The organism is Streptomyces sp. NPDC050448 (assembly GCF_040655295.1).
Lineage (GTDB): Bacteria > Actinomycetota > Actinomycetes > Streptomycetales > Streptomycetaceae > Streptomyces.
In genome coordinates this window covers 1-53,019 of the sequence record NZ_JBFAJR010000046.1, presented here as the reverse complement: position 1 = coordinate 53,019, position 53,019 = coordinate 1, and the positions used below count along the sequence as shown (strand labels likewise).

Genomic DNA, 53,019 nt, shown 5'->3' with positions numbered 1-53,019 from the left:
ATTTCCGACGCCTCTCAGCAAGAGATGCCGGGGCTCCGTGGTGCCCGTTTCGCCCCGGTTGGCAACCGGGGTGGCTCCTTAAGTACGCGGCATTGGCCCTTGAGGGACCGGCCCGCATCGGAATGACGATGGGACTGACGGGCAGCCCCCAGCACCTCTCCCGACCCCGAGTCACCGCAACCCCGCCCCTTGGGTCCGGATTCCCGCGACTCCCCCCCTCCCGACGACACGACCCACGGGCAACCCCCCGCACCCCTCCCACCCCCGAGTCACCGCAACCCCGCCCCACCCCGTACCCCCGCACCCCCCACCCCGGGCCCCTGGAGGGCGACGACGCCCGCCCGCCACGCCAGCAGCCGCGCGACCGCCGCGGGTCCCGCCCCCGCGCCCCGCGTCCCGTTCGGCACCGCGGCCACCACCGCCCACAGCTTTGACACGTTCGACCAGCGATCGGGGCGCCGCGCTCCCCTTCCAATCTGACATACCGTCAGGTTCAATCGGGTACGTGATGGGACACGCAGGGATGGCGGCCACCGTCGTCCGATACCTCAGGTCAGTCGGCTCCCCCACCTCCGCCCCCTCGGAGCAGGACCCGGACCCCGGCCACGTCGATGCGCTGCCGCGCCCCGAGCTGCGGGCCGTCGGCGACGACGAGCGTGCACCCGTCAGCCCCGCCGAGTTCCGGGCCGTGCTCGGGAACTTCGCCAGCGGTGTCACGGTCATCACCGCCCCGCCCGCCGAGGGTGGGGACGGGCCCGCCGGCTTCGCCTGCCAGTCCTTCGCGTCGCTGTCCCTGGACCCGCCCCTGGTCACGTTCATGGTGGCCCGTACGTCGACCACCTGGCCGCGGATCGCCCGCGCCGGAGTGTTCTGCGTCAACATCCTGGGTGCCGAGCAGGGCGAGCTGTGCCGGGCCTTCGCCGTGAGCGGCGCCGACAAGTTCGCCGGGGTCGCCCACACCCCCGCCCCCGTGACCGGGTCACCCCAGCTCGAGGCCGTGCCCGCCTGGATCGACTGCCGGATCCACGCCGTGCACACCGGCGGGGACCACCTGATCGTGGTCGGCCGGGTCGAGGCCATGGGCGCGGCCGGGGAGGACGGCCCGCTGCTCTTCCACAAGGGCCGCTTCGGCCGCCTCGCCGAATAGCCCCCACCGAGATCGCCCCGCCGCTATCCTGCGCTTTCGGACGGGCGGGGGCCATGCGGGACGGATACGTGTACGAGCCGGGGCGCAGTCGGTGGACCACCGCCACCGGCTGGCTGATGGTGATCAGCGCCCTCGGGGCGATCGGGTGCGCCCTGGCCCGTTTTCCCCCGGTCGCACCGCTGCGGGCCGAACTGGCGCTCGCCGGCGCCGCCGCGTTCTTCGCCGGCTGCTGGGCCGTGGCCTCGTACCTCGCCCGCCTCGGTCCGCTGGAGAAGCGGCCGACGGCCGAGCCCGGCGAGCCGAGCCGGGTGCTGCCGTGGATTTTCGCCGCGGCCGTCCCCCTGGGCACGGCCGCGGCCCTGCTGCTGGTCCTCACCGGCTCCAGCGAGCACGCACGGCACCTCGAGCAGCTGGAACAGGCCGGGTACAGCAGCCACGAGGCCGTGGTCGTCCGGCTGACCGGCGAACCGGAGTGCGAGCCGGCCACGAGCGACGTCCCCGAACACTGCTCCACCGACCTGGTCCTGCGCATCCCGTACGACACCGGGACCCAGGACGTCGAGATGAAGGCGCACCGCACCCGCGAGGCGCCCGAGCCGGGCTGGGAACTGACCGTCTACTACGCCGCCGGCCACCCGGAATTCGGCGTGGGGACCGAGTCCCCGACGGACCAGACCCCGCTGTGGCTGCTCATCGTCCTCGCCGTCGCGGTCGTGCCGTGGTTCATCATCCCGATCTTCATCGTCAAGTCCCAGACGGATCCGGAGCGGCTGCACGCACTGCGGCGCTTCCGCCCCGGCATCCATCTGCCCGCGCTCGCCATCCTGCTCACCGGCGTCGTCCTGCTGCTGCCGACGGCCCTGGAGTTCGAGGTCGCCGGCTTCCACCGGCTGCCCGCCGCCGTCGCAGCCCTGGCCCCGGCACTGGCCATGAGGTCGGTGGTCAGGAGGAGCCGGCGGCTCAGAACGTGAGCACTCCGCGGGCCACCCGCCCGTGCCGGGCGTCGTCCACGGCCTTCGCGAAGTCCTCGACCGGGTAGGTCTCCGTGACGAGTTCGTCGAGCAGCAGCTTCCCCTGCCGGTAGAGCTCGGCGTAGAGGGCGATGTCCCGCTGCGGGCGGGAGGATCCGTAGCGGCAGCCCATGATGGTCTTGTCCAGGTACATGGACGAGACCTGGAACGACGCCTCTTCCTTGAAGCCGGGCACGCCCAGCAGGACCGCCTGTCCGTGCCGGTCCAGGAGGTCGACGGCCTGGCGGATCAGTTTGACGTTGCCCACGCACTCGAAGGCGTGGTCGGTGCCCGTCGGGAGGATCTCGCGGACCGCCGCCGAGGAGTCCCGGGCGGCCGAGGCGTCGATGAAATGTGTGGCCCCGAACTGCCGGGCCACCGACTCCTTCGCCGGGTTCGCGTCCACCGCCACGATGGTGGCCGCGCCCGCGATCCGGGCCCCTTGCAGCACGTTGAGCCCGATGCCGCCCGTGCCGATGACGACCACCGACTCGCCGTGGCCGACCCGGGCCCGGTTCAGTACGGCCCCCACGCCGGTCAGGACACCGCAGCCGATGAGCGCCGCCGACGTCAGCGGGATGTCGTCCGGGATCTTCACCGCCTGGACGGCCTTGACGATCGTCCGCTCCGCGAACGCGGAGTTGGAGGCGAACTGGAACAGCGGCTTCCCGCCCCGCGAGAACGGCTGCCCCGGCATCCCGATGGCCTTGCGGCACATGGTCGGCCGTCCCCGGTCGCAGTCCGCGCACGCCCCGCAGTTCGCCAGGGTCGACAGGGAGACGTGGTCACCCGGCGCCACGTGCGCGACTCCGGACCCGACGGCCTCGACCACCCCCGCACCCTCGTGCCCGAGCACCACCGGCGGCGGGAACGGAATCGTCCCGTCGATCACCGACAGGTCGCTGTGGCACAGCCCGGCCGCCGTGATCGCGACCAGCACCTCCCCCGGCCCCGGGTCGCGGATCTCGAGATCCTCGACCACCTGGGCCTGCTTGCCGTCGAACACGATGCCTCTCACCTGGGCTCCTTAGGCAGGCCGAGCACACGCTCGGCGATGATGTTCCGCTGGATCTCGTCCGAGCCGCCGTAGATCGTGTCGGCGCGGGTGAACAGGAACAGGCGCTGCTCCTCGTCGAGTCCGAGTTCGTACGGCAGGCCGGGCGCCCAGGCCGCCGGCCCGGCCGAGGCCGCGGCTGCGCGGACCGCCACCGCCAGCTCGCCGAGCCGCCGGTGCCAGCCGCCCCACAGCAGCTTGGCCACGCTCGGCGCGCCCGGGTCTGCGGCGGTGCCCAGCGTCCGCAGGGCGTTCCAGCGCATCGTGCGCAGCTCGGCCCACTGCCGTACGAGGCGCTCGCGCACGACGGGGTCCCCCGCGCCCGAAGCCGCGTAAGCCCCCACCACCCGCTCCAGTTCCGCCGCGAACCCGATCTGCTGGACCAGTGTCGAGACCCCGCGTTCCAGGGCGAGCAGGCCCATGGCCACGGTCCAGCCGTTGCCCTCTGCGCCGACGGCCTCCGCCGCGACCGCCCCGTCGAAGAACACCTCGTTGAACTCGGAGGTCCCCGACATCTGGCGGATCGGCCGGACGTCGACCCGCCCCGGCTGGTCCATCCGTACGAGCAGGAAGGACAGTCCCTGGTGGCGCCGGGACCCGGGCTCGGTCCGGGCCAGGACGAAGCACCAGTCGGCGTCCTGGGCCAGCGAGGTCCAGATCTTCTGCCCGGTGACGCGGAAGAGTCCGTCCGCGGCGTCCCGTACCGCCGTCGTACGGATTCCCGCGAGGTCGGATCCGGCGTCCGGCTCGCTGTACCCCTGGCACCACAGCTCCTCTCCGCGTGCGATGCCGGGCAGGAAGCGGTCCCGCTGCTCCCGGGACCCGTACGCGATCAGGGTCGGCGCGAGGAGGTTCTCGCCGATGTGGCCGACCCGGCCGGGGGCGCGCAGCGCCGCGTACTCCTCGGCCCAGACCACCTGGCCGGTGAGGGAGAGCCGCCGGTTGCCGTATCCCTCGGCCTCCCAGCCCTGGCCGATCCAGCCGCCGCGGCCGAGTTCGCGCTCCCAGGCGCGCCGGGCGTCGACCCCCTCGTGCTCGCTGCCGGGCCCGCCGAGGCCGAGGACGTGGGCGTACGGGCCCGCGAGGTGCTCGGTGAGCCAGGCCCGGGCGCGGGCCCGCAGCTTCTCGTCCTCGGCCCCGAAGCTGAAGTCCATGTCGTCCGGGCTCCCCTACGCGTTGGGGCGGTCCTTGGCGGCCGCCGCCTTGGCCATGGCCTCCAGCTGCGCGAGCATCGGCATCGGGTCGGTGCCCACCGTCCCGGGCAGGAAGTCGGCGATCTTCTCGGGGGTCCAGGAGCCCTCGGCGTAGCCGGCGCGCAGCTCGCGCGGCTGCGCCCAGACGGCGATCTTCGGGCCGGCGATCGTGTAGACCTGCCCGGTGATCTTCTCGCCGCCGACGGCGACGGCCTTGTCGGAGAGGAGGTAGGTCACCAGGGCCGCGACGTCCTCCGGTTCGCCGATCTCCTTGAGCTCCATGGGGACGCCCGCCGACATGCGGGTGCGGGCGACGGGTGCGACGGCGTTGGCGGTGACCCCGTACTTGGCCAGTCCGAGCGCTGCGGAGCGGACGAGGGAGATGATCCCGCCCTTGGCGGCGCTGTAGTTGGCCTGGGCGACGGAGCCCTGGTGGTTGCCGCTGGTGAAGCCGATGAGGGTGCCGGAGCCCTGGCGGCGCATGACGGCGGATGCGGCGCGGAAGACGGTGAAGGTGCCCTTGAGGTGGGTGGCGACGACGGGGTCCCACTCCTCCTCGGACATGTTGAACAGCATCCGCTCGCGCAGGATGCCGGCGACGCACACGACCCCGTCGACGCGGCCGTACTGCGCGAGGGCGGTGTCGACGATGCGCTGGCCGCCCGCCATGGTCGAGATGTCGTCGGCGACGGCGACGGCTTCGCCGCCGGCCGCGGTGATCTCCTTCACGACCGCTTCGGCGATCTCGCTGGTGGGCTCGCCGCCCTCGATGCCGACTCCGTAGTCGTTGACGACGACCCTGGCGCCCTCGGCGGCCGCGGCGAGTGCCACGGCGCGTCCGATGCCCCGGCCCGCGCCGGTGACGGCCACGACCTTGCCTGCCAAGAAGTTCCCCACGCCCGACCCCTTCCCGCGTTTTCTGACGGACCGTTAGATTCTATGGGCAGTCAGATATGCCTGCACAAGCCCTCGTTCATATCTGCCAGCGACAGGGAGCTGATGAGGCCATGGGCATGCCCCCCGAGTTCCACGACATCGCCAAGCGCATCAACAACTGGGGCCGCTGGGGCGCCGACGACGAGATCGGCACCCTGAACCTGATCACCGACGAGGTCGTCCGGGCGGCCGCCGCCGAAATCCGCTCCGGCCGCCGGATCCCGCTCGCGCTCCCGCTCAAGGAGGACGGGGTCCAAGCCGGCCTGATCCCCGGCCGGATCAACCCGCTGCACACGATGGTGCAGATCAACCAGGAGCTCTTCGGGCCGGGCACGGTGGCGTGCAGCGACGACGCGGTGACCATGGGGCTCCAGGCCGGCACCCACTGGGACGCGCTCACGCACGTCTCGCACTCGGGGAAGATCTACAACGGCCGCCCGGCCGGCACCGTCACGGCGCACGGGCGGTCCGAGTTCAGCGGCATCGACAAGGCCGGGCACATCGTCTCGCGGGGCGTCCTGCTGGACGTGGCCCGCGCGAAGGGGCTGGACCGGCTGCCCGGCGGCCACGCGGTGACCCCCGAGGACCTGTCGCAGGCCGAGGGGTTCGGCGGGGTGACCGTACGCGCCGGGGACGTCGTCCTCGTCCGGACCGGGCAGATCCAGGTCTACCTGGCGGGCGACAAGCACGGCTACGGCTTCCCCTCGCCCGGGCTGTCCGTCCGTACGCCCGAATGGTTCCACGCGCGGGACGTGGCGGCCGTCGCCAATGACACCCTGACCTTCGAGATCTTCCCGCCGGAGATCGACAACCTGTGGCTGCCGGTGCACGCTCTGGACCTGGTCGAGATGGGCATGCTCCAGGGTCAGAACTGGAACCTCGAAAAGTTGTCCACAGCCTGTGCAGAAGAAAACCGGTACGGCTTCCTGCTCTCGGCCATGCCGGAGCCCTTCGTCGGCGGCGTCGGCACCCCGGTCGCCCCGGTGGCCGTCCTCTGAGGGACTCGCCGGGCCATCACCGCAACGCACCGAGGGGGGCGGCCCGCACCCGATCGCCCACCGAGGCAGCCTGCGCCCTCGCCCGCCCGGTGGCGGCCACGTCCCAGCGTCAGACCTGGCTCGATACGCGCCCCGCCCGACAGCGAAACTCGCCAGTATGTCCGAGTCGTGCAAAGGTGTGCTGGATTCGATCATGCGCACCAAACGGCGCGGCGGGGGGAGTTCTCGGTGGGGTTCGACGAGGAGCGGGCACTGCTGCGGGCGGGGGCATCCGCAACACCTGATCCGATGACGGAGGCCAGGGCGTCTGCGGCAGCGCGGCTGTCGAAGTTCCGCAGCAGCATCGTGCTGGTCCCGCTGGACGAGCGGGGTGGGCTCTGGACCGCCGCGCTCGGCGGTTTGGACTGGATCTGCGCGTTCTCCGACGAGGAGACCCTGGCTCGGTTCGCCGAGGCGCGGGACGAGGCCGGGCAGGAATGGCCGTACCAGCGGGTGATCGGTGCGCGTCTGCTGGATGAGGTGATATCTGCGCTGGATTTCCCGTGCGGGGTCGCACTGGATGCGGCCGGCCCCGAAGGCACGGTGTTCCCGCCGGTCCGCGGAATCGTTCCTTCGTCCGTGGCTCTCGATGACCGGGGGGCGGCGGCATGAGCGACGACGGAGCGGATCTCGACGCCTCCAAGGCGGCGTTGGCGGAGATCGCGAAGGGCATCACGGACACGTTGGCCGAGCTCGAGGAGCTCGGCATGGTCGGCATGGCCGGAATGGGCCGGGGCTTCTCCGGCCTCGGACTCTCCGCCATGGATACGGGCCACGATGGCCTGACCTCCACACTCGGCGGGTTCTGCACACGCTGGGAATGGGGAGTGCGCTCCCTCGTCCAGCAGGGCAACGGTTTCGCGGAGAAGGTCGGCCTGTCGGCTGGTGTGCTGCACGAGCAGGACCAGTACATCCAGGGCAGTTTCAGAGTGTTCACGAATGCGGCGATGGGCAATCCGTACGCCTCCGAGAAGGACGTCATCGACAAGGACTGGGGTGGGGTCCTCGCCGATAACCCGTATACCCAGATCCGCGACGCGGACTACAGCCCGGAGTCCTTCGACCGGGCCAACGAGAAGAGCAAGGAAGCCTGGAAGGGCGCCGTACGGGACGTGAACAGCTCCGACGTCCTCCTGTCCAACCAGGTCATCGATGCCGTGGGCCTGCGCGACGAGACGGACAAGGCGGTAGAGGGCATCGTCGGCCCCGCACCCGAGGCTCGGGCGGGCGGCGAGCGCTGATGCCGGACTGGGGCAGGGATCTGGAAAAGGGCTGGGACGGCGCCAAGCGGCTGGCCGGCAAGGCCGTCGACAAGGCCACCAACGGCATCGGTGGCGCCCTCGACTCCGTCGGAGCGCACGACTGGGCGGACAAGGTCGAGGACTGGGGCGACGACGTCGCCGCAGAGTTCGGCGCACGCGAGCAGCAGCTCGGCCACAGCGAGCACTCGAACGAGCTCGTCCACGGGAAGCCGTTGGCGATCCGCGCCTCGGCCAAGCACCTCACCGACTTCCAGGCGGCGTTCGACCGGGTCGCCGAAGGCATGAAAGCCCTCGACTCGGGCCACTGGAAGGGCGCCGCAGCGGACGCGTTCCGCGAGAAGTTCGCGATGCATCCCACTGACTGGTTCCATGCCGCCGACGCCTGCCGGGACGCGGGCGGCGCCCTGAGCAGCTACGCGGAGGTGGTCGAGTGGGCCCAGAAGCAGGCCCAGGAAGCCATCGAGCTCTACAAGCAGGGCATGAAGGCGTCGAAAGACGCCGAGAACGCGTACAAGGAGAGGGTCAACGCCTACGAGACCGCCGCGAAGCCCGGTCGTGATCCGGGCCCTTGCCCGGCACCGGGTGGCGACCCGGGCGAGGCAGCCCGCAACCGGGCCCACGACATCCTGAACGAGGCTCGCCGCCAGCGCGACGAAGTCGCCCGCACCGCCGAACACACCCTCACCGCGGCCCTGGAACACGCCCCCGCCGAACCGTCCACGGCACAGCGCGCCCTCGCCGAATTCATCGACTACGAGGGTTCCCAGGCCTTCGAACTCACCCACGTCCTCGGGGGCGCGGTCAAGGGCACGGCCGGCATCCTCAACTTCGTCCGAGGCGTCAACCCCCTCGACCCGTACAACCTCACCCACCCCGCCGAACACCAGCAACACGTCAGCATGACCTTGGCAGGCCTGGTCTCCACGGCCGCCCACCCCGAACGCATCCCCGGCGCCCTCATCGACAGTTTCAAGGACGACCCCAGCGAAGGTTTCGGCCGCCTCCTCCCCGAACTCCTGGGCACGAAGGGCTTCGGCGCCACCCGCACGGTCGCCCGTACCGGCGTCCGCGTCGCCGAGGAAGGGGCGGAGAGCGCGGCACGCAGGGAAGCCGCACGAGCGGCCACCAAGGAAGAACCCCCGGCAGGCTCACCTGGCGAGCCGGATCCGAAATCCGGGGGTGATCCTCTCGAAGGCAACTCCAACAAGTTGCCCCGGTCTGGCGGGGATCGCCCACACCTCATGCGCCAGGATGACGATTTCACCGCCGAATACAACGACCGCGGACAGCGGAAGGCTCATCTGAACGCTGATGGCGACCTGGTTCCAGCCAATCCGGATGGCCAGGCCAGCATCGTTGACCACGTGGTCGGCAGGGACCCGGCAAAGTCGGACAGCCCCTACACCTCGCTCAGCAGCGATGGCGCCGATGCCAAGGCATTCGGGGCCGCAAAGATCAGAATCGATCTACCCCGTCTCGAACAGGACATAACGGCCGGCCGGGTCCAGGGGGTCGTGGTCCATTCTCCGGACGAAGTCCAAGCGGCAATCCAAGCAAGTGCCAACGAAATTGCGGGCCGCCACGTCGATCTCAGCGTTCCACCAGGAAGCTCCAGACCGGTGATCGAGGAGGCAGCCGCCGAACTCGGGCTCAGCAAGACGAAGACAAAGCGCATTGCGCAGCGCATGGTGGACATGATGAACACCCAGCGCGATCAGGAATGGCTCATCAAGGGTATCGTGCCGCGTGATTACATCACCGGACCATAGCAAGACGGGGCAACAGCATGACCCAGTTCGAAGATCTCCTCGGAACGGACTTCGAGGGACGGCACACCGCTGATGTCGATGACGTCATCTATGGGGGGTACGACCACCCCCATCACCGTGCCAGGGTTCCCGGCCTCGTGGATTTGCTCGGCGACACATCCGCCCCTGACCGCGAAAGGTACCTCGCCTGTCTGGCGCTCGTGGCTTGGGGGGAACCTGCGGGATACGAGGCACTCCAGCGGGCAACCCTGTCCTCGCGGTCAGCTCCTTGGTATGACCTCGTGATCGATCGCAAGTTCTCAGTGGACAGCAGCTACGGCCAGTTTTCAGCAGCTGTTGCGGACAGTCGGGAACTCGCCGAGGAAAAGAATTCATCCGCCCTTCGGGTGGAGACTTTCAGGTCACTCATCCGGATTGCCAACCACGAGTATTTCGAGGAGAAGCTGGGCGACTACCTAGAAGAATCAGTCGTGCAGGCTTGTCTTACCGACATCCGTGACGTCATCGTGCAGGGCCTCGGGTCCCTCGGAACAGGTGCCCCTGCGCGGTTCGACCTGGCGACCCAGCTGGTCGACCTGGCGAACTCGGTTGTGACGGTCGATGAGGAGCTTGCCGTGGACCTCATCTGGCAGATCCTCCACGCCTCCCCCACGGAGCGCACCATGGTTCACGCTGTCACTGCGGTGCAGCGGGCCAAGGGGAAGGCAGGACGGGCTCTGGCCGTATACCTGACAACCGTCGGCAACGCGCGCGTGAGGTCCCTGCTCGCCTGACCCACGCCCACACCCACGTTGCGCCGCCGGCTCATTGCATGCGGCCCGCGTCCCGGCGGACCGGTCGGCTCCGGGCCCGCATCGCCCCCACCTCCGCCTCCGGGCTGCATCCCGGGGGCCGATGCCCGTGCGCGGGACGGCCGTTACTGTCGCGGCATGGACACCTCATCAGGGCAGGGGGCCGGGGTGCGGCCGGCATTGCGGTGGAAGGTCGCGGGGCTCTGGACGGGGGCCGGGCTGATCGCCGTCGCCCTCTCCTGCCTCGCACCGCAGCAGGCCCCCCTCGGATACCGGATCTCCGACGTGGGGCCGCTCATCGGCATCCTCGGAGTGGCGACCGCCGCCGTCCTGGTACGGCGGGCACCGCTCCTGACGCTCGGCCTGATGCTCCTCGCCACCTACTTCATGCTCTTCCTGGCCAACGCGCCCGGACTCACGCTCGCCCTGGTGCTGCCCGCCGCGGTCGCGCTCGGCATGGTCGCGGCCACCCGCTCGCGGGCGGCGGCCCTGGCGGCCGTGGGCGTCACCGTCCTGGTGCTGCTGGTGGCGCAGTTCGCCGTGCCCGCGCGCGGGAAGTCGATCCCGCTCGTCCAGAGCCAGCTGCCGATCGTCGTCCTCGCCTGGCTGGTGGGGGACTCGGTGCGGCGCAGCCGCGAGTCCGCCGCGCAGGCACACGCCCGGGCCACCGAGCAGGCCCTCACCGACGAGCGGCTGCGCATCGCCCGCGAGTTGCACGACATGGTCGCCCACAGCATCGGCGTCATCGCCATCCAGGCCGGGGTCGGCAGCAGGGTCATCGAGACGCAGCCCGCGCAGGCCCGCGAGGCGCTCCGGGCCATCGAGGCCACCAGCCGCGAGACCCTCGCCGGGCTGCGCCGCACACTGGTCGCGCTGCGCCGCAGCGAGCCCGCGTCCCTGGCGCCCGCGCCGGGCCTCGACGGCATCGACCGGCTCGCCGCGACCACCGCGAGCGATACGGGCGTACGCGTGGACGTGGTGTGGGCCGGGGAGCGGCGGCCGCTGCCCTCCGACATCGAGCTGGCCGCGTTCCGCATCGTGCAGGAGGCGCTGACCAACGTCGTCCGCCACGCGCACGCCGACGGCTGCCGGGTGGAACTCGCGTACGAGCCGCAGGAGCTGGCCCTGGAGATCACCGACGACGGGCGGGGCATGCCGGAAGGGGACCCGCCCGGCGCCGGATTCGGCATCACGGGCATGCGGGAGCGCGCCGCGCTGCTGAACGGCCGGTTCGAGGCCGGGCCACGGCCCGGGGGCGGATTCCGGGTGGCGGCGGCCCTGCCCCTGGACCGGCCGGAGCGGCCTGGGCAACAAGGCCAACAGGAGCAGCGGGAGCAGCAGGAGCAGCAGGAGCAGGAGCAGCAACTGGCACAGGAAAGGGAGGAGAAGCGATGAGCGGCATCCGCGTCCTGCTCGCCGACGACCAGCCCCTGGTGCGGTCGGGACTGCGCGTCCTGATGGCCGACACCCCGGATCTGGAGGTCGTGGGCGAGGCCGCGAACGGCGCCGAGGCGGTCCGGCTGACCGCCGAGCTCGCCCCCGACGTGGTGGTGATGGACATCCGGATGCCGGAGATGGACGGCATCGAGGCCACCCGCCGGATCGCGGCCGGCCCCGGCACCGCCCGCGTGCTCATCCTGACCACCTTCGACGAGGACGACCACGTGTACGGGGCGCTGCGCGCCGGTGCGAGCGGTTTCGCCGTGAAGGACATGGCCCTGGACGACATCCTCGCGGCGGTCCGCGTGGTCGCGGCGGGCGACGCCCTCATCGCACCGGGCGTCACGCGCCGCCTGATAGCGGACTTCGTCGGGGGCCCGGCGCCCGCCCCGGAGCGCGCCTCGGTGATCACGAGCCGGGAGCAGGAGGTTCTGACGCTGGTGGGGCGCGGCCGGTCGAACAGCGAGATCGCGCAGGACCTGTTCATCACGGTGGCGACGACGAAATCGCACGTGGCGCGCCTGCTGACGAAGCTGGACGCCCGGGACCGGGTGCAACTGGTGATCAAGGCGTACGAGAGGGGGCTGGTCGCGCCGCCCCGGTGAAGGCGGCGCGGTCCAGCGGGTGGCGGCGCACGGTCGTGCACGCCCCGAGCGCGGCACGGTAGCCGCCACCCCACGACCCGCACTCGTCAAGGTCTGCCCTTGGCGTCCCCTCGCGACGAATCGCTCAGTACAAGGGTGATCAACAGTTGACATACCGTCAACACCTCGTTAGAGGTACACGCGCGGTTCCCGCGTCGACCCGCACACTCTGTTCGACCCGTCGGGACCCTCCGGTGCGGGGTCCTCGGGCGTGTCGGCGCGGTCGACCTCGCACCAGATCCGCTTGCCCGCGCCCTCACGCTGCCAGCCCCAGCGATCCGCCAGCCCGTCGACCAGCTCCAGCCCGCGCCCGCCCGTGTCGTCCCCGGCGGCCTGCCGCCGGGCCGGGCCGCGGTCGCTGGCGTCGGCGACCTCGACGCGCACGCCCGGCTCCCCGAACAGCATCCGCAGGACGGCCGGACAACCGGTGTGCACGACCGCGTTGGTGACCAGCTCGGAGATCAGCAAAATCAGCGTCTCGGCGAGCGGTTCGTCCTCCCCTATGCCCGACCCCGCCAGCCGGGACCGCGCCCAGCGGCGGGCGCGGCCCACCTCGGCGGGATCCGGTCCTACCTCCAGCTGAACCTGAAGCACCTGCACCGCTCACACCATCCGAACCGGCGGACACTTCGCCTCGCGACAGGATGGGATCACCGAGTGTGATCCCCTTACGGAGCAGCATGGTTGACACACAGTCACGACAACAAGCGCTTCGGGCATATTCCAGCGCGAAGGAGTAGGCGTGGTGCATACTGTGCGACGCCCACGCCGCTCAACCGCTCGCATTCCCGGGAGCGTACCGGAGCAGGCCCCCGACTCCGGGCCGCAATGAGCCGGGCCAAGGACACAAACCGATATCAACTCTCTGTAATCGGACATGCGTCCCGCGCCGTCCCGACCGTGCCCCGTTCCGTGACAGCGAGCTACAGCGAGTGCTCCGCAGCGGTCAGCAGCTCTGCCGCGAGTACGTCCTCCGCCTCCCCCGCCGTCCGCCACTGCTCGGCCCGCACCCAGGCCCGTTTGAGGTGCAGATGGACATCGGCCTCCCACGTGAAACCCATCCCGCCGTGCACCTGCAGGCAGTCACGGGCATTGCGTACGGCGGCCTCGTCTGCCAGCAGCTTGGCCCCGGCCACCTCCGCCGGGTCCGCCGTCACCGCCGCCGCGTAGACCGCCGTACGCGCCACCTCCGCCCGCACCAGCATCTGCGCGCACAGGTGCTTGACCGCCTGGAACGCCCCGATCGGCTGCCCGAACTGCTCGCGCTCCTGCGCGTACCGCACCGCCAGCTCCACCGTGCGCAGCGCGCTGCCGGCCTGGAGAGCGGCCGTCAGCAGCGCACCCTCGTCGCGGTACACACCGCCGGCGGCGTCCGCGGCGGCCGCCGCCCCCGCCTCCCCGGGCGCGGCCACCCGGTGCAGCGGGGTGAGCGGGTCCGCCGAGCGCACCGGCTCACCCGAAGGGAGCGACGGCGAGCCGAGCACGGCGTCCGCGTCCGCGAGGTGGGCCACCAGCGGCCCGCCCAGGTCGAACGCGGTGACCACCGCGGTCCCGGCCGCCGCCCCCGGGACCGTCCCGGCCGCCAGGTGCGTGGCGACCAGCGGCCCCGGCAGCAGCGCCCGCCCGGCCTCCTCGAAGACGAGGGCCGCCTCGGGCAGCCCGAGCCCGACCCCGCCGTCCGCCTCCGGGAGCCGCAGCGCGAAGAACCCGGCCTCGCCGAGCTCCCGCCACAGACCCCGGTCCAGGGCTCCGCCGGAGTCCACCGAGGCCCGCAGCGCCTCGCGCCCGTACCGCCCCGCCAGCAGGTCCCGTACGCCGGACCGCAGGTCCTGCTGCTCCTCGGTCAGCCGGAAGTCCACGGCCCTCACCGGCCCTTCGGGAGGCCGAGGATCCGCTCGGCGACGATGTTCCGCTGGATCTGCGAGGTGCCCGCCGCGATGGTGTACGAGAGGGACGAGAGCCGGTCCGGCATCCACTCCCCGTCCAGTACGAGGGAGTCCGCGCCCAGCACCTCGGCGGCGGTGTCGTACAGCTCCTGGCGCGCGTGCGAGTAGGCGAGCTTGAAGACGGAGCCGCCGATGCCCGGCACCCCGCCGGATTGCTCGGACTCGCTGACGTTCCACTGGGTGAGCCGCCACAGGGCGCCGAACTCCCCGTACAGCCGCCCGAGCCTGCGCCGCAGCACCGGATCGTCCCAGCGGCCGTTCGCCTTCGCGGTGCGCGCGAGCTCGCCCAGCGTGCGGCGGCAGGCCACGACCTCGCCGACGAAGGCCGTCCCCCGCTCGAAGGAGAGGGTGACCATGGTGACGCGCCAGCCGTCGTTCTCCGCGCCGACCCGGTGGTCGGCCGGGACCCGCACCTCGTCGAGGAACATCTGCGCGAACTCCGTGGACCCGGCGAGGGTGCGCAGCGGCCGGACCGTCACCCCGGGGGCGTCCATCGGCATGGCGAGCCAGGTGATGCCCCGGTGCTTCGGGCAGGCCTCGCTGACGGGCTCCGTCCGCACGAGCAGCTCGCACCAGTCGGCGACCTCCGCGTGCGAGGTCCAGATCTTCGCGCCGGTGATCACGTAGTCGTCGCCGTCGCGCACGGCACGCGTACGCAGCGAGGCCAGGTCGGAGCCCGCGTCGGGCTCGCTGAACCCCTGGCACCACACCTCGTCCCCGCGCAGTACGGGCGGCAGCCAGCGCGCCCGCTGCGCCGCGGTGCCCTCGGCGGCGATGGTCGGGCCGGCGTGCAGCAGCCCGACGAAGTTGGCGCCGACGTACGGGGCGCCGGCGCGCTCGGTCTCCTCCAGGAAGATCAGGTGCTGGGTGGGGGTGGCCCCGCGCCCGCCCGCGTCGACCGGCCAGTGCAGCCCGGCGTACCCGGCGTCGTACAGCCTGCGCTGCCAGCCGGCGTCGTACGCGCGCCGGCCCGGCCAGTCGTCGGGGGACGGCTTGGCGGGCAGCTCGGGCAGCACCTTGGCGAGCCAGGTGCGCAGCCGGGCGCGGAACTCCTGCTCCTCCTCGGTGTGGGCGAGGTCCATCAGGTGAGGTCCAGGCCGAGCATGCGGATGGCGTTGCCGCGCATCAGCTTGTGGACCGTCTCCTCGTCGAGCCCCTTCACGTGGTCGAGGGCGACCTCCTTGGTGTGCGGGAAGGTCGAGTCCACGTGCGGGTAGTCGGTCTCGAAGGTGGCGTTGTCGCGGCCGACGACGTCGAGCGAGGCGATGCCGTGCTTGTCGCGGAAGAAGCAGCAGAACATCTGGCGGTAGTAGTACGTGGACGGCGGCTCGGGGATCAGGTCGCGGACCCCGCCCCAGGCGCGGTGCTCCTGCCAGACGTCGTCGGCGCGCTCCAGGGCGTACGGGATCCAGCCCATCTGGCCCTCGCTGTAGGCGAGCTTGAGGGCCGGGAACGTGACCAGCACCCCGGAGAAGAGGAAGTCCATCATCGAGGCCATGGCGTTGTTGAAGCTGAGCGAGGCCTGGACGGCGGGCGGCGCGTCGGGCGAGGCGGCGGGCATCTGGGAGCTGGACCCGATGTGCATGTTGACGACGGTCCCGGTCTCCTGGCAGACGGCGAAGAAGGGGTCCCAGTACCCGGAGTGGATGGACGGCAGCCCCAGGTAGGTCGGGATCTCGGAGAAGGTCACGGCGCGCACCCCGCGGGCGGCGTTGCGGCGGATCTCGGCGACGGCGAGGTCGATGTCCCAGAGCGGGATGATGCACAGCGGGATCAGCCGGCCGCCGCTGTCGCCGCACCACTCCTCGACCATCCAGTCGTTGTACGCGCGCACGCAGGCGAGGGCGACCTCCTTGTCGTGGGCCTCGGCGAAGGTCTGGCCGCAAAAGCGCGGGAAGGTCGGGAAGCAGAGGGAGGCCTCGACGTGGTTGAGGTCCATGTCGGCGAGGCGCGCCTTGGGGTCCCAGCAGCCGCGCCGCATCTCTTCGCGGGTGATGCCCTCGAGGGTCATGTCGTCGCGGTCGAAGCCGACGGCGGCGATGTTGCGCTTGTACGGGAACTTCAGGTCCTCGTAGATCCACCAGTCGGCCGGCGGTCCGTCGGGGTCCATGGAGATCACGTACTTGCCGCCCGTGTACTCGAGCTCGCCGATGCCCGCGGTGAGCGCCTTGGGCCCGCGGTCGCGGTACTTGGCCGGCAGCCAGACGTCGAAGAGGTGTGCGGGTTCGATGACATGGTCGTCGACGCTGATGATCCGAGGCAGTTCCATGGTGTCCCCTCGCCGCAAGCCGAATGAATCTGATGGATCGTCAGAAACAAGCTAGCTCCGCCACCCCTGGACCGACAAGCGCCGGAGCCCTACGCTCTCCGCTTGATCTGACGCACCGTCAGCCAAGGGGAGGCCTGGGATGTCGGACAGCACGCAAAGCCCGGACGCCACGGGAACCACCAGCGGCAGGGACACCGCGATACGGCTGAGCCGGTCCCGCACCCTGTGGGAGCTGATCGCCTCGCGGGCCGCACTGACCCCCGGCGCCACGGTGCTGATCGAGGCGGCCGACGACCCCGCCGACGACCGGACGCTCACCTTCGCCGAGCTCCGCGACCGCTCCGAGCGGGTCGCGGCGGGCCTGTACGGGAGGGGCGTGCGCCCGGGCACGGTCGTCGCCTGGCAGCTGCCCACCCGGATCGAGACGGTCCTGCTCTCCCTCGCCCTGGCCCGGATCGGGGCCGTCCAGACCCCGGTGATCCCCTTCTACCGGGACCGCGAGGTGGGCTTCGCGCTGCGCGAGTCCAAGGCCGAGTTCTTCGCCGTGCCGGGCGTCTGGCGGGGCTTCGACCACACGGCGATGGCCGAGCGGCTCGGCGCGCGCGGCGTCTTCCGGGTCTACGAGGCCGGCGACCTCCCGGACGGGGACCCCGCCGTGCTCCCGCCGCCGCCCGGCGACGGGGTCTGCGTACGGTGGATCTACTGGACCTCCGGCACCACCTCGGACCCCAAGGGCGTCCTGCACACCGACCGCTCACTGATCGCGGGCGGCTCCTGCCTGGCCCACGCCCTGCACCTGAGCCCGGCCGACGTCGGCTCGATGGCCTTCCCCTTCGCGCACATCGCGGGCCCCGACTACACGGTGATGCTGCTCCTCTACGGGTTCCCGGCGGTGCTGTTCGAGAAGTTCGCGATGCCGGACGCGCTGGCCGGCTACCGGCGCCACGGGGTCACCGTGGCGGGCGGCTCGACGGCCTTCTACTCGATGTTCCTCGCGCACCAGCGCACGGACCCGGACGTTCCGCTCATCCCCACCCTGCGCCTCCTCGCGGGCGGCGGCGCCCCGAAGCCGCCGGAGATCTACCACGCGGTCGTGCGCGAACTGGGCTGCCAGCTGACCCACGGCTACGGCATGACCGAGGTCCCGATGATCACCATGGGCGCCCCGGACGACACACCCGAGCACCTCGCCACGACGGAGGGCCGCCCCCCGGCGGGCATGTCGATCCGCATCACGACCGCGGACGGCGAGGTACTGCCCCCGGAGACGGACGGCGAGGTCCGGCTGCGCGGCGAGGCGGTCTGCCAGGGCTACCTGAACCGGGACCGCCCGGCGGAGGTCTTCGACGCCGACGGCTACCTGATCACCGGCGACCTCGGCCATCTGACGCGAGACGGCTACCTCGTCCTCACGGGCCGCAGCAAGGACGTGATCATCCGCAAGGGCGAGAACATCTCCGCGAAGGAGATCGAGGACCTCCTGCACCTGCTCCCGGGCATCGGCGACGTGGCCGTGATCGGCCTCCCGGACCCGGAGCGCGGCGAACGCGTCTGCGCGGTGGTGGAACAGCCGCCGGGCGCGGCCCCCCTGACCCTGCCGCAGCTGACGGCCCACCTCCGCGCCCAGGGCCTGTCCCCCCACAAACTCCCCGAGCAGCTGGAACTGGTCGACGCCCTCCCCCGCAACGACGCCCTCCGCAAGGTCCTGAAGTACAAACTCCGCGAACGCTTCGCGTAGACCGGCCCCGGTCGGGCCCTGCCGGTCAGGCCGGCCGGTCAGGCCGGGCCCGGTCAGGCCGGCCGGTGTCAGGCCTTGCGGACCGCCGTGCGGCGCACCGGCCGCACGGTGGTCCGGGACGAGCGGGCTACGCGTCCGGGGCCGCGACCCCGCAGTAGCCCGCGAAGGCCGACAGGATCTCGTCCTCCGAGATCCGGCCGTCGCCGTCCCCGTCCAGGGCCGTCGCCACCTGGCCGGCCAGTTCGGCCGGGGTGCCCAGGACGCGCAGGACGCGGGTCGCCGCCGCCGGGGTCGCGCCGCGGCCGTCCTCGTCCGCCACCGCGATCACCGCGCGCAGGAACGGCCGCGCGATCTCCGCGAACCGCTGCGGGTTGTCCCGCAGCCGCTTCGCCGCTCCGGTGATGAACTCCTCGCGGGTCACCCGCTGGTCCCCGTCGACGTCCGCGATCCCGGCCATACCCTGCCAGAACGCCTCCGCACCCGCGAAGACGGCCTGACCCTTGTCCGACCGCGCGGTGGTGCCGAATTCGGCCAGCACCGCCTTCGCGGCCGCGCTGAAGTCCTCCCGATCGATATATCCGTTCCCGTCCTGGTCGAAGGTGGCGAATCGGGCGGCGATCTTGCGCTCGTATTCTGCGCTGTCCATATTCGGCGTTCCGCCTTCACATGTGCGGTGGGGTGCAGTTCAAGACAAGCCAGGAGCGTAAGGCCTACGTGGCCTGCCCGTTAAGTGAAGTCGTCAAGCAGGTGGCCGCATCGAACCCGCGCACGGGGAGCGCGGTGGGGCGCGTACGCCTGTGCCCATGCGTCGCGGCCCGCCCCACGGTGCACACCCCGCAACCCACCTGTCACGGAGGGCACTCTTCCAGGGCCGGCTTCCCCCAAAACGGGCGCGAACACGCCTGTGCCCATTACATTCGTTGCGTCGACACACGGCTGGGGGCAGTTATGCCGAAGGACGTACCACCGCGCTGGGACCGCCGCATGCAGCAGCGCCTCGCCCGCGGCGAGGCCGCCGCGCTCGGAGAGCTGTACGACCGCTTCGCCTCGCTCGTGCACAGCCTGGCGCACCGGGTCCTCGGCGACGAGAAGGCCGCGGACCGGATCACCCGCGAAGTGTTCGGCTACATCTGGGAGAACCCGGACGCGTACGACCCCAAGCAGGGCTCCATGCGGTCCTGGGTCGCCCGGATCACCCAGGGGCAGGCCGTGGCCCGGCTGCGCCAGGCCGAACTGGGCCGCGGCTCGCGCGAGGAGCTCGAGCAGAAGGTGCGCAGCGCCAGCGCCGCCGCCCGCGCGGACTACATCGTCACGTCCATGCCCGCGCCGCTGCGGGCCGCGCTGGAACTCGCGTACTTCAAGCGCCGCGACTACCGGCAGGCCGCCGCCGACCTGCGGATCAGCGAGGACGAGGCCCGGCGCCGGCTACGCCTGGGGCTACAGCTGCTCTCGACCGCCAACGCCCTCCCGCAGGAGGACGCCGCACCGCCCGGATACGGCCCGCCCGGATATGGAACGCCCCGATGAACGGCCCCGCCGACCCGCCCGACGACGGATACGAGGAGCAGCGCCCCGCCGGTCCGCCGCGCATACCGGGTCCGCGCGGGGCCGCCGACGACCTCGACCCGCGGCACGCACCGCAGCCGCTGCCGCTGCCGCCGCGGTCGCATGCCGTGCTGAAGTCCCTGCTCGGCGCGTGGGCGCTCGCGGCGTGCTCCGCCGAGGAGACCCAGGCGGTGGAGGACCACCTGACCGAGTGCGCACCGTGCGCGGAGGAGGCGCTGCGGCTGCGCGACGCGGTGGGTCTACTGCACCCGGAGGAGAGCCTGGACCTCAAGCCGCTGCTGCGGTCGCGGGTGCTGGAGGACTGCCTCGGCAAGCGGCCGGCCCGGATCCCGGTGCCGGTGTGGGCGAACCCGTACGACACGGAGACGGCGCGGCTCGACGCGCTGCTGCGGGACTTCGGCGATTCGGAGTGGCAGACCCCGGTACGGCTGAAGTGGTTCGAGGAGGAGCGGCGGCAGTCGCGCCGGACGACGGTGGCCGGGGTGATCGGGCACCTGCTCACGGTGGACGGGCTGATCGCGGCGGCGCTGGGCCTGGACGACCCGCTGGGCCCGGGGGCGCCGTCGGGCGCGACGGGCCGTACGGAGCACTACTGGAGCTCCGCCGCGCACCCCATCACCCGGCAGATCCGCGAGCCGTGGCGGGAGCAGGGCCACACGCTGGTGCGGACGGTGTCGTTCGCGGGGCGGGGCGTGGGGGAACTGTCGGTGGACTACGGCGCCTTCGCGCTGCCGCTCGGGGACGCGTTCCTCGAGCGGGCCTTCGAGTGCTGGGTGCATGCCTGGGACATCGCGGAGGCGGTGCACTACCCGTACGACCCGCCGTCCGGGCCGCACCTGAACCAGATGATCGACCTGGCGGCGCGGCTGCTGCCGAGCGCGCTGGCCCACCGGCGCCGGGCGGGCCTGGCGGCCCCGGCCCGCGGCCTGGTCGCTGCGGGCGCACCCGGCCGGACCCTGCACCTGGAGATCGAGGGCGCGGGCGGCGGCAGCTGGGACATCGCGCTGGACTCCCCGGCGGCGAAGCCGTCGCCGGAGCACACGGTGGCGCAGATCGCACTGGACGGCGCCGAGTTCTGCCAGCTGGCCGCGGGCCACATCTCCCCGGAGGAGGCGGCCGTGGGCCAGCACGGCGACCGCGAGGCCATCCGCGACGTCCTCTTCGCGGCAGCCTCCCTCAGCCGCCTCTAATGCTGTGACCGGCAAGGTTTGCCGGTCACAGCACTGGGCTCCGCCGGGTTAGGCGAAGACGACGGTGCGGTGGCCGTTCAGGAGCACGCGGTGCTCGCTGTGCCACTTCACCGCCCGCGCCAGCGCCTGGCATTCCACGTCGCGCCCGATCGCCACCAGCTGGTCCGGCGTCACCTCGTGGCCCACCCGCTCGACCTCCTGCTCGATGATCGGCCCCTCGTCCAGGTCGGCCGTCACATAGTGCGCGGTGGCACCGATCAGCTTCACGCCGCGCGCGTGCGCCTGGTGGTACGGCTTCGCGCCCTTGAAGCTCGGCAGGAAGGAGTGGTGGATGTTGATGATCCGACCGCTCAGCTCCTTGCACAGGGTGTCCGACAGCACCTGCATGTACCGGGCCAGGACGACGAGCTCCACGTTCTCGGCGCGCACCAGTTCCAGGACCTGCGCCTCCGCCTGTGCCTTCGTGTCCTTCGTCACCGGGATGTGGTGGAAGGGGATGCCGTACGAGCGGACCAGGTCGGCGAAGTCGGTGTGGTTCGAGACCACGGCCGCGATCTCGACCGGCAGCGCGCCGATGCTCGTACGGAACAGCAGGTCGTTCAGGCAGTGGCCGAACTTCGACACCATCAGCACGATCCGCATGCGGTCGTCGGAGCGGTGGAGCTGCCAGTCCATCCGGAACGAGTCCCCGATCGCGGCGAAGCTGGCGCGCAGCTTGTCCAGCGTCACCGGAGCATCGGCCGAGAAGTGGACCCGCATGAAGAAGAGGCCGGTGTCGTGGTCGCCGAACTGCCGGCTGTCCTCGATGTTGCATCCGGTCATGAACAGGTAACTGGACACGGCATGCACGATGCCCTGCTTGTCCGGGCAGGACAGGGTAAGTACGTACTGCTGGGGGGCCTGAGGCTGCGGGTCGTCGCTCATGACCCCACAGCCTTTCACACCGCGCGGGTCAGGATCCTCAGCACTTCCAGCGACCGCGGCCGGGCGTCCGGTTCGTCCCCGTCCGCGGTCGCGAGCCGTACGTGCGCCTCGCGCGCGGCCCGTACGGCCTCGGGCCAGGCATGGTGCTCCAGGTAGGCGGAGACGGGGGCGTCGGGCCCGACCTGGTGCAGGATCCGCAGCACCCGCAGCACCGCGAGGTCCACGAGCGTGGCCTCCTGGGAGTCGCGGAAGATCGTGCCGACGTATTTCTCGGCGGACCAGCTGTCGAGCCAGGTGTCCTCGACGAGCCGGTACACGGCGTCGGTGACGTCCCCGTACCCCTCGGCGCCGGCGAGCCAGGTCTCCTCGTGGAAGACCGGGTCGGAGAGCATGTGAAGCGCCGAGCGCACATTGCTGCGCCAGCGCCACCACGGCATGTCGTTCAAGGGCATGCCGCCCATGGTGGAGGAGCGGCCGCCGCGGCGGGAAGAGTTCTTCGAACCTTGGGCGAATGTCACGCTTTCGATCGTACGTTCACGACTTGCGCGATCTTGAAGCGCCTGTGCGCAACCATTCGCAATCATCCCCCGTAATTCACCTTTGCGTCACCGACTGTTGTGTCCATCTCACTCTCCAGTTACCCACAGGGCGGAAGTGTGCATGGACATGACCGATTGGCGACGCACGGCACCTTTCTCCCGCACTCTGGTGGCAACGGCGATGGGCGCGTGTCTCGTCGTCGGATGCGGAGTGCTCCCCGGAGGCCCGGGGGGCTCCGGGGACACCATCACGGTCATGACCTTCGCACCGCAGGACACCAAGGCGACCAACATGCCCGGAATGCCCGGCATGGCCAAGGCCTATGAGGCGTGGGTCAACTCCAAGGGCGGCATCAACGGTCACAAACTGCGCGTACTGACCTGCAACGAGAAGAACACCCCGAACGGCGCCGCCGACTGCGCCCGCAAGGCCATCGCCGAGAAGGCCGTCGCGGTCGTCGGCTCGTACAGCCAGCACGGACGCGCCTTCATGGCCCCGCTGGAGGCCGAGGGCATCCCCTTCATCGGCGGGTACGGGGTCTCCTCCGAGGAGTTCCAGAGCCCCTTCTCCTACCCCGTCAACGGCGGCCAGCCCGTGCTCCTCGCCGGTGCCGGGCACCAGTTGGGCCGGGCCTGCAGCCAGGTGGCCATCGTCCGCCCGGACACCCTCGCGGGCGACTCCATGCCGATCCTGCTCAACGCCGGGCTGAGGGCCAACAAAGCACCCGAGGCCAACGACATCCGGGCCGCCGAGGACTCCGCGGACTACCAGCCGCAGGCCCGCGAGGCGCTCGCCGACTCCTCCGGCGGCAGGGAGAAGGGCTGCGTCACGGCCGTCCTCGGCGAGCGCACGGAGACCTTCTTCGACGCCTTCCGCCGGGTCGACGACAAGCACAAGAACCCGCAGATCTCCTCGGTCCTCGGCAGTGTCAGCCAGGCCGTGGTCGACCGCACCGGCGGCAAGGAGAGCCCCTTCGAGGGCGCCTACCTCACCAGCTGGTACCCGGTGTCGACCGATCCGCTGTGGGAGCAGATGCGGAAGGTGATCTCCGAGCACGCCTTCGGCAACGACGCCGTGGACCCGGACGACAGCGGGACGCAGACCACCTGGATCGCGTACACCGTGCTCAGCGAGACCCTGAAGCGGTTCAAGTCCGGCGACGACGTCACGGCGCGCAAGGTGGCGCGCGCGCTGAACCAGTCGGAGCCCGTGAAGACCGGCGGGCTGACCCCGGACCTGAGCTGGCGCTACAAGGACATGCGCGCCGTCGCCGGCTTCCCGCGCATGGTGAACGGACGGGTCACCTTCCAGCTCGTCCAGGCGGGCCGGCTCGTGGCCCAGCAGGGCGAGCAGTCGATGGACATGACCCAGACCCTGGAACAGGCGCCCCGCGCGGCGTAGCCGCTCTGCTCCCGGCTACAGCTGGGACTTGTCCCGCTTGGTGAGGCTGTACTTGGCCGCGATCGCGTTCCACAGGGTCGCGGCCGACTCCTTCGACCTCGTCGCCTCGCCGCTCGCCCTGTTGCCCTCGGCGGCGTTGCCGGTGTTCTTGGCCTGCCCGTCCTTGCAGCCCTTCTTGTCACCGGCGGTGTCGTCCGCCCAGGCCGCGTAGCTGTTGTCGGCGGCCGCGGAGGACTGCCAGGCCTTGGTGAGCGAGGCGGAAAGCTTCGCGTTGTCGGGGAGCTGGTCCAGTTTCAGGTCCTGGAGGCGGGTGACGAGCTGCTCGCGCTGGCGGGCCGCGTCGCGCAGGTCGTTCGCCGCCTGGCCGAGGTTGCGGCAGCCCTTGATGTCGTCGACGGCCTTGATCACCGAAGCACGGCTGTCGTTGCTGTCCGCGAGGACCTTGTCCAGCTGGACGGCCTGGGAACGGGCCGGGTCCACGGGCGCTTCGCCGGGCGCCGCGGCCGAACTGCCGGCGCTGGGGGTGGCGGCCGCCGCAGCGGGGTCGTTGTTCTGCGCCGTGCCGTCGCTGAGCAGCGCGCCGACGCCGAGTCCGACGACGGCCAGGCCGATGACGACGGCGACGATCACGCCGGGCGGCACGCGCCGGGACGCCTCCGGCGGGGGCGGGGGCGGTGCGTACTGCGGCTGCTGCTGGAACTGCTGGGGCTGGGCCTGCGCCTGGGGCGGTACGGGCCCCTGCCCGCGCGGCGGATAACCCCGCGGCGGCGGCTGCCGCAACACCGGCTCCTGAACGGGCGGCAGGTGCTGGGTGTGCCCGGCGTCGGCGCCGTCCCCGCGGAACAGCGCGTCGAACTCGTCGGTGACGGGCGGTATGTACTGCGTGGCGGCCTCGTCGTGCACGGGCGCGGGCGCACCCGGGACCGGCGAAATGTACTGCGTCGCCGCCTCATGCACGGGCGCGGGCGCACCCGGGACGGGCGGTATGTACTGCGTCGCCGCCTCACCGTGCGCAGGCGCGGCCGCACCCGGGACCGGCGAAATGTACTGCGTCGCCGCCTCATGCACGGGCGCGGGCGCACCCGGGACGGGCGGTATGTACTGCGTCGCCGCCTCACCGTGCGCAGGCGCGGCCGCACCCGGGACCGGCGAAATGTACTGCGTCGCCGCCTCATGCACGGGCGCGGGCGCAGGCGCGGCCGGGACCGGCGAAATGTACTGCGTCGCCGCCTCGGGCAGCGGCGGATACCCGTACCCGTGCGGCTCCCCCGGGCCCTCGTAGCCGGGCCCCACCACGTGCCCGGGCGCCGGATGGCCCGGCACGGGCGGGTAGCCGTACGCAGGCTGACCCGGCTGCTGCGGGGGTTGCGGGTACGCCGGGTCGGGGCCCCACGGCGCACCGGCCTGCGGGGCCGCCTGCTGGCCGCCGCCCTGTCCGCTCTCCGTCACCGGGACTCCTTCGCCGACTACTCCGAACTTACGGAACCGTCGGCTCACGCTACCCGGTCACCCCCCGTCCCCGTCAGGCCCGCTGGATTCCCCGCCGCCGTCCCGTCACGCCACCACCTCCAGGCGGGCCGTGAATTCGCGGACCGCCGGCTCGTCGCGGTAGGGGGCGAGACGCGTCCGGAAGTCGTCCAGGTACTCCGCGCCCCGGTTCGAGCGGAGCCCCGACAGCAGGTCCGCCGCCTTCGCGGCCGTCTGGCAGGCCTGCTCCACCTCCCGCTGCTGCACCTGCGCCGACGCCAGCAGCAGCAGCCCGATCGCCCGGCGCCGCGCCTTGCCCGCCGGGAGGCCCCGCAGCGCCTCCTCCGCCTGCCTGGCCGCGGCTTCCGCCTGGCCCAGGTCCCGGTGGCAGTGCGCCAGCTCGTCCGCGAGGTACGCCGCGTCGAAGTGCCGGATCCAGACCGGGTCGTCGCCCGACTCCGGCTCCGCCCGCTCCAGCGCGGTCACCGCCCGCGAGGACAGCACCGCCGTCGCCCGGGTGTCGCCCAGCAGGGCGTGCCCGCGCGCCTCGGCGGCGTAGAACATCGCCTCCACCCGCGGCGTGACCTGCCCGCGGGTCCCCTCCTGCGCGGCCCGCGCGAGCTGCGCGATCTCCCGTGGATTGCCCAGTTCCGCCGCGAGGTGGCTCATCGACGCCGCGAGCACGTAGCCCCCGTACGCCCGGTCCCCCGCCGCCTGCGCCAGCCGTAGCGCCTGGATGTAGTAGCGCTGCGCCAGGCCCGGCTGCCCGGTGTCCACCGCCATGTAGCCGGCCAGCTCCGTCAGCCGGGCCACCGCCGCGAACAGCGACCGCCCGACCGGCTCCCGGTACGAGCCCCCGATCAGTCCGGAGACCACGGAGTTGAGGTAGTGCACGACGACGGGCCGCACGTGCCCGCTGCCGAAGCGGTGGTCGAGGTCCTTGAGGGCCTCGGTGGTCGCCCGTACCGCCTCCACGTCCGGCATCCCGACGCGCGAGCCGCCGGTGCGCGCCACCTGCGCGTCGGCGCCGGTGATGAGCCAGTCGCGGCTCGGTTCGACGAGCGCCGAGGCGGCCACGCTCGACCCGGAGAGGAAGTCGCGGCGGCCGACGTCGCTCCGCCACAGCTCGCTGACCTGCTCGATGGCGCCGATGACCGTCGGGGAGAACTGCAGGCCGATGCCGGAGGCGAGGTTCTTGCCGTTGGCCATGCCGATCTCGTCGATGGTGACCGTCCGGCCGAGTTTTCGCCCCAGCGCCTCGGCGATGATGCCGGGCGCCCGGCCGCGCGGCTGCTGGCCGCGCAGCCAGCGGGCCACGGAGGTCTTGTCGTAGCGGAGATCGAGGCCGTGCTCGGCCCCGCACATGTTGACGCGCCGGGCGAGCCCGGCGTTCGAGCACCCGGCTTCCTGGATGAGCGCCTGTAGCCGTTCATTCGGCTGGCGCGCGACGAGAGGCCTGGCTGCCATGAAAACCCCCAGTAGCCGCGGGTGAATCGTTGGAATGATCACTTCCCGCCTGATGTGCGGAGAATCATCCGCTCTGCGTCGTGTCGCTACCCAACTCCGGCGCCCCGACCTCCTACGCGCCCCCATACGTGCATCAGTGCGCCCCGTATGCAGGATCGATGCTCCGCCCACCGGCCGGTTTACCCCCGTAACCCGAGGTGACCCCGAGAGTTGAGATGGGCGTGGAAGAGACCATCGGAGTCACGGAGACCGCATCCATCCCCAAGCAGCGCGGCGAGCAGCTGCTGGACCATGCCGTGCGGTACGCGGAAGAACGGCACTGGGATGTCTTCGCCGGCACCTGGCTGGAGTCCGCGGACGGGCGGGAGCTGTGCTCCTGCGGGGCACAGGACTGCCCGGCGCCGGGCGCGCACGCCACGGTGAAGGACTGGGCGGCGCTGGCCACGGGCAGCGCCGTCCAGGTGCGGCGGATCTGGGCGAAGCGCCCCGAGGCCTCGATCCTGCTGCCGACGGGCCGGACGTTCGACGCGCTGGACGTGCCGGACTCGGCCGGGTTCCTGGCGCTGGCGCGGCTGGAGCGGATGGAGCGCACCCTGGGGCCGGTCGCCCTCACTCCCGACCACCGGATGCTGTTCTTCGTCCTGCCGGGTGCCGGGGCGAAGGTGCCCGACCTGGTACGCAAGCTCGGCTGGTCGCCGGAGTCGATCGACCTGGTCGCGCGGGGCGAGGGCGAGTACGTACCCGCCCCGCCCACCCGCTTCGGCGGCCGGGGCGCGGTCCAGTGGGCGCGCCGGCCCACCCCGGCCAACCGGTGGCTGCCGGACACGGAAGAGCTGATCGCCGCGCTGGCGTACGCCTGCGGGCGCGAGGTCGCCGCGGACCGGGACCGCCGCAGCTCCTGACCTGCGATGGGGAAGATCGCAGGTCAGGACAGGGATATTCCTGTACGGAAACTCATGACATACGTAACTGCCCCGCCTTTCCCCGCCCTCCTATCGTGAAGAACGCAGGACCACGGGGAACAGAGCGAGAGGCAGGCGCATGCCGGATCAGGCAGATGCGACGGGTGGGACGGACGGACTGGGCGGCGCGCGAACCGCGCCGTCCGCCGGACGGGCGGCAGTACGGGTAGAGGGCCTGTGGAAGCGCTTCGGCGAGCAGGTCGCGGTCGCGGGGGTCGACCTCGAACTGCCCGCGGGCAAGTTCATCGGCCTGGTCGGCCCGAACGGCGCGGGCAAGACGACGACGCTGTCGATGGTGACCGGGCTGCTGCGGCCCGACATGGGGCGGGTCTTCGTCGCCGGAAAAGACGTGTGGAGCGACCCGGTCGAGGTGAAGTCGCGGATCGGTGTGCTGCCGGAGGGGCTGCGGCTGTTCGAGCGGCTGTCGGGGCGCGAGCTGCTCGGCTACATGGGCCGGCTGCGCGGACTGCCGGGCGAGGAGACCGACAAGCGGGCAACGCAGCTGCTGGAGGTCCTGGACCTCGCGGGCTCGCAGCACAAGCTGGTCGTGGACTACTCGACGGGCATGCGGAAGAAGATCGGCCTGGCCGCCGCCCTGCTGCACAACCCCGAAGTACTGTTCCTGGACGAGCCGTTCGAGGGCGTGGACCCGGTGTCGGCGCAGACCATCCGCGGGGTGCTGGAACGGTACACCTCGTCCGGCGCCACGGTCGTCTTCTCCTCCCACGTCATGGAGCTGGTCGAGTCGCTGTGCGACTGGGTCGCCGTCATGGCCGCCGGCCGGATCCGCGCCGCGGGCCCGCTGGCCGACGTACGGGGCGACGCGCCCTCGCTGCAGACCGCGTTCCTCGAGCTGGTCGGCGCGGGCGGGCGCGACGCGGGCGACTCGCTGGACTGGCTCGGCGGGCAGGCAGCCCGATGAGCGCCGCATCCGCCTCCGCCCCGGCGGGAACCGCGGCAGCGGCCCCGGCCTCGGCCTCGGCTCCCGCGGTCAACCTGACCCCGGTCTTCGTCCGCCTCAAGCTCTCGCTGCTCCGCAACGGGCTCAAGGGCTCGTCGAAGCGCAAGGCCGCCTACTTCACCTCGCTGGCGTTCGCGCTGGTGGTGGCCTTCTTCGCCATGCTCGGGCTGGCCGTGCTGCACGGGAACGCGCACGCGGGCACGGTCGTCGTCCTGCTCGCCGCCATCCTGGCACTGGGCTGGACGTTCATGCCGCTGCTCTTCCCCACCGGGGACGAGACGCTCGACCCGAGCCGGCTGGTCATGCTGCCGCTGCGCCCGCGTCCGCTCGTCCGGGCCCTGCTGGCCTCCTCGCTGGTCGGTATCGGCCCGCTGTTCACGGTCTGCCTGGCGGTGGGCTCCGTGGTGGCCGTCGCGCGGGGCGCGGCGGGCATCGTGGCCGCCGTCCCGGCCGTCCCGCTCCTGCTGCTGGGCTGCGTCGCGCTGGCCCGGGCGGTGGCCACGGCCAACGTCCGGCTGCTGACCAGCCGCAAGGGGCGCGACCTCGCGCTGCTCAGCGGTCTGGTGATCGCGGTGGGCGCGCAGCTGGCGAACTTCGCCAGCCAGCGCCTGTTCCAGTCGGGCGGCCTGGCCCAGCTGGAGCCGGTCGAGGCGGTGGTGCGGTGGCTGCCGCCCGCGACGGCCATCGGTATGGTGGACTCGGCGAGCAAGGGCGCGTACGGCGTGGCGGCGGCCCAGCTGGCCGTGACCGTCGTGGCGCTGGTCCTGCTCCTGCGGTTCTGGGAGCGGAGCCTGACCAGTCTGATGGTCACCCCGGACGGCTCGACGATCGCGGCGGCGAAGCCGTCGGCGAAGCGGGAGTCCGCGGGCGGCGCCGGCATCTGGTCGTTCCTGCCGGCCGGGCGGACGGGCGCGGTCATGCAGCGCACGCTGCGGTACGTGGTCCGCGACCCCAAGACGAAGTCGGCCTGGGTGACGGCCCTGGCGGTCGGCCTGATCATCCCCGTCTTCAACGCCCTTCAGGGCACGGGCTCGCTGTACCTCGCCTGCTTCGGCGCGGGCATGCTCGGCATCCAGATGTACAACCAGTTCGGGCAGGACACCTCGGCGTTCTGGATGGTCGCGCAGACCATCTCGACCCCGCGGGAGGCGTTCGAGGAGCTGCGCGCCCGCGCGTACGCCCTGGCCCTGGTCACCGTCCCGTACACGGTCCTGGTCACGACGGTCACGGCGGCGCTCGTCCACAACTGGAGCGGCTTCCCGGCGGCGCTCGGGGTGGCCCTGGCCCTGCTGGGCTCGATGCTGTGCACGGGCGCGCTGGCCTCGGCCCGCTTCCCGTACTCGATCCCGACGGACGGCGCCTTCAAGAACGTGGCCCCGGGCCAGGCCGGACTCGCCTGGGCGGGCATCTTCGGCGGCATGCTCACCTCGGCGGTGATCTGCTCCCCGGTGATCGCCCTGACGGTGTACCTCAACGTGGCGGACCACCGGTCGCTCACCTGGATCCTGCTCCCGCTGGGCGTGGGCTGGGGCACCCTGGCGGCCTGGGCGGGCCTGCGCCTGGCGGCACCGACGGTGGCCCGAAAGCTCCCGGAGATCCTCCTGGCGGTCAGCAAGGGCTGACGGCTCACCTGGCGCTTACGCGTAAGGGCGGGTACTCATTCGCAAAGCAGCGACTGAGTACCCGCCCTCTTGCACGGCCCGATTGACTGCTGTTATGGCAGTCGGCTCCCGATCCCCATAAGTCTCCGGTTTCTCTTGCGTTCGCAACGGACCCGTTGCTTTCCTTCACAGTGCCGGAAAGGGCACGGGGCAGGGGGGGCACTATATGAGCAGCACGAATGCGTACTCGGAGCGTTGGCAGGAGCTGTTCGGCGCACCGCCGCAGATGAAACTCGCCTCGGCGGGTGACAGCGGGGGTGGCGGGGGTGGCAACGCCGACGGGGACCTGGTGCACACGAAGACCCCGTGGAGGCAGGCGGCCACGACGGCGGGCGAGCTGCGCACCAGCATGGCGAGCGCCGTGGGCCGGATGTCTCTCGCTCACGAGGGCGTGTCGGCGGGTACCGCCGGGCTGGCGTCGGTGAGCGCGCTGGCGGCTGTACAAGCGTCGTGGGAGAAGCGCCTGACGGCGGTCCGGGACGAGTGCGGGGGGCTGGAGCCCGCACTGCTCCAGGTCGCGAGGGACATAGGTGAGGTGGACGAGCAGGGCCGGTCGCGTTCTCCCGTCTCGTGCTCATGACGGAGTCCTCGAAGTGAGCCTGACCTGGCAGCAGCTGCGCGATCTGAAGACGGCCGAGTTCACCGAGGCGGCCGAGGGCTGGGCCGATGCCAGTAGCCGGGCCGACGCGGCCCGTGAGCGGATCAGCATGGGGATGCTGAAGTCCCTGGAAACGCAGAAGGGCGCCTCCGCTGTGTCCGCGCACGACCGCCTGAAGCGCATGGACCGGAACTTCGACTACATCCACACCGAGTGCGGAATGGTCCGCACCACTCTGGGCGCCCTCGCCAAAGAGCTCTCCGCCCAGCAGACCCGTCTGAAGGCCGCCCTGGACGACGCGTCGGCGCATGGCTTCACGGTGCATACGGACGGATCGGTGGAGTACCCGCCGGCAGGCGAGCAGTTCCTCACGAAGGAGCCCGTCCCCGGCGGCTCGGTGCAGGGTGCGGACCGCCGCGGGTACCTGCAGCAACTGCCCATGCACCCGCTGGCCCAGCAGCCGATGGGCGTGAACCCCAACCCGAATCACGCCGCGGCCCAGGAGATAGCCAGCCGTATCCACACCGCCCTACTGGCGGCCCAGGATGCGGACTCCCGCTTCAGCCAGGCCCTGAACCGCCTGAAGGCCCCTGAAGGGCTCGATGTCACGGACGCGACCTGGGCGGATGCGGCCGGCGATGCGGCCCTCGTACGCAAGGAGGCCGACGACTACCTCCGCGACACGATCCCGCTGGACCGCAGCCCGGCGGACCGCCACGCCTGGTGGCAGGGACTGACGGACGACCAGCGGGCCGAGTACCTGGCGGTGTATCCGGACGTGATCGGCAACCTGGACGGCATCCCCGCGGAGACCCGCGACCGCGCGAATCGCGACAACGTGCAGATGCTGATCGGGAAGCTGTCGGAACACTCCGATGAGAAGTCGAGGAACCAGCTGGAGGGGCTGCGCTCGATCAACGACCAGCTGTGGAACCAGCAGCCGACCAACCCCCGATGTACCTCCTGGGCATCAGCGACCAGAACAACGGGCGGGCGATCGTAGCCTTCGGCAATCCGGACACCTCGAAGAACGTCTCGGCGTACGTCCCTGGGCTGGGGACGGCTCTGGACGGCGACTTCGCGCGCAACGACATTCAGCGGGCGAGGGATACAGCGATCGGCGCCCGGCGTGTCGACCCGAGCTCGGCGTCGATCGTCTGGCTGGGCTACGACGCTCCGCAACTACCTGCCGACAAACTGCTGGACAACCTCGCGGTCACGACCATGGACGACGCACGCCGAGGAGCTGGCGACTACAACCAGTTCATGGCCGGGATCAGCAGTACCAACCAGAACGCCGATCCGCACATCACGGCCATCGGGCACTCCTACGGATCACTCACCGTGGGCCAGGCCGCCCAGCAGCCGGGCGGCATCCCAGGGGCAGACGACATCATCCTGGTCGGCAGCCCCGGCACCGGCGCGCAGAGCGCCGACCAGCTCGGGGTGGGACGGGACCACGTCTACGTCGGCGCGGCGGAGAACGACCTGGTGACCAGGGCGCCGAACACGGCGGAGACTGTCGGCCTGCTGGGCGGTGGAGCACACGGCGCAGCCGCGGGAGGAGCGGCGGGTTCCGTCCTCGGGCCACTCGGAATGACGGGAGGCGCAGTCATCGGCGGCGGCTTGGGCGCCCTGGGCGGCTGGGCCGTGGGCAATGAGGTCACCGACCCCAGCCAGATCCACTTCGGTACGGACCCCGCGCACCGGGACTTCGGGGCCCATCGCTTCAAAGTCAACTCCAACTACTTCAACCCGGTCAAGGACATCGACTCCGCTGGCAACATCGCCAAGATCGTCGGCGGCCGGGCCCAATCGATATCCACCCAGGAACCCCGATGAGACTCCGCACCACAGCAGTCGTCCTGCTCTCCCTTGCCACCCTTGCGGCATGTGGTCCGAGCGGAGGAAACACCCCAAGCAAGAGGAACACCGAAATGGACCTGCAGCAGGGCGCCAACCGCGCCGACGCCATCCTTCAGGAAACGCTCGCCGCCGTGAAGCCCGAGCTCCGCTGGAACCACGGACCGTTCGGAGACAGCGGTTGCACCAACATCCTCAACAAAGGCACTGGCACGGGCGCCGCCAAACGCTCCATCACCATTCTGACCATCGTCTCCGAACAACGCCGCGGCGCCCTCCTCGGGGTGATCGAACGCGAGTGGAAGGCGCGCGGCTACAAGATCACCAGCGTCAACGCCGACAAGGATCTCCCCGCTGTCTACGCCTCCACACCTGAGGGCTACAGCCTCAGCGTCATGGTCGGCGGCGAGGGCCAGTTCTTCCTGGATGCCGCCACCCCCTGCCTCACGGACTCGGGCGTGCAGGAGCCCACGACCAAGCCCAACACCCCGGTCCGCAACACCCCCTTCCCGCAACGCCCGGACGTCCACGACGACTTCTGGTCGGCCACCACCCCTGCGCCGTAGCCGGTCAGGATCCGCACTCCACCCACAGCAGCTTCCCCGCGTACCCGCGGGCTCATGTGCCTGGACGCCGAACGGCAACTCGCCGACTACCGCGAACTCTTGAACCAGTACCAGTACCAGTGGCAGAGGCCCTCGCGCTGCGCGTCCGGCGACTCCTGCGTCTACGTCGCCGCCGCCCCCGGCGACCACATCCTCGTCGCCGGGAGCGGCGAGGATGCCGCCACCGCCTTGCTTCGTGTCAGCGGCAGCGACTGGGCCACCCTCCCGGACGGCATCAAGGCGCGGCGGCCTTGATGCCGTCCAGGAAGGGTTCCAGCGCCGCGCGCCAGGCCGTCGGCTGGTCGTAGTGGAGGTAGTGGCCCGCGTCGGGGATCTCGGCGTACTGGCCGGCGGGCAGGACGCGGACCATCTCCTGGGCCTCCGCTCGGCCCAGTTCGCCGTCCAGGCCGCGGACGACCAGGGCCGGGCAGCGGACCTGGGCCAGTTCCTCCCAGTGCGCGTCGTGGACCCAGGTCTCGCGGGCCGTCAGCATCTGGCGGCGGGAGAACAGGGGGCGCCAGCCGTCCGGGGCCTCGTGCATCACGTCGGCGAAGAAGGCACCGCGACCGGGGTCGGGGCGTTCCACCCGGGGGTCGTCCTCGCCGAACCAGCGGCGGGCGGCGTCCTGGGTGGGGAAGGGGAGGGGCCAGCGGTGGAACCACTCCTCCCATTCCTGCTGGGAGGCCTCGCCGAGGGCGGAGGCGCGCATGTCGCAGATCACCAGGGCCTCGACCAGGTCCGGGCGGCGGGCGGCCAGCTGCCAGCCGGTGAGCGCGCCCATGGAGTGGCCGATCAGCGTCACGGGGGCCAGGCCGAGCTGCTCGATGACGGCCTCGGCGTCGGCCACGAACGCCTCGCGTGTGTACGGGCCAGCGGAGGGGCGGTCGCTCTGTCCGTGGCCGCGCTGGTCGAGGGCGACGACGCGGCGGTTCTCGGCGAGCCAGCGGGCGGTGCCCGCCCAGTGGAAGGCGCGGCCCATCAGGCCGTGGAGTAACAGCACCCGGGGCGCGTGGGGATCGGGGGGCGCGGTGGCGGCGGATTCCCGGAACTCCCAGGCTGCCAGGCGCACACCGTCGGCCCCTGTCACATCGATGCGCTGCACCACGGCAGATGCACCCCCTTCGCTCGCGGCCAGACTATCGAACCCGCATTCGAAAACGGGGGTTCTCGCCTCCAACACCGCTCTTTCGAGTGACCTTGCTCAAGGATTGACCGCCCCTGCCGATGGAGATCCTTTCAGCAGGGAGGCGGGCCGCTCGGGGAAGACGGTCCGAGGGGATGACCTTGAGAGCTCGGGGCTCCAGGTCAACAAAGGGGAGGACCGGTCCCGGCGCCGCAAGGCGCCGGGACCGCCCACTTCCACCACCCGTTCCACCACCCGCGAACGCCGCGTGCGTGGTGTCAGCGCTTGGCCACGAACACGTGCGAGGCGATCTCCGCGTCCAGCTCGGCGGCCTCGCCACCGCTGCCGACCAGCACACCGCCCGGCGACTCGGTCACGCTGACCACCGCGCCGGGCTGCACGCCCGCCCGCCGCAGCGTGTACATCAGCTGGGCGTCCGTCTGGATCGGCTCCCCGATCCGGCGCACGACCACGGTCTTGCCGTCGGCGCCCGGGTCCAGCTCCGACAGGCTGACCATGCCGTCCTCCAGGAACGGGTCCGCCTCGGCCTTCTCGCCCAGCTCCTCCAGCCCCGGGATCGGGTTCCCGTACGGCGACTCGGTCGGGTGGCGCAGCAGCTCCAGCACCCGCCGCTCCACCGCTTCGCTCATCACGTGCTCCCAGCGGCAGGCCTCGGCGTGCACCTGCTCCCACTCCAGGCCGATGACGTCGACGAGCAGGCATTCCGCGAGCCGGTGCTTGCGCATCACGCGCGTCGCCAGCCGCCGCCCCTCCTCCGTCAGCTCCAGGTGACGGTCGCTCGCCACGGCCACCAGGCCGTCCCGCTCCATGCGCGCCACCGTCTGGCTCACCGTCGGACCGCTCTGGTCGAGCCGCTCGGCGATACGGGCGCGCATGGGGACCACGCCTTCCTCTTCCAGCTCGAGGATGGTGCGGAGATACATCTCCGTGGTATCGATCAGTCCGGACATTCGTGCCCCTCGGATATCGTGCGCTGGCCCTGCCCCCAATTCTGACGCATCGCAGGGACAACCGTCCCGTGCCGGACGGCAAGCCCCGTCCGGGACACCGCCCGGGACACCGCCCGGGAGGTCCGGCGGGGCATCCCCCAGGGGCATCCCGCCGGACATCCCCGGGCGCCTTTCGCCCCGGGATTGACGTTCGTATTGACACGCCCTTGGTCCAGACCGCACGGTGAGCGGCGGACACGGACGAACCCCACCTCTGGAAGGGCCATCGGCGTATGAGCGAGAGCAAGCTGGCCGGTCAGTTCCTCGACGCCGCGATCGGCCTCCTGGAGCGGGTGCGGGACGAGGAGGCCGCACACATCGCCGAGGCCGGCGCCGTCATCGCCGACGCCGTCGCCGCCGGGAACCGGCTCTTCGCCTTCGGCGCCGGACACTCCTCGCTCCCCGCCCAGGACGTGGTCTACCGGGCCGGCGGACTCGCCCTGATGAACTTCCTCGCCGTCCCCGGCACCGTCGGCGTCGACGTCATGCCGGCCACCCTCGGCAGCGCCCTCGAGCGGGTCGACGGCCTCGCCGGGGCCGTCCTCGACAGCAGCCCGGCCACCGACGGCGACGTGCTCGTGATCATCTCCCTCTCCGGGCGCAACGCCCTGCCGGTCGAGATGGCCATGAACGCCCGCGCCATCGGCCTCAAGGTCATCGGCGTGACTTCCGTGGCGTACGCGACGGAGACGAAGTCGCGGCACGTCTCGGGCACCTTCCTCAAGGACCACTGCGACATCGTCCTCGACAGCAAGATCGCGGTCGGCGACGCCGAGCTGAGCCTCGACGGCATCGACGCCCCCTTCGCGCCCGCCTCCACCGTCGTGACCAGCGCGATCATGCAGGCCGTGATGGCGGCGGCCGCCGGCGAGCTCGCCGCGCGCGGGATGGAGCCCCCGCTGCTGCGCTCGGGCAACGTCGACGGCGGCCACGAGTGGAACGGCCGCGTCCTCCAGGAGTACGGCGACCGGATCTTCTTCCGCCACTGAGCGGCGGCCGTCTACGGGCGCGGCGCTCCCTCGTCGTGGGGCCGGGGCCAGGCGGCCAGGTCGAGATCGGCCGCGACCCGGGCCGCGACCTCCTCCGCGTACGCCGCGTCCGCCTGCTCGAAGGCGGCCCGCGAAGGGCCCCGTACGAAGGTCAGCACCCCCAGGGTCCGCCCGCGGCTGCGCAGCACCGTGCACAGCACGTGCGCCGCGTCCTGCGGCCACTGCCGGTCCCGCGCCCAGCTCCCGGCCGCCTCCTCGCGCGGCGCGCTCGTACGCACCGAGCCGATCCGGTCCAGCGCCTGCAGCGCCGGGTGCCCGGGCTCGTACCGGGCGGGGATCGCCCCCGCCCCCGGCAGCAGCGGCGGCGAGGCGGCCATCCGTACGAGGCGCCGCCGGTCCGGGTCGGCGAACTCCTCCAGTACGTCGAGCAGCGCGTGCTCCGCGAAGCCGGCGAGCGCGAAGTCCAGTCGTACGGCGGCCGCCTCGGCCGGGTCCTCGCACTCGGCGGCCGCCCGGCCCGAGCGGTACAGCTGGTTGGAGCGGAACCGCAGCTGCGCCGTGTCCATCGCGGCCTGCCGGACCTCGGTGATGTCCTGGAACAGCCAGCCGACCCCGAGCGGCACCGGCTCCTCCGCCAGCGGGGAGCCCAGCCGCAGGAACCCGGACCGCCAGCACCGCCGCCGCACCCCCTCCGGCGTGGGGACGGACACCCACAGCTCCAGGGGCGCCGGCGGTGACCCGTCGGCGAGCACGTGCTGGAGCGCGGCCTCCAGCTCCTCGACGCCCTGCGTCAGCAGCTCCCCCAGCGGCCGGCCGAGCAGGGCGGTGCGCCCCGATCCGAAGGCACGGGCGGCATGCGCGTTGACCACGGCCGGGCGCAGGTCCACGTCGACGAGGACCACACCCCACGAGGCGTCGTCCATCAGCGCCTCGCTCAGCGCGATGGACCGCTCCAGGTCGATCTGGGCGTGTACCTCGCTGAAGGCGCAGTACACCCCGGCGGGCTTCCCGTCCGCCCCGGGCACCCCGGCGGACTGGGTCCGTACGAGCACCCGCCCGCCCTCCTTGGTCAGCAGGGCGAACTCGTGCACCTGCCGCCCGGGCACGTCCTGGGCGGCCATGAGCCGCTCCTCGACGTCCTGCGCGTCGGCGGCGCGCACGGCCCAGCCGGCGAAGCCCTTGCGCCCGACCGCCTCGGCTGCGGTCCAGCCGAGGATCCTCTCGGCCTCGCGGTTCCAGTGCGTGATCACGCCGTCGGAGTCGAACGCGCACAAGGCCGCGTCCATCCCGTCCAGCAGCGCTGCGAGCAGATCGTCGGTGGTCTCACTCCGTCCGGAAGCACTCACCTGGCACCCCCTGCAGGTGTTCGCGTGTGCGGCACGTCAGATCATTCAACTGGAACGTGACGCAGCCCACACCGCATTCCCTGAATTGCCCCGAAATAAATCAGTTGAGGACCCGGGGGGGCGGTTCTAGGCTCTGAGGCACACGAGAAGGGAGGTGGTTCCCGAAATGTACGGAAACCGGACGCGTGAGGTGGCTGCGGGCTAAGGGCCCGTCGTCGCACGCACCCAGTGCGGTGCCCGGCGGGATCGCCAGGCGCCAATCCCAAGCAGTCACCCGACCCGCGGGCTCGCCGGTACGTCCGGCCGGCTTCTCTCACTGCAGGAGAGAAACCCGAGCCCGCGGGTCGTCTGCGTTTTCGGGGCGGCCGCTACGGGCAGAGGCGCTCGAGGCGCCACTTCCCGTCCTCGAGGACGTAGCGCAGCCGGTCGTGGAGCCGGTTCTCGTGCCCCTGCCAGAACTCCAGCGCGTCGGGGACGATCCGGATGCCGCCCCACTCGGGCGGGACGGGGACCTGCTCGCCCTCGGGGTAGCGCTCCGCGAGTTCCGCGTAACGGTGGTCGAGCTCGGTGCGGGATGCGATCACCCGGGACTGCTCGCTCGCCCAGGCGCCCAGCTGGGAGCCGTGCGGGCGGGAGCGGAAGTACGCGGCCGTCTCGTCGCGGCCGACCCGGGAGGCCGTGCCGGTGACGATGACCTGGCGGGCGATGGGGTGCCAGGGGAAGAGCAGCGCGACGTGCGGGTTCGCGTCGATCTCGCGGCCCTTGCGCGAGCCGTAGTTGGTGTAGAAGACGAAGCCCCGCTCGTCGAACTGCTTCAGCAGCACCGTGCGGGAGCTGGGGCGGCCGTCGGGGGTCGCGGTCGAGACGACCATCGCGTTCGGTTCGAAGAGGTGCGAGTCGGCGGCCTGCTGGAACCACACGGCGAACTGCCGCATGGGGTCCTCGGCGAGGCTGTCCTCATGGACGATCTCCGAGCGGTATTGCTTGCGCATCATGGCGGGGTCAATGTCCTGGTCGGTCACGCCAGCCATCCTGCCGCAGGAGTGCTTGCGGCAGTGTGCCGTATGTCACGCTTCCGCCTGCCACCTGGAACCGCCAAAATCTTGGGGCCGGTCCGGAGGTCCCCACGTGGGTGACCGACGGCCGTGCCGGGCATCAACGGGGATGACCGCGCCGGACCGCGAGTCACGCCGGGAGCCGCGCGTGTTCGCACTATCTGAGGAGCCGCCTGATGTCCGACTTCGTACCCGGGCTCGAAGGGGTCGTCGCGTTCGAAACGGAGATCGCCGAACCGGACAAGGAAGGCGGATCGCTCCGCTACCGCGGCGTCGACATCGAGGACCTGGTGGGCCACGTGTCCTTCGGGAACGTCTGGGGCCTGCTGGTCGACGGGGCGTTCAACCCCGGACTGCCCGCCGCCGAGCCCTTCCCGATCCCGGTGCACTCCGGTGACATCCGTGTAGACGTGCAGTCCGCCCTCGCGATGCTCGCCCCCGTGTGGGGTCTGAAACCGCTGCTGGACATCGACGAGCGGACCGCCCGCGACGACCTCGCGCGCGCCGCCGTGATGGCGCTGTCGTACGTCGCCCAGTCCGCGCGCGGGCAGGGCCGGCCGATGGTGCCGCAGAGCGAGATCGACAAGGCCGAGTCCGTGGTGGAGCGGTTCATGATCCGCTGGCGGGGCGAGCCGGACCCGAAGCACGTCAAGGCCGTCGACGCCTACTGGACCTCCGCCGCCGAACACGGGATGAACGCTTCGACGTTCACCGCGCGGGTGATCGCGTCGACCGGTGCGGACGTCGCCGCCGCCCTCTCGGGTGCCGTCGGTGCCATGTCCGGGCCGCTGCACGGCGGTGCGCCGTCCCGCGTCCTCGGCATGATCGAGGAGATCGAGCGCAGCGGCGACGCCGTGGCGTACGTGAAGAAGGCCCTGGACAAGGGCGAGCGGCTGATGGGCTTCGGGCACCGCGTGTACCGGGCCGAGGACCCGCGCGCCCGTGTGCTGCGGCGCACCGCCAAGGAGCTGGACGCGCCGCGCTACGAGGTGGCCGCCGCGCTGGAGAAGGCCGCGCTGGAGGAGCTGCACGCGCGCCGCCCCGACCGGGTGCTCGCGACGAACGTGGAGTTCTGGGCCGCGATCATGCTGGACTTCGCGGAGGTTCCGGCGCACATGTTCACCTCGATGTTCACCTGCGCCCGGACCGCCGGCTGGTCGGCGCACATCCTGGAGCAGAAGCGCACGGGCCGCCTGGTGCGCCCGTCGGCCCGCTACATCGGCCCGGGCCAGCGCAACCCCCGCGAGATCGCGGGCTACGCCGACATCGCCGAGACGGCCTGATCCTTCGTCCGGCAGTCACCGGTCGCCGTCACCGGTCACCGGTCGCCGGTTGCCGGTCGCCGGTTGCCGGTCGCCGTTACCGGTCGCTGGTCGCCGGTCAGGGCGCCGCGTCCCGCAGTACGGGGTGCGGCGCCCTCGGCGTTCCCGCCCTCAGCCGAGGGTGTCGTCCAGGATCCGGGACCACTGGGCGACCACGCGTGCGCGGCGGGCCGTGTCGTCGGTGAGGACGTTGGCCAGGCCGAGGCCGCGGGCCATGTCGAGGAAGCCCTGCACGGTCTCCCGTACCCCGGGGACGGACTCGTCCGCGCCGAGGAGCTCCACGGCGATGCGGTGGGTCTCGCGGCCCACGCGGGCCTCCAGTCGGGTGACCTGGGGGCGCAGCTGCTCCTCGTTGGAGGCGGCGACCCACAGCTGGAGGGCGGCCCGGAAGAGGGCTCCGGTGTAGAGGTCGACGAGGGCTTCGACCACGGCGGGGCGGGCGGCGGGTCCGGCGTGGAAGAGGTCGCGCAGGGCGGCGGAGCGTTCCTCGGCGACGTAGGCGACGGCGGCGGTGAACAGGTCCTCGCGCGTCGGGAAGTGGTATTGGGCCGCGCCGCGGGAGACACCGGCGCGTTCTGCGACGACGGCGACGGTGGAGCCGGCCCAGCCCTGTTCGGCGAGGCAGGAGACGGCCGCTTCCAGGAGGTGGCGCCGGGTGACGCGGCTGCGGGCCTGCTTGGGGCCCGGCTGGGTGTCGTTCGCGGGATCGGCGTCGGTCACAGGGCCCATGACGGGTCCCGGCGTTCGAAGCGGGCGGTGATGCCTTCGCGGGCCTCGGCGGAGCCGAAGTGGTGTGCGGACAGTTCCGTGAGCGCGGCGCCGTCCCGGGCGAGGACGGCCAGCACCGGGGCGGTGAGCAGTTCCTTGGTGGCGGCGAGGGCCTCCGGGCCGGCCTTGCGCAGGCCCGCGAGCACGGGGGCGAGGACCTGGTCCACGTCGTCGCCGTGCAGGGTGAGCAGGCCGATCCGGGCGGCTTCGGCGGCGTCGAAGGCCTCGGCGGTCAGGAAGTACCGGGCGGCCGCGCGCGGGTCCAGGCGCGGGAGCAGCGGCGCGGAGATCACGGCCGGGACCACGCCGAGGTGCGTTTCGGTGAAGGCGTACGTGGAGGCTGCGCCGGCGGCGGCGATGTCGCAGACGCCGAGGAGGCCGAGGCCGCCCGCCCGGACGTGGCCGGTGACGCGGGCCACGACCGGCTTGGGAAGTTCGGCGATCTCGCGGAGCAGGGCGAGGAAGTCGGCCGGGTCGCAGGGGGACTTCAGATCGGCGCCCGCGCAGAACGTGGTGCCGGTGTGGGTGAGGACGATGGCCCGGGCCTCCGGGTCCGCCGCCGCGGCGGCGAGGGCCGTGCGCAGCTCGCCGACGAGGTCCGCGGAGAGTGCGTTGCGGTTGGCCGGGGAGTCGAGCGTGAGGGTGGTGATGCCACGCGCTCGCGCGGCGCCGACTGGGCGGGTCATGCAGTGTCCTCCGGAGGTTGAGCGGGTGATGCGGATCGGCCCGGCGGCCCTTCCGGACCTGCCGGTCCGGTGCGGCCCGGCGGCCCGGCGGCCCCGGGCGCCGCGGCCCGGTGTCCCCCGTTGTGCCGGGGCACCCCCGCAGGGCCGGAACCATTGTCCGGGTCGCCGCGGCCGGGTGTCGCCCGTCCTGCCAGGGCTGCGGCCGCCGGGCCCGGGTGGCCCCGCAGAGCCGGGCCGCAGGTCAGTAGGACTTGGGGAGGCCCAGGGTCTGGTGGGAGACGAAGTTGAGGATCATCTCGCGGCTGACGGGGGCGATACGGGACACCCGGGAGGCGGTGATGAGGGAGGCCAGTCCGTACTCGCGGGTGAGGCCGTTGCCGCCCAGGGTGTGGACGGACTGGTCGACCGCCTTCACGCAGGCCTCGGCGGCGGCGTACTTGGCCATGTTCGCGGCCTCACCGGCGCCCATGTCGTCGCCGGCGTCGTAGAGGTGGGCGGCCTTCTGCATCATCAGGCGGGCGAGTTCGAGGTCGATGTGGGCTGCGGCGAGGGGGTGGGCGATGGCCTGGTGGGCGCCGATCGCCTCCTTCCAGACCCGGCGGGTCTTCGCGTAGTCGACGGCCTTGGCGAGGGCGTGGCGACCCATTCCGATGGCGAAGGCGGCGGTCATGATGCGCTCGGGGTTGAGCCCGGCGAACAGCTGGAGCAGGCCCGCGTCCTCGTCGCCGACGAGGGCCTCGGCGGGCAGCCGCACCTCGTCCAGGACCAGTTCGAACTGCTTCTCCGCCGCCTGGAGTTCCATGTCGATGACGGAGCGGGAGAAGCCGGGGGTGCCGCGCGGCACGATGAACAGGCAGGGCTTGAGGCTTCCGGTGCGCGCGTCCTCGGTGCGTCCGACGATGAGGGTGGCGTCGGCGATGTCCACGCCGGAGATGAAGACCTTGCGCCCGGTCAGCACCCATTCCTCGCCGTCGCGGCGGGCGGTGGTGGTGATGCGGTGGGAGTTGGAACCGGCGTCGGGTTCGGTGATGCCGAAGGCCATGGTGCGGCTGCCGTCGGCGAGGCCGGGGAGCCAGGCCTGCTTCTGGGCGTCGGTGCCGAAGCGGGAGATGACGGTGCCGCAGATGGCGGGCGAGACGACCATCATCAGCAGGGGGCAGCCGGCGGCGCCCAGTTCCTCGAGGACGATGGAGAGTTCGGCGATGCCGCCGCCTCCGCCGCCGTACTCCTCGGGGAGGTTGACCCCGAGGTAGCCGAGCTTGGCGGCGTCGGCCCACAGCTCGTCGGGGTGGCCGCCCTCACGGGCGACGCGGGCGAGGTAGTCGCGGCCGTAGCGCTGCCCGAGGGCGGCGACGGCGGCGCGCAGGGCCTTGTGTTCTTCGGATTCCACGACGGCGCTGGTGGCGGGGCTCATGCGGGCTGTTCCTCCTGGACTACGGCGAGCAGGGCGCCGAACTCGACCTGGTGGCCGAGGGTGGCGTGGAGCGCGGTGAGCGTGCCGGAGGCGGGCGAGACGATGCGGTGCTCCATCTTCATGGCCTCCAGCCAGAGCAGGGGCTGCCCGGCGGTGACGGCGGAGCCGGGGGTGAGGCCCTCGGCGACGCGGACGACGGTGCCGGGCATGGGGGCGAGCAGGGAGCCGGGTTCGGTGCGGTCCTGGGGATCGGCGAACCGGGGGACGGGGGTGAGGGTGTGCGCGCCGAGCGGAGAGTCGACGTAGGTCTCGGCCCCTCCGGCGCCCGCTGTGTTCGATTTGTGTTTCACGTGGAACACCCGGCGGACACCCTCGACTTCGAGGGTGACGCTCTCGGGCTCCGCTGCCAGGATGCGAACGCCGGGATGGTCCACGAGCTCCGGGAGTCCGCTGCGGGCGGGCCGGTAGCGGACCTCGTACTCGGTGCCGGCCGCACTGTAGCGGCGGATCTGCGGCTGGGAGCGGAGGTTGCGCCAGCCGCCGAGGCGGGTGGCGAGCGGGGCGTCCGGGGCCGGCGCGGCGTCCGCGAGGGCGGCTGCGACCGCGGCCAGGGTGGCGTCCGGGGTGCCCTCGGTGAGGGACTCGAGGTGGCGCTCGTAGAACCCGGTGTCGAGCCGCGCCTCGGCGAACTCCGGGTGCCGCAGGGAGCGTACGAGGAGCTCGCGGTTGGTGGTGAGCCCGTGGATGCGGGCTCCGGCCAGGGCGTGGGCGAGCGCGCGGACGGCCTCGGCCCGTGTGGGGGCGTGGGCGACGACCTTGGCAAGCATCGGGTCGTAGTGGACGCCGACGGTGTCCCCGTCGGCGAAGCCGGTGTCCACACGGACCCCGCCGGGGACGGCGAGGGTGTGCAGGACACCGGTCTGGGGGCGCCAGCCCTGGGCGGGGTCCTCTGCGTACAGGCGGGCCTCGACGGCGTGGCCGGCGGGCTCCGGGGGCGTCAGCGGCAGGGCCGCGCCCTCGGCGACGCGCAGTTGCAGGGCCACGAGGTCGAGGCCGAAGACGGCCTCGGTGACGGGGTGTTCCACCTGGAGGCGGGTGTTCATCTCGAGGAAGTACGGGCGCCCGTCGGCGGCGACGAGGAACTCGACGGTCCCCGCGCCCTGGTAGGAGACCGCGCGGGCGGCGGCCACGGCGGCCTCGTGGAGGGTGGTGCGCAGCGCCTCGGGGAGTGCGGGTGCCGGGGCCTCCTCGATGACCTTCTGGTGGCGCCGCTGGAGGGAGCAGTCGCGGGTGCCGAGTGCCCAGACGGTGCCGTGGGAGTCGGCGAGGATCTGGACCTCGACGTGGCGGCCGCGCTCGACGTAGGGCTCGGCGAAGACCTCGCCGTCGCCGAAGGCGGAGCGGGCCTCGGCCGCCGCGACGTCGAGCTCGGCTTTCAGGTCGTGGAGGTCGCGGACCACGCGCATGCCGCGGCCGCCGCCGCCCGCCGCGGCCTTGAGCAGGAGGGGCAGGTCGGCGGCGGTGGCGCCCGCCGGGTCGACGGCGTCGAGGAGCGGGACCCCGGCGGCGCGCATCAGCTCCTTGGCCCGGGTCTTGGAGGCCATGGCCTCGATGGCCTCGGGCGGCGGGCCGATCCACGTGAGTCCGGCGGCGATGACCTCGCGGGCGAAGCCGGCGTTCTCGGAGAGGAACCCGTAGCCGGGGTGGACGGCGTCCGCGCCGGCGGCGAGGGCGGCCTTGATGACCAGGTCGCCGCGCAGGTAGGTGTCGGCGGGGGCGGCGCCGGGGAGGCGCACGGCCGCGTCGGCCTCCCGTACGTGCAGGGAGTCGGCGTCGGGGTCGGAGTGGACGGCGACGGTGGCGAGGCCGAGGGCGCGGGCGGTGCGGAAGACGCGGACCGCGATCTCGCCGCGGTTGGCGACCAGTACGGAGTGCAGGGGCTGCTGGGTCATGTGCGGGCTCACATCCGGAAGACGCCGAAGCCGCCGCGGGCGCCCTCGACGGGGGCGTTGTGGACGGCCGACAGGCACAGGCCGAGGACGGTACGGGTGTCGCGCGGGTCGATGACCCCGTCGTCGTACAGCCGCCCGGACAGGAACATCGGCAGGGACTCGGACTCGATCTGCGCCTCCACGAAGGCGCGCATCCCGGCGTCGGCCTCTTCGTCGTACGGCTGCCCCTTCGCGGCGGCCGACTGGCGGGCCACGATGGAGAGCACGCCGGCGAGCTGCTGGGGGCCCATGACGGCGGACTTGGCGCCGGGCCAGGCGAAAAGGAACCGCGGCTCGAAGGCGCGGCCGCACATCCCGTAGTGGCCGGCTCCGTAGCTGGCACCGATGAGGACGGAGAGGTGGGGGACGCGGGAGTTGGAGACCGCGTTGATCATCATCGAGCCGTGCTTGATGATGCCGCCCTGCTCGTACTCCTTGCCGACCATGTAGCCGGTGGTGTTGTGGAGGAAGAGGAGCGGGATGTCGCGCTGGTTGGCGAGCTGGATGAACTGGGCGGCCTTCTGCGACTCGGCGCTGAACAGCACGCCCTGGGCGTTGGCGAGGACGCCGACCGGGTAGCCGTGGAGGGTGGCCCAGCCGGTGACCAGGCTGGTGCCGTAGAGGGGCTTGAACTCGTCGAAGTCGGAGCCGTCGACGATGCGGGCGATGACCTCGCGGGGGTCGAAGGGGGTCTTGAGGTCGGCGGGGACGATGCCGAGGAGTTCCTCCGGGTCGTACGTCGGCTCCTCGGCCCGGGGCGGGGCCGGGTGGGCCCTGCGGTGGTGGAGGCGGGCCACGACCCGGCGGGCCTGGCGGATCGCATCGTGCTCGTCGAGGGCGTAGTAGTCGGCGAGGCCGGAGGTGCGGGCGTGCATGTCCGCTCCGCCGAGGGACTCGTCGTCGCTCTCCTCGCCGGTGGCCATCTTCACGAGCGGCGGACCGCCGAGGAACACCTTGGAGCGGTCCTTGATCATGATGATGTGGTCGGACATCCCCGGGATGTACGCGCCTCCGGCGGTGGAGTTGCCGAAGACGACGGCGACGGTGGGGATGCCGGCGGCCGAGAGCCGGGTCAGGTCGCGGAAGATCGCGCCGCCCGGGATGAAGATCTCCTTCTGGGAGGGGAGATCGGCGCCGCCGGACTCGACGAGGCTGATGCAGGGCAGGTTGTTCTGCCGGGCGATCTCGTTGGCCCGCAGGGCCTTCTTCAGCGTCCAGGGGTTGGAGGCACCGCCGCGGACGGTGGGGTCGTTGGCGGTGACCAGGCACTCGACGCCTTCGACCGTGCCGATTCCGGTGACGATGGAGGCACCGACGGGGTAGTCGCTGCCCCAGGCGGCGAGCGGGGACAGCTCCAGGAAGGGGGTGTCCGGGTCGAGGAGCAGCTCGACCCGCTCGCGGGCGAGGAGCTTGCCGCGGTCCTTGTGGCGGGCCGTGTACTTCTCGCCCCCGCCGAGGAGGGCCTTGGCGTGCTCGGCGTCGACCTCGGCGAGGCGGGCGGTGGCCGCCGCGTGGTGGGCGAGGTAGTCGGGTGCGTGGGGGTCGACGGTGGTGGTGAGGCGGGTCATGAGCGGGTCCCCTCCGGGGTGAGCAGGAGGTGGGCGGGGATGTCGATGTGACGGGCGCGCAGCCATTCGCCGAGGGCCTTGGCCTGGGGGTCGAAGCGGTGGGCGGAGGCGACGCCGGCGCCGAGGATGCCGGGGATGGTGAAGTTGAGGGCGCGCAGGTTGGGCAGGACGTGGCGGGTGACGGGCAGCGGGCCCGTCTCGGGGAGCAGCGCCTTGAAGGTGTCCACCGTGAGGGCGGTGTGGAGCCAGGCCCAGGCCTCGTCGGATTCCACCCACACCCCGACGTTGGCGTCGCCGCCCTTGTCGCCGCTGCGGGCGCCGACGAGTCTGCCGAGCGGTACCCGGGCGGTCGGCCCTGCCGGCGCCTCCGGCGGTACGGTGCGGGCGGTCGGCCCTGCGGGGCTCTCTCCCGGCCCGCCCCTTCCCGAAGCCGTGGGCACCGCCCCCGGACCCCCGTCCCGGGGCTCCGTCCCGGACCCGGCGGGGGCTGCGCCCCCGGACCCTTCCCCGGCTACCGCCAGGGGGACCCCCCGGTCCTCAAACGCCCGACGGGCCGAAGTCGCGAGCCGGGTCCCGTCCGGGAGGACGGACACGTGGGGGACCGAGGCCGCCGGGACGGCCGACGACGTGAAGACCCCGTACGGCTGGGCCGGGCCCGGCGGGGAGGTGACGTGGAACCCCGGATAGCTGGCCAGGGCCAGTTCGATGGCCTCCGAGGTCAGCGCGCGGCCCACCCGGTCCGGCGACGGGTCCCGGACCACCAGACGCAGGAGGGCGCTCGCCGTCTCCTCCGTCGGGGCGTCCTCGTGGTCCGTGCGGGCCAGGGTCCAGTCCGCCGTGGCCACCTGGGACAGGGCATCGGCCAGCTGCGCCCGGACGAGGGCCGCCTTCGCCTCGATGTCCAGGCCGGTGAGGACGAAGACCACCTCGTTGCGCCAGCCGCCGATGCGGGTCACGCCCACCTTGAGGGTGGGGGGCGGGGCCTCGCCCGTGACGCCCGTGACGGCGACGCGGTCGGCGCCCGCCTGCGCGAGGCGGACCGTGTCCAGCCGGGCCGTGACATCGGGGCCGAGGTAGCGGGGGCCCTGGGTTTCGTACAGGAGCTGGGCCGTGACCGTGCCCACCGAGACGACCCCGCCCGTACCGGGGTGCTTCGTGATCACCGATGAGCCGTCCTCGGAGATCTCCGCCAGCGGGAATCCGGGCCGGCGCACGTCGTGCGCCGTGAAGAAGGCGTAGTTGCCGCCGGTGGCCTGGGTTCCGCACTCCAGGACATGGCCCGCCACCACCGCCCCCGCCAGCCGGTCGTAGTCGTCCGGCGCCCAGTCGAACCACCAGGCCGCCGGCCCGCTGACCAGGGCCGCATCCGTGACCCGGCCGGTGACGACCACGTCCGCGCCCGCCCGCAGGCAGGCCGTGATGCCGGCGCCGCCGAGGTAGGCGTTCGCGGTCAGCGCGCCCTCCGCGAACGGCATCAGGTCGTCGCCCTCGACGTGGGCGACCGACACCGGGACCCCGGCCTTGGAGGCGAGCTCCCGGATCGCGTCGGCCAGTCCCGCCGGGTTCAGGCCGCCCGCGTTGGCGACGATCCGTACGCCGCGCTCGTGCGCGAGGCCGAGGCCCTCCTCCAGCTGGCGCAGAAAGGTCTTGGCGTAGCCGAGGTCCGGGGTCTTCAGCCGGTAGCGGCCGAGGATCAGCATGGTCAGCTCGGCGAGGTAGTCGCCGGTCAGCACGTCCAGGGGGCCGCCGGTCAGCATCTCCTCGAAGGCGCTGAAGCGGTCCCCGTAGAACCCGGAGGCGTTGCCGATGCGCAGCGGCCGACGGCCGGTCATCGCGTGGCCCCCGGGGCGCGGCCGGGGCCCGCCGGGCCCGCGAAGGCCTGGGCGATGTCCAGCCAGCGCTCGGCGTCGGGGCCGGTCGCGGTCAGGGCCAGGTCCGCGCGGTGGGCCCGCTGGGTCACCAGGAGGCAGAAGTCGAGCGCCGGGCCGGCGACCCGGTCCGCCGCGTCCTGCGGGCCGTAGACCCAGGGATCCCCGCCGCCCGGGGGGACGAGTTCCACCCTGAACTCCCGGGCGGGCGCGGGCAGTCCCCGTACGGCGAACGCGTAGTCGCGGGCCCGTACGCCGATCCGGGCCACGTGCCGCAGCCGCGCGGTCGGGGTGCGGCGCACACCGAGCGCGTCCGCGACGTCCTGGCCGTGTGCCCAGGTCTCCATCAGGCGGGCGCTCGCCATGGAAGCGGCCTTCATCGGCGGCCCGTACCAGGGGAACCGGGCGTCGGGTGAGGCCGCGGCGAGCGCCTCGTCGAGGGCGGTGCGCCCGGCCCGCCAGCGGGCCAGCAGCTCGGCGGGCGGGAGCGCGGCGCCCTGTGCCGCGCCCTCGTCCACGAAGGAATCGGGGGACTTCACCGCCTCCTCGACCATGGCGGCGAAGCCCTCGGCGTCGGTGAGGGAGACCAGCGCGGCCCGGTCGGTCCAGTGCAGGTGGGCGATCTGGTGGGCGACGGTCCAGCCGGGCGCGGGGGTGGGCCCGGCCCATCCGGCGTCGGGCAGGTCCCGTACCAGGGTTTCGAGTTCGAGGCCTTCCTCGCGCAGATCGGCGAAGACGGCGACAGCTGACGGATCGAGCACGGCGGGCTCCCCTTTCGGCGTGAGGGGAAGACTGGCAGCCGCGAGCAAAACAATCAAGCATGCTTGCATGATTTGGTCAGAGAACACCGCCTTCGCGCCATCACCTCCAACCGGCGGACACGAAGGGGTATTTGACGTCCGGCGCCACCCCGGGCAGGTCCGGGACCGCCGCCCCCGTCAGCTGCGGAGGGGGCGGTTCAGGCCGTACGCCGGAAACCGCCGAAACATCACCGGATGTCGCACCGATACTGAACGCTTCGTCCCCCGCTCCGGGCCCAGAGCGCGCGCACCGAACGTTCATGTCACTCGACGAAGAGGATGAACCGACGTGATCCCAGCCGCCTTCTCCCTCTATCCCGAACTCGACGCGACCACCCTCACCGCCTTCGTCGCCGCCCTCGAGACCGGTGACGTCACCGGCCTCGCGCCCGCCCGCGCCGCCGAGGTCGCGGACGCCCGGTCCGTCGCCGTCTTCAGCCGCGCCAAGATCGCCGGCGCCGACGGGGACCTGCTCGACGCCGCGCTGTGGCGGCACAACGGGGGCCGGCCGCGACCGGTGATCGTGATGCCCTCGCCGTGGACGAACCACGGCTGGCTCCCGTACGCCGTCCAGGCCAGCGTGTTCGCGGCGCGCGGCTACAACGTCCTCGCCTACAGCACCCGCGGCTTCGCCGGCTCCGAGGGGCAGGTCGACGTGGCCGGCCCGCTCGACGTCGCCGACGGCAGCCGCGCCCTGGACCACCTCATCGAGCGCACCGCCGGCCCGGTCACGAAGATCGGCTTCCTGGGGGACTCCTACGGCTCGGGCATCAGCCAGCTCGTCGCCGCGCACGACACCCGCGTCGACGCGGTGGTGGCGCTCAGCACCTGGGGCGACCTCGGCGAGGCCTTCTACGAGAACCGCACCCGGCACGTGGCCGCCGTGGAGGCGCTGCTCAAGGCCGCCTCGAAGGCCCGGCTGAGCCCGCAGACCCAGAGCGTGTTCGAGAACGTCCTCGCGGGCCGCGACATCCGGGGCACCCTGCGCTGGGCCGAGCCGCGCTCGCCGTTCAGCCACATCAAGGAGCTCAACCGCCGCCAGGTCCCGGTCTACTTCTCGCACGCCTGGCACGAGACGCTCTTCCCCGGCAATCAGACCCTGAAGATGTTCAACGAGCTCACCGGCCCCAAGCGCCTCGACTTCTCCATCGGCGACCACTCCGGGCCCGAGATGACGGGCATGATCGGCCTGCCCAACCGGATCTGGACGAACGCCCACCGCTGGTTCGACCACCACCTCAAGGGGATCGACAACGGCATCGCCGCCGAGGGCCAGATACTCAGCGAGGTCATGTGGGGCCAGGCCCTGGAACCCCGCCCCACCTGGCATTCCGTCACCGAACAGGTGCGCCGGCTGCACCTGGTGGGCAGTGGGGAGCTCGCCGACGAGCCCGAGGCCGGCTGGAGCGCGAGCGTCCTGTGCGGGGTGGACACCCCGGCGACCGTCGCCGACGAGATCGTGCGGTCGGGGTACGACGAGATCGCGGGCCGCCCGAAGGCCTACCGGACCGGCGACATCGACCGCACCGTCGCCGCGGTCTGGGCCGCGGACCCGGAGGCGGAGACCACCCGGCTGCGCGGCACGCCCCGGCTGCGCGTCACGTACCGGGCCGCGAACTCCAAGTCCTCGTTCGTCGCGTACCTGCTCGCCGTGGCGCCCGACGGGACGGCGCACATCGTCACGCACGCCCCGTACTCCGACCTCGACTCGCCGCCCGACAGCCTGGTCAGCGCCGACATCGAGCTCCAGGCGACGGCGTACGACGTCCCGCGCGAGCACCGGCTGATGCTGGTGATCGACGCCCGCGACCCGTTCTACGGGGACGCCAACCTGCCGCGCGCGACGCTGGCCTTCACCTCCCCGGAGGCCACGCCGTCGTATCTGGACCTGCCGCTGGGATGACGGCCGGCCCAAGGGCGCGCCCGCCCCGCCGAACACCCCCGTAGCCGGCGGGGCGGGCACACGGACTCAGGAGGGCTGCCCGGTGCGGCGCGTCAGGTCCATCGTCCAGTTGAGGAGCCAGGTCGTGCCCTCGTCGAGGGAGAAGTACTGCTCCCAGCGGGCGGAGTCGGCCTGGATGTCCGTCCACACGAACCGCACCCGGACCGCCTTGCCGTCGTGCGTGTCCTCGCCCTCGAAGATGCCGGTGCCGTCCGTGAAACGGCCGGCGACCGGCGGGAAGAGGGTCCCGGTACGGGCACTCGCCCAGTACAGCGACCACTGCCCGAGCGCCGGGTCGTACAGGCGCAGGGTCAGGCCGGCGAAGCCGGTCGTCGGGAACTCGATCTCGTCGAAGCTCGCGGCGCCGTCGAAGTGGCGGGAGGCCCGCGACACGGCCGGGAACTCCTCCCACGCGCTGTCCGGGTCGAGGAAGTCGGTGCGCCGGCGGTTGGCGACGTCCCAGGTGCCGAGGAGAAAGTCGAAGTCGTTCATGCGGCGAACCGTAGGAGCAGTCCCCTGACATCCTGTGTCAGTGAAGTCCAGCCGACTGCTGTCGATCCTGCTGCTGCTCCAGACCCGGGGGCGGATGACCGCCGCCGAGCTCGCGCAGGAGCTGGAGGTGTCCGTCCGTACGGTCTACCGCGACGCGGAGGCGCTGGCCGCGGCGGGCGTCCCGCTGTACGGGGACGCCGGGCACAGCGGCGGCTACCAGTTGCTCGCCGGCTACCGGACCCGGCTGACCGGGCTGAGCACGGGCGAGGCGGAGGCCCTGTTCCTGACGGGGATGCCGGGTCCCGCGGCGGAACTCGGCCTCGGGCGGGACCTGTCGGCGGCCCAGCTGAAGCTGCGGGCGGCGCTGCCGGCGGAACTGCGGGAGCAGGCGGACCGGATGCGGCTGCGGTTCCACCTGGATGCGCCGGGGTGGTACGCGGAGCACGACCAGACCCCGTACCTGGCGCAGGTCGCGGACGCGGTGTGGCGGGGGCGGGTGATCGAGGTCCGCTACCGGCGGTGGAAGGAGCCGCAGGAGGTGGACCGGCGGCTCGAGCCGTACGGGCTGGTGCTGAAGGCGGGGCGCTGGTACCTGGTGGCGAGGCCGGCCGGGGCCGCCGGGGCAGCCGGGGCCGCCGGGGCCGCCGGGCCCACGGGGCCCGCCGGGCCGCGGACGTACCGCGTGGACCAGATCCTGTCGGTCCGCGAGACGGCGCAGGAGTGCCGGCTGCCGGAGGGCTTCGAGCTGGCGGCGCACTGGCGCAGGACGCAGGAGGACTTCCATGCGCGGCTCCACCCGGAGGAGGCGGTGGTACGGCTCTCCCCGCGGGGTGCTGCGCGCCTGACGGGGGTCCAGGCCCGGGCCCTGGCGGCCGGGGGCACCCCGGACCCGGAGCTGGCGGGGTGGACCCGGGCGGTCCTGCCGATCGAGTCTCAGGAGCAGGCGCAAGCGCAGTTCCTGGCCCTGGGCGTCGATGCGGAGGTCCTCTCCCCGCCACCCCTGCGGGCCCGGATCCGGGACGCCTTGACGGCGATGACGGCCCGGTACGAAGACTCCGACCGGTCCGGCCCCGGCGCCTGAGGGGCAGGCACCCGGGACCGGACACCCCCTAGGGGGTGTCCGGCGGATCAGGGCCGGATAGCCCGGGTCGTCTGGTGCCGTGGATTGCAAGGCGGAGGAGGGAGCCAATGCGGTGGGGGCACC

49 protein-coding genes are annotated in these 53,019 nt (G+C 72.2%); 25 read left to right on the top strand and 24 right to left on the bottom strand.

The genetic code is table 11. The features are described from left to right. Positions 1–523 precede the first annotated feature (523 nt). Together AB0I68_RS34780 and AB0I68_RS34775 are read left to right on the top strand one after the other, a co-directional pair. Positions 524–1,147 (top strand): flavin reductase family protein, encoded by a 624-nt coding sequence (locus AB0I68_RS34780; protein WP_363181400.1) that lies wholly within the window; start codon positions 524–526, stop codon positions 1,145–1,147. A 53-nt stretch (positions 1,148–1,200) separates the two neighbouring features. Next, positions 1,201–2,118, top strand: coding sequence for a hypothetical protein (locus AB0I68_RS34775; protein ID WP_363181397.1), 918 nt, complete (start codon positions 1,201–1,203; stop codon positions 2,116–2,118). On the opposite strand, the gene AB0I68_RS34770 is transcribed toward AB0I68_RS34775, so the two are convergent. From AB0I68_RS34770 to AB0I68_RS34760, 3 genes are read right to left on the bottom strand one after another with little or no spacing between them, the layout of a single operon-like run. Next, complete coding sequence (locus AB0I68_RS34770) at positions 2,108–3,175, bottom strand: Zn-dependent alcohol dehydrogenase (RefSeq protein ID WP_363181396.1); 1,068 nt, start codon at positions 3,173–3,175, stop codon at positions 2,108–2,110. The two genes, AB0I68_RS34775 and AB0I68_RS34770, sit on opposite strands and share 11 nt — an antisense overlap. Further along, complete coding sequence (locus tag AB0I68_RS34765; RefSeq protein ID WP_363181395.1) at positions 3,172–4,365, bottom strand: acyl-CoA dehydrogenase family protein; 1,194 nt, start codon at positions 4,363–4,365, stop codon at positions 3,172–3,174. Before AB0I68_RS34765 ends, AB0I68_RS34770 begins: the two co-directional genes overlap by 4 nt. A 15-nt stretch (positions 4,366–4,380) precedes the next feature. Beyond that, positions 4,381–5,301, bottom strand: coding sequence for an SDR family NAD(P)-dependent oxidoreductase (locus AB0I68_RS34760; protein ID WP_363181394.1), 921 nt, complete (start codon positions 5,299–5,301; stop codon positions 4,381–4,383). Between the two features lie 110 nt (positions 5,302–5,411). Here AB0I68_RS34760 and AB0I68_RS34755 point away from each other — a divergent pair, with 110 nt between their 5' ends. From AB0I68_RS34755 to AB0I68_RS34725, 7 genes are all read left to right on the top strand, one after another. Beyond that, complete coding sequence (locus AB0I68_RS34755) at positions 5,412–6,338, top strand: cyclase family protein (protein WP_363181393.1); 927 nt, start codon at positions 5,412–5,414, stop codon at positions 6,336–6,338. A gap of 228 nt (positions 6,339–6,566) precedes the next feature. Continuing rightward, positions 6,567–6,989, top strand: coding sequence for an SseB family protein (locus AB0I68_RS34750; RefSeq protein ID WP_363181392.1), 423 nt, complete (start codon positions 6,567–6,569; stop codon positions 6,987–6,989). Next, positions 6,986–7,618 carry a hypothetical protein gene (locus tag AB0I68_RS34745; protein WP_363181391.1) on the top strand — a complete coding sequence of 211 codons (633 nt, stop codon included), beginning with the start codon at positions 6,986–6,988 and terminating at the stop codon, positions 7,616–7,618. Before AB0I68_RS34750 ends, AB0I68_RS34745 begins: the two co-directional genes overlap by 4 nt. Further along, positions 7,618–9,408 carry a putative T7SS-secreted protein gene (locus tag AB0I68_RS34740; protein WP_363181390.1) on the top strand — a complete coding sequence of 597 codons (1,791 nt, stop codon included), beginning with the start codon at positions 7,618–7,620 and terminating at the stop codon, positions 9,406–9,408. The genes AB0I68_RS34745 and AB0I68_RS34740 overlap by 1 nt, the downstream gene beginning before the upstream one ends. Positions 9,409–9,425: 17 nt before the next feature. Continuing rightward, positions 9,426–10,181 carry a hypothetical protein gene (locus AB0I68_RS34735; RefSeq protein ID WP_363181389.1) on the top strand — a complete coding sequence of 252 codons (756 nt, stop codon included), beginning with the start codon at positions 9,426–9,428 and terminating at the stop codon, positions 10,179–10,181. A 156-nt stretch (positions 10,182–10,337) separates the two neighbouring features. Further along, a complete protein-coding gene (locus AB0I68_RS34730) occupies positions 10,338–11,594 on the top strand; it encodes a sensor histidine kinase (RefSeq protein ID WP_363181388.1) in 1,257 nt (418 codons plus the stop codon). After that, entirely contained in the window at positions 11,591–12,244 is a 654-nt protein-coding gene (locus AB0I68_RS34725) for a response regulator transcription factor (protein WP_363181387.1), read from the top strand. Before AB0I68_RS34730 ends, AB0I68_RS34725 begins: the two co-directional genes overlap by 4 nt. 168 nt (positions 12,245–12,412) lie before the next feature. On the opposite strand, the gene AB0I68_RS34720 is transcribed toward AB0I68_RS34725, so the two are convergent. From AB0I68_RS34720 to AB0I68_RS34705, 4 genes are all read right to left on the bottom strand, one after another. Next, positions 12,413–12,883, bottom strand: a complete 471-nt coding sequence (locus AB0I68_RS34720; protein WP_363181386.1) for an ATP-binding protein — start codon at positions 12,881–12,883, stop codon at positions 12,413–12,415. Positions 12,884–13,206: 323 nt separating this feature from the next. Next, positions 13,207–14,142: an acyl-CoA dehydrogenase family protein gene (locus AB0I68_RS34715; protein ID WP_363181385.1), complete on the bottom strand. Its 936-nt coding sequence runs from the start codon at positions 14,140–14,142 to the stop codon at positions 13,207–13,209. A gap of 5 nt (positions 14,143–14,147) precedes the next feature. Then, complete coding sequence (locus AB0I68_RS34710) at positions 14,148–15,311, bottom strand: acyl-CoA dehydrogenase (RefSeq protein ID WP_363181384.1); 1,164 nt, start codon at positions 15,309–15,311, stop codon at positions 14,148–14,150. Then, positions 15,311–16,498, bottom strand: a complete 1,188-nt coding sequence (locus tag AB0I68_RS34705; RefSeq protein ID WP_363181383.1) for an amidohydrolase family protein — start codon at positions 16,496–16,498, stop codon at positions 15,311–15,313. Before AB0I68_RS34705 ends, AB0I68_RS34710 begins: the two co-directional genes overlap by 1 nt. Positions 16,499–16,637: 139 nt before the next feature. On the opposite strand from AB0I68_RS34705, the gene AB0I68_RS34700 reads away from it, so the two are divergent. Continuing rightward, a complete protein-coding gene (locus AB0I68_RS34700) occupies positions 16,638–18,236 on the top strand; it encodes an AMP-binding protein (protein WP_363181382.1) in 1,599 nt (532 codons plus the stop codon). 127 nt (positions 18,237–18,363) lie between these two features. On the opposite strand, the gene AB0I68_RS34695 is transcribed toward AB0I68_RS34700, so the two are convergent. Then, the gene (locus tag AB0I68_RS34695; RefSeq protein WP_363181381.1) at positions 18,364–18,882 is read right to left on the bottom strand and encodes an EF-hand domain-containing protein; all 519 of its coding nucleotides are present in this window, start codon (positions 18,880–18,882) and stop codon (positions 18,364–18,366) included. 302 nt (positions 18,883–19,184) lie between these two features. Between AB0I68_RS34695 and AB0I68_RS34690 the strand changes: the two genes are divergently transcribed. Next, complete coding sequence (locus tag AB0I68_RS34690; RefSeq protein ID WP_363181380.1) at positions 19,185–19,763, top strand: sigma factor; 579 nt, start codon at positions 19,185–19,187, stop codon at positions 19,761–19,763. After that, the gene (locus tag AB0I68_RS34685; protein ID WP_363181379.1) at positions 19,760–20,992 is read left to right on the top strand and encodes a zf-HC2 domain-containing protein; all 1,233 of its coding nucleotides are present in this window, start codon (positions 19,760–19,762) and stop codon (positions 20,990–20,992) included. Before AB0I68_RS34690 ends, AB0I68_RS34685 begins: the two co-directional genes overlap by 4 nt. A 48-nt stretch (positions 20,993–21,040) precedes the next feature. Here AB0I68_RS34685 and purU read toward each other — a convergent pair whose 3' ends face one another. Then, a complete protein-coding gene (gene purU / locus AB0I68_RS34680; protein WP_363181378.1) occupies positions 21,041–21,916 on the bottom strand; it encodes a formyltetrahydrofolate deformylase in 876 nt (291 codons plus the stop codon). Positions 21,917–21,930: 14 nt separating this feature from the next. Further along, positions 21,931–22,377, bottom strand: a complete 447-nt coding sequence (locus AB0I68_RS34675) for a hypothetical protein (protein WP_363181399.1) — start codon at positions 22,375–22,377, stop codon at positions 21,931–21,933. A gap of 205 nt (positions 22,378–22,582) precedes the next feature. Here AB0I68_RS34675 and AB0I68_RS34670 point away from each other — a divergent pair, with 205 nt between their 5' ends. After that, complete coding sequence (locus AB0I68_RS34670; RefSeq protein ID WP_363181398.1) at positions 22,583–23,857, top strand: ABC transporter substrate-binding protein; 1,275 nt, start codon at positions 22,583–22,585, stop codon at positions 23,855–23,857. Positions 23,858–23,872: 15 nt separating this feature from the next. Here AB0I68_RS34670 and AB0I68_RS34665 read toward each other — a convergent pair whose 3' ends face one another. Both AB0I68_RS34665 and AB0I68_RS34660 read right to left on the bottom strand, forming a co-directional pair. Next, complete coding sequence (locus AB0I68_RS34665) at positions 23,873–25,306, bottom strand: hypothetical protein (RefSeq protein ID WP_363181377.1); 1,434 nt, start codon at positions 25,304–25,306, stop codon at positions 23,873–23,875. Between the two features lie 105 nt (positions 25,307–25,411). Next, positions 25,412–26,791 (bottom strand): transcriptional regulator, encoded by a 1,380-nt coding sequence (locus tag AB0I68_RS34660; protein ID WP_363181376.1) that lies wholly within the window; start codon positions 26,789–26,791, stop codon positions 25,412–25,414. A 215-nt stretch (positions 26,792–27,006) separates the two neighbouring features. Between AB0I68_RS34660 and AB0I68_RS34655 the strand changes: the two genes are divergently transcribed. The 8 genes from AB0I68_RS34655 to AB0I68_RS34620 all read left to right on the top strand — a co-directional run bounded on the left by AB0I68_RS34655 (position 27,007) and on the right by AB0I68_RS34620 (position 33,696). Beyond that, entirely contained in the window at positions 27,007–27,693 is a 687-nt protein-coding gene (locus AB0I68_RS34655) for a bifunctional DNA primase/polymerase (RefSeq protein ID WP_363181375.1), read from the top strand. A 139-nt stretch (positions 27,694–27,832) separates the two neighbouring features. Continuing rightward, positions 27,833–28,675: an ABC transporter ATP-binding protein gene (locus AB0I68_RS34650; protein ID WP_363181374.1), complete on the top strand. Its 843-nt coding sequence runs from the start codon at positions 27,833–27,835 to the stop codon at positions 28,673–28,675. After that, the gene (locus tag AB0I68_RS34645) at positions 28,672–30,336 is read left to right on the top strand and encodes a transporter (RefSeq protein ID WP_363181373.1); all 1,665 of its coding nucleotides are present in this window, start codon (positions 28,672–28,674) and stop codon (positions 30,334–30,336) included. Before AB0I68_RS34650 ends, AB0I68_RS34645 begins: the two co-directional genes overlap by 4 nt. A gap of 205 nt (positions 30,337–30,541) precedes the next feature. After that, on the top strand, positions 30,542–30,955 hold the full coding sequence (locus AB0I68_RS34640) for a hypothetical protein (RefSeq protein WP_363181372.1): 414 nt from the start codon (positions 30,542–30,544) through the stop codon (positions 30,953–30,955). A gap of 13 nt (positions 30,956–30,968) precedes the next feature. Next, positions 30,969–31,976 (top strand): hypothetical protein, encoded by a 1,008-nt coding sequence (locus AB0I68_RS34635; RefSeq protein ID WP_363181371.1) that lies wholly within the window; start codon positions 30,969–30,971, stop codon positions 31,974–31,976. Continuing rightward, positions 31,928–32,815: an alpha/beta hydrolase gene (locus AB0I68_RS34630; RefSeq protein ID WP_363181370.1), complete on the top strand. Its 888-nt coding sequence runs from the start codon at positions 31,928–31,930 to the stop codon at positions 32,813–32,815. The genes AB0I68_RS34635 and AB0I68_RS34630 overlap by 49 nt, the downstream gene beginning before the upstream one ends. Positions 32,816–32,910: 95 nt before the next feature. After that, positions 32,911–33,402 (top strand): hypothetical protein, encoded by a 492-nt coding sequence (locus tag AB0I68_RS34625; RefSeq protein ID WP_363181369.1) that lies wholly within the window; start codon positions 32,911–32,913, stop codon positions 33,400–33,402. A gap of 54 nt (positions 33,403–33,456) precedes the next feature. Further along, entirely contained in the window at positions 33,457–33,696 is a 240-nt protein-coding gene (locus tag AB0I68_RS34620; RefSeq protein ID WP_363181368.1) for a DUF397 domain-containing protein, read from the top strand. Here the strand turns inward: AB0I68_RS34620 and AB0I68_RS34615 are convergent. Then, positions 33,677–34,546, bottom strand: a complete 870-nt coding sequence (locus tag AB0I68_RS34615; protein ID WP_363181367.1) for an alpha/beta hydrolase — start codon at positions 34,544–34,546, stop codon at positions 33,677–33,679. The two genes, AB0I68_RS34620 and AB0I68_RS34615, sit on opposite strands and share 20 nt — an antisense overlap. 296 nt (positions 34,547–34,842) lie before the next feature. Next, a complete protein-coding gene (locus AB0I68_RS34610) occupies positions 34,843–35,535 on the bottom strand; it encodes a metal-dependent transcriptional regulator (RefSeq protein WP_132757682.1) in 693 nt (230 codons plus the stop codon). Positions 35,536–35,807: 272 nt separating this feature from the next. On the opposite strand from AB0I68_RS34610, the gene AB0I68_RS34605 reads away from it, so the two are divergent. Next, positions 35,808–36,563 carry an SIS domain-containing protein gene (locus AB0I68_RS34605; RefSeq protein ID WP_363181366.1) on the top strand — a complete coding sequence of 252 codons (756 nt, stop codon included), beginning with the start codon at positions 35,808–35,810 and terminating at the stop codon, positions 36,561–36,563. Between the two features lie 11 nt (positions 36,564–36,574). On the opposite strand, the gene AB0I68_RS34600 is transcribed toward AB0I68_RS34605, so the two are convergent. Both AB0I68_RS34600 and pdxH read right to left on the bottom strand, forming a co-directional pair. Then, on the bottom strand, positions 36,575–37,909 hold the full coding sequence (locus AB0I68_RS34600) for a PAS domain-containing protein (protein ID WP_363181365.1): 1,335 nt from the start codon (positions 37,907–37,909) through the stop codon (positions 36,575–36,577). Positions 37,910–38,277: 368 nt separating this feature from the next. Next, a complete protein-coding gene (gene pdxH / locus AB0I68_RS34595; protein WP_363181364.1) occupies positions 38,278–38,940 on the bottom strand; it encodes a pyridoxamine 5'-phosphate oxidase in 663 nt (220 codons plus the stop codon). 200 nt (positions 38,941–39,140) lie between these two features. Here pdxH and AB0I68_RS34590 point away from each other — a divergent pair, with 200 nt between their 5' ends. Beyond that, positions 39,141–40,247, top strand: coding sequence for a citrate synthase 2 (locus AB0I68_RS34590; protein WP_363181363.1), 1,107 nt, complete (start codon positions 39,141–39,143; stop codon positions 40,245–40,247). A 150-nt stretch (positions 40,248–40,397) separates the two neighbouring features. Here AB0I68_RS34590 and AB0I68_RS34585 read toward each other — a convergent pair whose 3' ends face one another. From AB0I68_RS34585 to AB0I68_RS34555, 7 genes are all read right to left on the bottom strand, one after another. Then, positions 40,398–41,015, bottom strand: a complete 618-nt coding sequence (locus tag AB0I68_RS34585) for a TetR/AcrR family transcriptional regulator (RefSeq protein ID WP_363181362.1) — start codon at positions 41,013–41,015, stop codon at positions 40,398–40,400. Continuing rightward, complete coding sequence (locus AB0I68_RS34580) at positions 41,003–41,740, bottom strand: enoyl-CoA hydratase family protein (RefSeq protein WP_363181361.1); 738 nt, start codon at positions 41,738–41,740, stop codon at positions 41,003–41,005. Before AB0I68_RS34580 ends, AB0I68_RS34585 begins: the two co-directional genes overlap by 13 nt. A 241-nt stretch (positions 41,741–41,981) precedes the next feature. Then, entirely contained in the window at positions 41,982–43,154 is a 1,173-nt protein-coding gene (locus AB0I68_RS34575; protein WP_363181360.1) for an acyl-CoA dehydrogenase family protein, read from the bottom strand. Further along, complete coding sequence (locus tag AB0I68_RS34570; protein ID WP_363181359.1) at positions 43,151–45,106, bottom strand: biotin carboxylase N-terminal domain-containing protein; 1,956 nt, start codon at positions 45,104–45,106, stop codon at positions 43,151–43,153. The genes AB0I68_RS34575 and AB0I68_RS34570 overlap by 4 nt, the downstream gene beginning before the upstream one ends. A gap of 8 nt (positions 45,107–45,114) precedes the next feature. Beyond that, complete coding sequence (locus AB0I68_RS34565) at positions 45,115–46,713, bottom strand: carboxyl transferase domain-containing protein (RefSeq protein ID WP_363181358.1); 1,599 nt, start codon at positions 46,711–46,713, stop codon at positions 45,115–45,117. Then, a complete protein-coding gene (locus AB0I68_RS34560; RefSeq protein ID WP_363181357.1) occupies positions 46,710–48,545 on the bottom strand; it encodes an acyclic terpene utilization AtuA family protein in 1,836 nt (611 codons plus the stop codon). The genes AB0I68_RS34565 and AB0I68_RS34560 overlap by 4 nt, the downstream gene beginning before the upstream one ends. Continuing rightward, on the bottom strand, positions 48,542–49,342 hold the full coding sequence (locus AB0I68_RS34555) for a TIGR03084 family metal-binding protein (RefSeq protein WP_363181356.1): 801 nt from the start codon (positions 49,340–49,342) through the stop codon (positions 48,542–48,544). Before AB0I68_RS34555 ends, AB0I68_RS34560 begins: the two co-directional genes overlap by 4 nt. A gap of 328 nt (positions 49,343–49,670) precedes the next feature. Between AB0I68_RS34555 and AB0I68_RS34550 the strand changes: the two genes are divergently transcribed. Then, complete coding sequence (locus AB0I68_RS34550; protein WP_363181355.1) at positions 49,671–51,284, top strand: alpha/beta fold hydrolase; 1,614 nt, start codon at positions 49,671–49,673, stop codon at positions 51,282–51,284. Between the two features lie 66 nt (positions 51,285–51,350). On the opposite strand, the gene AB0I68_RS34545 is transcribed toward AB0I68_RS34550, so the two are convergent. Further along, a complete protein-coding gene (locus AB0I68_RS34545; protein WP_363181354.1) occupies positions 51,351–51,815 on the bottom strand; it encodes a hypothetical protein in 465 nt (154 codons plus the stop codon). A 40-nt stretch (positions 51,816–51,855) separates the two neighbouring features. On the opposite strand from AB0I68_RS34545, the gene AB0I68_RS34540 reads away from it, so the two are divergent. After that, positions 51,856–52,896, top strand: a complete 1,041-nt coding sequence (locus AB0I68_RS34540; RefSeq protein WP_363181353.1) for a WYL domain-containing protein — start codon at positions 51,856–51,858, stop codon at positions 52,894–52,896. Positions 52,897–53,019: the final 123 nt, after the last annotated feature.

Excerpts from the sequence above, each read along its gene's own strand:
- AB0I68_RS34575 (WP_363181360.1), bottom strand. The coding sequence starts at position 43,154 with ATGAGCCCCGCCACCAGCGCCGTCGTGGAATCCGAAGAACACAAGGCC.
- AB0I68_RS34685 (WP_363181379.1), top strand. The coding sequence starts at position 19,760 with ATGAACGGCCCCGCCGACCCGCCCGACGACGGATACGAGGAGCAGCGC.
- AB0I68_RS34660 (WP_363181376.1), bottom strand. The coding sequence starts at position 26,791 with ATGGCAGCCAGGCCTCTCGTCGCGCGCCAGCCGAATGAACGGCTACAG.
- AB0I68_RS34620 (WP_363181368.1), top strand. The coding sequence starts at position 33,457 with ATGTGCCTGGACGCCGAACGGCAACTCGCCGACTACCGCGAACTCTTG.
- AB0I68_RS34585 (WP_363181362.1), bottom strand. The coding sequence starts at position 41,015 with ATGGGCCCTGTGACCGACGCCGATCCCGCGAACGACACCCAGCCGGGC.
- AB0I68_RS34645 (WP_363181373.1), top strand. The coding sequence starts at position 28,672 with ATGAGCGCCGCATCCGCCTCCGCCCCGGCGGGAACCGCGGCAGCGGCC.
- AB0I68_RS34580 (WP_363181361.1), bottom strand. The coding sequence starts at position 41,740 with ATGACCCGCCCAGTCGGCGCCGCGCGAGCGCGTGGCATCACCACCCTC.
- AB0I68_RS34710 (WP_363181384.1), bottom strand. The coding sequence starts at position 15,311 with ATGGACCTCGCCCACACCGAGGAGGAGCAGGAGTTCCGCGCCCGGCTG.
- AB0I68_RS34690 (WP_363181380.1), top strand. The coding sequence starts at position 19,185 with ATGCCGAAGGACGTACCACCGCGCTGGGACCGCCGCATGCAGCAGCGC.
- AB0I68_RS34735 (WP_363181389.1), top strand. The coding sequence starts at position 9,426 with ATGACCCAGTTCGAAGATCTCCTCGGAACGGACTTCGAGGGACGGCAC.
- AB0I68_RS34630 (WP_363181370.1), top strand. The coding sequence starts at position 31,928 with ATGTACCTCCTGGGCATCAGCGACCAGAACAACGGGCGGGCGATCGTA.
- AB0I68_RS34670 (WP_363181398.1), top strand. The coding sequence starts at position 22,583 with ATGACCGATTGGCGACGCACGGCACCTTTCTCCCGCACTCTGGTGGCA.
- AB0I68_RS34730 (WP_363181388.1), top strand. The coding sequence starts at position 10,338 with ATGGACACCTCATCAGGGCAGGGGGCCGGGGTGCGGCCGGCATTGCGG.
- purU (WP_363181378.1), bottom strand. The coding sequence starts at position 21,916 with ATGAGCGACGACCCGCAGCCTCAGGCCCCCCAGCAGTACGTACTTACC.
- AB0I68_RS34725 (WP_363181387.1), top strand. The coding sequence starts at position 11,591 with ATGAGCGGCATCCGCGTCCTGCTCGCCGACGACCAGCCCCTGGTGCGG.
- AB0I68_RS34560 (WP_363181357.1), bottom strand. The coding sequence starts at position 48,545 with ATGACCGGCCGTCGGCCGCTGCGCATCGGCAACGCCTCCGGGTTCTAC.
- AB0I68_RS34650 (WP_363181374.1), top strand. The coding sequence starts at position 27,833 with ATGCCGGATCAGGCAGATGCGACGGGTGGGACGGACGGACTGGGCGGC.
- AB0I68_RS34700 (WP_363181382.1), top strand. The coding sequence starts at position 16,638 with ATGTCGGACAGCACGCAAAGCCCGGACGCCACGGGAACCACCAGCGGC.
- AB0I68_RS34765 (WP_363181395.1), bottom strand. The coding sequence starts at position 4,365 with ATGGACTTCAGCTTCGGGGCCGAGGACGAGAAGCTGCGGGCCCGCGCC.
- AB0I68_RS34655 (WP_363181375.1), top strand. The coding sequence starts at position 27,007 with ATGGGCGTGGAAGAGACCATCGGAGTCACGGAGACCGCATCCATCCCC.
- AB0I68_RS34565 (WP_363181358.1), bottom strand. The coding sequence starts at position 46,713 with ATGACCCGCCTCACCACCACCGTCGACCCCCACGCACCCGACTACCTC.
- AB0I68_RS34625 (WP_363181369.1), top strand. The coding sequence starts at position 32,911 with ATGGACCTGCAGCAGGGCGCCAACCGCGCCGACGCCATCCTTCAGGAA.
- AB0I68_RS34640 (WP_363181372.1), top strand. The coding sequence starts at position 30,542 with ATGAGCAGCACGAATGCGTACTCGGAGCGTTGGCAGGAGCTGTTCGGC.
- AB0I68_RS34570 (WP_363181359.1), bottom strand. The coding sequence starts at position 45,106 with ATGACCCAGCAGCCCCTGCACTCCGTACTGGTCGCCAACCGCGGCGAG.
- AB0I68_RS34605 (WP_363181366.1), top strand. The coding sequence starts at position 35,808 with ATGAGCGAGAGCAAGCTGGCCGGTCAGTTCCTCGACGCCGCGATCGGC.
- AB0I68_RS34745 (WP_363181391.1), top strand. The coding sequence starts at position 6,986 with ATGAGCGACGACGGAGCGGATCTCGACGCCTCCAAGGCGGCGTTGGCG.
- AB0I68_RS34590 (WP_363181363.1), top strand. The coding sequence starts at position 39,141 with ATGTCCGACTTCGTACCCGGGCTCGAAGGGGTCGTCGCGTTCGAAACG.
- AB0I68_RS34675 (WP_363181399.1), bottom strand. The coding sequence starts at position 22,377 with ATGGGCGGCATGCCCTTGAACGACATGCCGTGGTGGCGCTGGCGCAGC.
- AB0I68_RS34740 (WP_363181390.1), top strand. The coding sequence starts at position 7,618 with ATGCCGGACTGGGGCAGGGATCTGGAAAAGGGCTGGGACGGCGCCAAG.
- AB0I68_RS34610 (WP_132757682.1), bottom strand. The coding sequence starts at position 35,535 with ATGTCCGGACTGATCGATACCACGGAGATGTATCTCCGCACCATCCTC.
- AB0I68_RS34775 (WP_363181397.1), top strand. The coding sequence starts at position 1,201 with ATGCGGGACGGATACGTGTACGAGCCGGGGCGCAGTCGGTGGACCACC.
- AB0I68_RS34695 (WP_363181381.1), bottom strand. The coding sequence starts at position 18,882 with ATGGACAGCGCAGAATACGAGCGCAAGATCGCCGCCCGATTCGCCACC.
- pdxH (WP_363181364.1), bottom strand. The coding sequence starts at position 38,940 with ATGGCTGGCGTGACCGACCAGGACATTGACCCCGCCATGATGCGCAAG.
- AB0I68_RS34545 (WP_363181354.1), bottom strand. The coding sequence starts at position 51,815 with ATGAACGACTTCGACTTTCTCCTCGGCACCTGGGACGTCGCCAACCGC.
- AB0I68_RS34705 (WP_363181383.1), bottom strand. The coding sequence starts at position 16,498 with ATGGAACTGCCTCGGATCATCAGCGTCGACGACCATGTCATCGAACCC.
- AB0I68_RS34780 (WP_363181400.1), top strand. The coding sequence starts at position 524 with ATGGCGGCCACCGTCGTCCGATACCTCAGGTCAGTCGGCTCCCCCACC.
- AB0I68_RS34755 (WP_363181393.1), top strand. The coding sequence starts at position 5,412 with ATGGGCATGCCCCCCGAGTTCCACGACATCGCCAAGCGCATCAACAAC.